This window comes from Pseudoalteromonas sp. KS88, assembly GCF_004766475.1.
In the GTDB taxonomy this organism is placed as follows: domain Bacteria; phylum Pseudomonadota; class Gammaproteobacteria; order Enterobacterales; family Alteromonadaceae; genus Pseudoalteromonas.
Genome location: NZ_PYHV01000007.1, coordinates 185,439 through 243,109, shown reverse-complemented (window position 1 = coordinate 243,109; position 57,671 = coordinate 185,439). Strand labels below are relative to the sequence as shown.

General features: G+C 38.4%; 41 protein-coding genes and 1 pseudogene (1 of these 42 only partly in view). 20 read left to right on the top strand and 22 right to left on the bottom strand.

What is annotated here, in order from left to right; genetic code table 11:
* The 5 genes from C7Y70_RS04565 to C7Y70_RS04545 all read left to right on the top strand — a co-directional run.
* On the top strand, nucleotides 1–835 hold the 3' portion of the coding sequence (locus C7Y70_RS04565; RefSeq protein WP_135473541.1) for an ornithine cyclodeaminase. It extends 257 nt beyond the left edge of the window; only the last 835 of its 1,092 coding nucleotides appear in the window; the start codon falls outside the window, past its left edge; its stop codon occupies nucleotides 833–835.
* Nucleotides 832–1,743, top strand: a complete 912-nt coding sequence (locus tag C7Y70_RS04560) for an arginine deiminase-related protein (protein WP_135473540.1) — start codon at nucleotides 832–834, stop codon at nucleotides 1,741–1,743. The genes C7Y70_RS04565 and C7Y70_RS04560 overlap by 4 nt, the downstream gene beginning before the upstream one ends.
* A gap of 124 nt (nucleotides 1,744–1,867) precedes the next feature.
* On the top strand, nucleotides 1,868–3,274 hold the full coding sequence (locus C7Y70_RS04555) for an alanine/glycine:cation symporter family protein (protein WP_135473539.1): 1,407 nt from the start codon (nucleotides 1,868–1,870) through the stop codon (nucleotides 3,272–3,274).
* Between the two features lie 95 nt (nucleotides 3,275–3,369).
* Entirely contained in the window at nucleotides 3,370–4,413 is a 1,044-nt protein-coding gene (locus tag C7Y70_RS04550; RefSeq protein WP_135473538.1) for a patatin-like phospholipase family protein, read from the top strand.
* Nucleotides 4,414–4,489: 76 nt separating this feature from the next.
* The gene (locus C7Y70_RS04545) at nucleotides 4,490–5,914 is read left to right on the top strand and encodes a GGDEF domain-containing protein (RefSeq protein ID WP_135473537.1); all 1,425 of its coding nucleotides are present in this window, start codon (nucleotides 4,490–4,492) and stop codon (nucleotides 5,912–5,914) included.
* A gap of 173 nt (nucleotides 5,915–6,087) precedes the next feature.
* On the opposite strand, the gene C7Y70_RS04540 is transcribed toward C7Y70_RS04545, so the two are convergent.
* Entirely contained in the window at nucleotides 6,088–6,651 is a 564-nt protein-coding gene (locus C7Y70_RS04540; RefSeq protein ID WP_135473536.1) for a YSC84-related protein, read from the bottom strand.
* A gap of 130 nt (nucleotides 6,652–6,781) precedes the next feature.
* On the opposite strand from C7Y70_RS04540, the gene C7Y70_RS04535 reads away from it, so the two are divergent.
* Together C7Y70_RS04535 and C7Y70_RS04530 are read left to right on the top strand one after the other, a co-directional pair.
* Nucleotides 6,782–7,993 carry a tyrosine-type recombinase/integrase gene (locus C7Y70_RS04535; protein ID WP_135473535.1) on the top strand — a complete coding sequence of 404 codons (1,212 nt, stop codon included), beginning with the start codon at nucleotides 6,782–6,784 and terminating at the stop codon, nucleotides 7,991–7,993.
* Nucleotides 7,993–9,192 (top strand): cation:proton antiporter, encoded by a 1,200-nt coding sequence (locus C7Y70_RS04530; protein WP_135473534.1) that lies wholly within the window; start codon nucleotides 7,993–7,995, stop codon nucleotides 9,190–9,192. The genes C7Y70_RS04535 and C7Y70_RS04530 overlap by 1 nt, the downstream gene beginning before the upstream one ends.
* Nucleotides 9,193–9,437: 245 nt before the next feature.
* Here the strand turns inward: C7Y70_RS04530 and C7Y70_RS04525 are convergent, their stop codons facing one another.
* Nucleotides 9,438–12,482, bottom strand: coding sequence for an FAD-binding and (Fe-S)-binding domain-containing protein (locus tag C7Y70_RS04525; protein ID WP_135473669.1), 3,045 nt, complete (start codon nucleotides 12,480–12,482; stop codon nucleotides 9,438–9,440).
* Nucleotides 12,483–12,626: 144 nt separating this feature from the next.
* Here C7Y70_RS04525 and C7Y70_RS04520 point away from each other — a divergent pair, with 144 nt between their 5' ends.
* Nucleotides 12,627–12,836, top strand: a complete 210-nt coding sequence (locus C7Y70_RS04520) for a PGPGW domain-containing protein (protein WP_099293256.1) — start codon at nucleotides 12,627–12,629, stop codon at nucleotides 12,834–12,836.
* A gap of 56 nt (nucleotides 12,837–12,892) precedes the next feature.
* Here C7Y70_RS04520 and ppsA read toward each other — a convergent pair whose 3' ends face one another.
* Entirely contained in the window at nucleotides 12,893–15,271 is a 2,379-nt protein-coding gene (gene ppsA, locus C7Y70_RS04515; RefSeq protein ID WP_135473533.1) for a phosphoenolpyruvate synthase, read from the bottom strand.
* Between the two features lie 154 nt (nucleotides 15,272–15,425).
* On the opposite strand from ppsA, the gene C7Y70_RS04510 reads away from it, so the two are divergent.
* Nucleotides 15,426–16,235: a pyruvate, water dikinase regulatory protein gene (locus tag C7Y70_RS04510; RefSeq protein ID WP_099293252.1), complete on the top strand. Its 810-nt coding sequence runs from the start codon at nucleotides 15,426–15,428 to the stop codon at nucleotides 16,233–16,235.
* Between the two features lie 64 nt (nucleotides 16,236–16,299).
* On the opposite strand, the gene C7Y70_RS04505 is transcribed toward C7Y70_RS04510, so the two are convergent.
* Complete coding sequence (locus C7Y70_RS04505; RefSeq protein WP_099293250.1) at nucleotides 16,300–17,649, bottom strand: 3-deoxy-7-phosphoheptulonate synthase class II; 1,350 nt, start codon at nucleotides 17,647–17,649, stop codon at nucleotides 16,300–16,302.
* 838 nt (nucleotides 17,650–18,487) lie between these two features.
* On the opposite strand from C7Y70_RS04505, the gene C7Y70_RS04500 reads away from it, so the two are divergent.
* Nucleotides 18,488–19,363 carry a DNA replication terminus site-binding protein gene (locus C7Y70_RS04500; RefSeq protein WP_135473532.1) on the top strand — a complete coding sequence of 292 codons (876 nt, stop codon included), beginning with the start codon at nucleotides 18,488–18,490 and terminating at the stop codon, nucleotides 19,361–19,363.
* A 136-nt stretch (nucleotides 19,364–19,499) separates the two neighbouring features.
* Here C7Y70_RS04500 and C7Y70_RS04495 read toward each other — a convergent pair whose 3' ends face one another.
* The gene (locus tag C7Y70_RS04495; RefSeq protein WP_135473531.1) at nucleotides 19,500–20,717 is read right to left on the bottom strand and encodes a replication protein A; all 1,218 of its coding nucleotides are present in this window, start codon (nucleotides 20,715–20,717) and stop codon (nucleotides 19,500–19,502) included.
* A 773-nt stretch (nucleotides 20,718–21,490) separates the two neighbouring features.
* Here C7Y70_RS04495 and C7Y70_RS04490 point away from each other — a divergent pair.
* The 6 genes from C7Y70_RS04490 to C7Y70_RS04465 all read left to right on the top strand — a co-directional run bounded on the left by C7Y70_RS04490 (nucleotide 21,491) and on the right by C7Y70_RS04465 (nucleotide 31,327).
* A complete protein-coding gene (locus C7Y70_RS04490; protein ID WP_099293244.1) occupies nucleotides 21,491–22,729 on the top strand; it encodes an AAA family ATPase in 1,239 nt (412 codons plus the stop codon).
* A gap of 14 nt (nucleotides 22,730–22,743) precedes the next feature.
* On the top strand, nucleotides 22,744–23,706 hold the full coding sequence (locus C7Y70_RS04485; protein ID WP_135473530.1) for a transcriptional regulator: 963 nt from the start codon (nucleotides 22,744–22,746) through the stop codon (nucleotides 23,704–23,706).
* A gap of 404 nt (nucleotides 23,707–24,110) precedes the next feature.
* Nucleotides 24,111–27,257 (top strand): DEAD/DEAH box helicase, encoded by a 3,147-nt coding sequence (locus C7Y70_RS04480; RefSeq protein ID WP_135473529.1) that lies wholly within the window; start codon nucleotides 24,111–24,113, stop codon nucleotides 27,255–27,257.
* A 1,090-nt stretch (nucleotides 27,258–28,347) separates the two neighbouring features.
* Entirely contained in the window at nucleotides 28,348–29,814 is a 1,467-nt protein-coding gene (gene rmuC / locus C7Y70_RS04475) for a DNA recombination protein RmuC (protein ID WP_135473528.1), read from the top strand.
* Nucleotides 29,815–29,821: 7 nt separating this feature from the next.
* Nucleotides 29,822–30,733 carry a hypothetical protein gene (locus C7Y70_RS20575; RefSeq protein WP_210114657.1) on the top strand — a complete coding sequence of 304 codons (912 nt, stop codon included), beginning with the start codon at nucleotides 29,822–29,824 and terminating at the stop codon, nucleotides 30,731–30,733.
* A 15-nt stretch (nucleotides 30,734–30,748) separates the two neighbouring features.
* Entirely contained in the window at nucleotides 30,749–31,327 is a 579-nt protein-coding gene (locus C7Y70_RS04465) for a DJ-1/PfpI family protein (protein ID WP_135473527.1), read from the top strand.
* Here the strand turns inward: C7Y70_RS04465 and C7Y70_RS20620 are convergent.
* Nucleotides 31,324–32,214 carry a LysR family transcriptional regulator gene (locus C7Y70_RS20620; RefSeq protein WP_245321359.1) on the bottom strand — a complete coding sequence of 297 codons (891 nt, stop codon included), beginning with the start codon at nucleotides 32,212–32,214 and terminating at the stop codon, nucleotides 31,324–31,326. The two genes, C7Y70_RS04465 and C7Y70_RS20620, sit on opposite strands and share 4 nt — an antisense overlap.
* A 101-nt stretch (nucleotides 32,215–32,315) precedes the next feature.
* Between C7Y70_RS20620 and C7Y70_RS04455 the strand changes: the two genes are divergently transcribed.
* The 3 genes from C7Y70_RS04455 (at nucleotide 32,316) to C7Y70_RS04445 (ending at nucleotide 35,952) form a co-directional block, all read left to right on the top strand.
* A complete protein-coding gene (locus tag C7Y70_RS04455) occupies nucleotides 32,316–32,807 on the top strand; it encodes a DUF2938 domain-containing protein (RefSeq protein WP_135473526.1) in 492 nt (163 codons plus the stop codon).
* Between the two features lie 9 nt (nucleotides 32,808–32,816).
* On the top strand, nucleotides 32,817–33,461 hold the full coding sequence (gene tmpT, locus C7Y70_RS04450; protein WP_099293230.1) for a thiopurine S-methyltransferase: 645 nt from the start codon (nucleotides 32,817–32,819) through the stop codon (nucleotides 33,459–33,461).
* A 148-nt stretch (nucleotides 33,462–33,609) separates the two neighbouring features.
* Nucleotides 33,610–35,952 carry a S9 family peptidase gene (locus C7Y70_RS04445; RefSeq protein WP_135473525.1) on the top strand — a complete coding sequence of 781 codons (2,343 nt, stop codon included), beginning with the start codon at nucleotides 33,610–33,612 and terminating at the stop codon, nucleotides 35,950–35,952.
* Nucleotides 35,953–36,100: 148 nt separating this feature from the next.
* On the opposite strand, the gene C7Y70_RS04440 is transcribed toward C7Y70_RS04445, so the two are convergent.
* The 10 genes and pseudogenes from C7Y70_RS04440 to C7Y70_RS04395 all read right to left on the bottom strand — a co-directional run bounded on the left by C7Y70_RS04440 (nucleotide 36,101) and on the right by C7Y70_RS04395 (nucleotide 49,097).
* Nucleotides 36,101–38,686 (bottom strand): SNF2-related protein, encoded by a 2,586-nt coding sequence (locus tag C7Y70_RS04440; protein WP_135473524.1) that lies wholly within the window; start codon nucleotides 38,684–38,686, stop codon nucleotides 36,101–36,103.
* Complete coding sequence (locus C7Y70_RS04435) at nucleotides 38,686–40,653, bottom strand: hypothetical protein (RefSeq protein ID WP_135473523.1); 1,968 nt, start codon at nucleotides 40,651–40,653, stop codon at nucleotides 38,686–38,688. Before C7Y70_RS04435 ends, C7Y70_RS04440 begins: the two co-directional genes overlap by 1 nt.
* The gene (locus C7Y70_RS04430) at nucleotides 40,646–41,911 is read right to left on the bottom strand and encodes a hypothetical protein (RefSeq protein ID WP_135473522.1); all 1,266 of its coding nucleotides are present in this window, start codon (nucleotides 41,909–41,911) and stop codon (nucleotides 40,646–40,648) included. The genes C7Y70_RS04435 and C7Y70_RS04430 overlap by 8 nt, the downstream gene beginning before the upstream one ends.
* A 529-nt stretch (nucleotides 41,912–42,440) precedes the next feature.
* Nucleotides 42,441–44,618 carry a catalase/peroxidase HPI gene (gene katG, locus C7Y70_RS04425; protein ID WP_135473521.1) on the bottom strand — a complete coding sequence of 726 codons (2,178 nt, stop codon included), beginning with the start codon at nucleotides 44,616–44,618 and terminating at the stop codon, nucleotides 42,441–42,443.
* A gap of 517 nt (nucleotides 44,619–45,135) precedes the next feature.
* Entirely contained in the window at nucleotides 45,136–45,831 is a 696-nt protein-coding gene (locus C7Y70_RS04420; protein ID WP_245321358.1) for a hypothetical protein, read from the bottom strand.
* A gap of 104 nt (nucleotides 45,832–45,935) precedes the next feature.
* A complete protein-coding gene (locus C7Y70_RS04415) occupies nucleotides 45,936–46,274 on the bottom strand; it encodes a hypothetical protein (protein WP_099293218.1) in 339 nt (112 codons plus the stop codon).
* Nucleotides 46,275–46,744: 470 nt separating this feature from the next.
* A pseudogene (locus C7Y70_RS04410) lies at nucleotides 46,745–47,404 on the bottom strand (beta-propeller fold lactonase family protein); the annotation flags it as partial.
* Between the two features lie 15 nt (nucleotides 47,405–47,419).
* On the bottom strand, nucleotides 47,420–47,602 hold the full coding sequence (locus C7Y70_RS04405; protein WP_135473519.1) for a hypothetical protein: 183 nt from the start codon (nucleotides 47,600–47,602) through the stop codon (nucleotides 47,420–47,422).
* A 200-nt stretch (nucleotides 47,603–47,802) separates the two neighbouring features.
* Nucleotides 47,803–48,207, bottom strand: coding sequence for a hypothetical protein (locus C7Y70_RS04400; protein WP_135473518.1), 405 nt, complete (start codon nucleotides 48,205–48,207; stop codon nucleotides 47,803–47,805).
* Between the two features lie 41 nt (nucleotides 48,208–48,248).
* Nucleotides 48,249–49,097: a LysR family transcriptional regulator gene (locus C7Y70_RS04395; protein ID WP_135473517.1), complete on the bottom strand. Its 849-nt coding sequence runs from the start codon at nucleotides 49,095–49,097 to the stop codon at nucleotides 48,249–48,251.
* A gap of 129 nt (nucleotides 49,098–49,226) precedes the next feature.
* On the opposite strand from C7Y70_RS04395, the gene C7Y70_RS04390 reads away from it, so the two are divergent.
* Nucleotides 49,227–49,910: an NAD(P)H-dependent oxidoreductase gene (locus C7Y70_RS04390; protein ID WP_135473516.1), complete on the top strand. Its 684-nt coding sequence runs from the start codon at nucleotides 49,227–49,229 to the stop codon at nucleotides 49,908–49,910.
* A 54-nt stretch (nucleotides 49,911–49,964) separates the two neighbouring features.
* Here the strand turns inward: C7Y70_RS04390 and C7Y70_RS04385 are convergent, their stop codons facing one another.
* The 6 genes from C7Y70_RS04385 to C7Y70_RS04360 all read right to left on the bottom strand — a co-directional run bounded on the left by C7Y70_RS04385 (nucleotide 49,965) and on the right by C7Y70_RS04360 (nucleotide 57,488).
* The gene (locus C7Y70_RS04385) at nucleotides 49,965–51,038 is read right to left on the bottom strand and encodes a sel1 repeat family protein (protein ID WP_135473515.1); all 1,074 of its coding nucleotides are present in this window, start codon (nucleotides 51,036–51,038) and stop codon (nucleotides 49,965–49,967) included.
* A 189-nt stretch (nucleotides 51,039–51,227) separates the two neighbouring features.
* Nucleotides 51,228–51,893 (bottom strand): class I SAM-dependent methyltransferase, encoded by a 666-nt coding sequence (locus tag C7Y70_RS04380; protein WP_135473514.1) that lies wholly within the window; start codon nucleotides 51,891–51,893, stop codon nucleotides 51,228–51,230.
* A gap of 12 nt (nucleotides 51,894–51,905) precedes the next feature.
* The gene (locus C7Y70_RS04375) at nucleotides 51,906–55,556 is read right to left on the bottom strand and encodes an AAA family ATPase (RefSeq protein ID WP_135473513.1); all 3,651 of its coding nucleotides are present in this window, start codon (nucleotides 55,554–55,556) and stop codon (nucleotides 51,906–51,908) included.
* On the bottom strand, nucleotides 55,553–56,800 hold the full coding sequence (locus tag C7Y70_RS04370) for an exonuclease SbcCD subunit D C-terminal domain-containing protein (protein WP_135473512.1): 1,248 nt from the start codon (nucleotides 56,798–56,800) through the stop codon (nucleotides 55,553–55,555). Before C7Y70_RS04370 ends, C7Y70_RS04375 begins: the two co-directional genes overlap by 4 nt.
* A gap of 76 nt (nucleotides 56,801–56,876) precedes the next feature.
* Nucleotides 56,877–57,116 carry a hypothetical protein gene (locus tag C7Y70_RS04365; protein WP_099293200.1) on the bottom strand — a complete coding sequence of 80 codons (240 nt, stop codon included), beginning with the start codon at nucleotides 57,114–57,116 and terminating at the stop codon, nucleotides 56,877–56,879.
* A gap of 129 nt (nucleotides 57,117–57,245) precedes the next feature.
* A complete protein-coding gene (locus C7Y70_RS04360; RefSeq protein WP_099293198.1) occupies nucleotides 57,246–57,488 on the bottom strand; it encodes a hypothetical protein in 243 nt (80 codons plus the stop codon).
* Between the last annotated feature and the right edge of the window lie 183 nt (nucleotides 57,489–57,671).

Here is a 57,671-nt window from a genome sequence, read left to right as displayed (position 1 = left end):
AAACACCTTTAAAGAACTTCAAACCGTGGCCGCGTTTGGTATTTTGTCGGATGTTGATAGCGGCTATCCGGTTATGATCAGCGAAATGTGCTTACTCACGGCCTTACGCACAGCGGCTACATCGGCGCTTGTGGCAAAGTATTTAGCACCCAAACATTCAACAACGCTTACATTAATTGGTAATGGTGCACAGTCTGAGTTTCAGGCATTGGCTTTTAAAGCTGTAATAGGCATTACCCACATTCGTTTATACGATATTGATAAAAACGCCTCTAAAAAAGCCTACAACAACTTAAGTGGCTATGGATTAAATGTAACTATATGCAATAGCGCAGAAGAAGCCGTGCAAGGTGCGCACATTATTACAACTTGCACAGCCGATAAAAAAAATGCCACTATTTTAACCAGCGATATGATCCCGCAAGGTGTTCATATTAATGCGATTGGTGGCGATTGCCCTGGTAAAACAGAGCTTGATTCGCAATTGTTAGCGCGCGCAAATGTGTTTGTAGAGTATGAGCCGCAAACCAGAGTAGAGGGCGAAATACAGCAAATGGACGAAACCTTTGCCGTGACTGAGTTTCATAAAGTAATTAATAAACAATCACCTGGGCGTACAAATAACAATGAGCTTACTATTTTTGATGGGGTAGGTTTTGCGAGCGAAGACTTTACCGCGCTGATTTATATTAAAGACGCGCTGGTGGTTGCGGGTGAGTTTTCATTACTTGATTTAATTACACAACAAGCCGATCCGCGTAATTTATTTTCGGTACTTAATAGTGTGCAAACATCAAAAACATCAAAAACAAATAAGCAAGAGCAAGTTGCATGAGCCACATAAAGCAAGCACCAACAGCGGTGGTTATGGTGCGCCCGCATCACTTTACATCTAACCCACAAACTATGTTAGACAACACGTTTCAAAGTACCTGCAACTCACAAAACCAGAGCCAGCTTGCCTTTGACGAAGTAACTAATGCGGTTAAATTATTACAAAACGAGGGCGTAACAGTTCATCTTTTTGAAGACGAACATACACACACGCCCGATTCTGTGTTTCCAAATAATTGGTTTTCTACTCATCAAAGTGGCGAGCTAGTTATATACCCAATGTACGCAGAAAACAGAAGGTTAGAATATCGAAAAGATATTATTGATTTTTTGACTAATCAATATAAAGTGTTATCTGTGACTGATTATTCATTTTTAGCGAAAGAAAATGCGTTTCTAGAAGGCACAGGATCGCTTGTTATTGACCACCCACATAAGCTTGCTTATGCAGTAGAATCGAAGCGCACTACTAAAGCTGTGATTAATACAGTATGCGAGCAATTAAAGCTAAAACCTGTTGTATTTAATGCCTACGATGAGCAAGGTACTGCGGTTTATCATACTAATGTACTGATGTGTGTAGCCACAGAGTTTGCCATGATCAGCTTAAATATGGTGCCAAATAGTCAACACAAACAATTAACTAGCTATTTTAAACAAAGCCATTTAGAAGTAATAAACTTAACTAATGAGCAAATAAATAGCTTTTGCGGCAATGCAATAGAGCTACAAGGTACAAATGGTCGTATTTTAGCCCTCTCACAAACGGCGTTTAATGCACTTACAACCGAGCAAAAAGCAGCAATACAAAAAACAGCTAAACTTGTTCCGTTACCTATACCAACCATAGAGTCGGCGGGAGGTTCGGTTAGATGCATGATTGCGGGTATACACCTGCAAAGTAAATAACCTACCACTAGGTCAACATTCTAAGGCAGCTTAGCTCCGCTAAGCTATGGCTAACATGCATTATTAAATGCAAATTACTCAACTACTCGCTGAGTAAAACATAATAAATACAAAGGATTAGCCCATGTTCGATACCGTAGTAAAAAGTGTGAATGACCTATTATGGGGCGAAGGCCAAATACTAATTTATATACTACTATTTGCAGGTATTTGGTTTTCAGTACGTTTAAAAGCAATTCAACTTGTTAAATTTAAGCACATGTTTAGCCTGTTAAAAGGCAGTAGTAAGTGTAATAAAAACGATATTTCATCATTTCAAGCGCTCTGTACTGGGCTGTGTGCCAGAGTAGGCACAGGTAATTTAGCCGGTGTGGCTGTGGCAATATCACTCGGTGGTAGCGGAGCCATATTTTGGATGTGGATGATTGCCATTTTAGGCATGGCCACAGGCTTTGCTGAAAGCGTACTGGGGCAAGTGTATAAAGTACGCGATAGTAACGGCGAATTTAGAGGCGGGCCTGCTTATTACATTCAACAAGGTATAGGCAGTCGTGCATTTGCTATTGTGTTTGCCGCCTGTTTGTTTTTAGGTTACGGCTTTACCTTCAGCGCAATGCAAACCAATACTATAACCGATGCACTTAATTACGCGTTTGAAATTCCAAACTTTTATTCTGGGATTGTTATTACTGTTCTTGCAGGGTCGATTATACTCGGTGGGTTTAAAGCAATCGCCCGATTTGCCGAGCGCGTTGTACCAATCATGGGCATTGTATTTGTATTAGCGGCGGTGATCATCACCCTTATCAACTTCACCCAAGTACCTGCCATGCTTAAAGATATATTTTTATCAGCGTTTGGCTTGCAAGAAGCTGGTGCAGGCGCCATGGGGGCAGCCATTAAAAATGGTATACAACGCGGCTTATATTCTAATGAGGCTGGCGCGGGAAGTGTGCCCCATGCATCGGCTAGTGCCAGTCCAATGCCAAACCACCCAGCGACGCAAGGCTACATACAAATGTTAGGGGTGTTTTTCGATACCATCGTATTGTGTAGTTGTACCGCCGTTATTATTTTATTGGCTGATGTAGATATAAGCGGTGAGATGGAAGGCATACGCTTAACGCAAAGCGCTATGACCTCACACTTAGCGCAAGGCGGCGTGTATTTTGTAGCCGCTGCCATTACTTTATTTGCTTTTACCTCGGTGGTTGCTAACTACGCCTACGCCGAAAGTAACCTCCACTTATTTAAGCTCGATAACAAAGTAGGGCGCAGTATTTATACTTTGCTTTATTTATCAATGATGTTGTGGGGCGCATCAGCCACCTTAAAACAAGTATGGGATTTAGCTGATATTGCGTTAGGGTTAATGACAGTAGTAAACGTTATCGCTATTATACTACTCACACCGACCATTTTGTCTGTTACTAACGACTACCACGCACAAAGAGACAAAGGCATAGAGCCTGAGTTTAAGGTAAAAAACGTAAAAGTGCAGGGCAAATGTGAAGACGGAATTTGGGATTAAGATTAAAGTTTAAGTGTGTTTTTATTGCATAAATATTCACTTTTAAGTTTAGCTTTAATAACATTAAACTGCGACTCTACAGGTAGTATTTTTAGATGATCGACATTTATGCAGGTAAAACTGCAGCAACAATAATAAACGAACAAGGTTTCAAGCCTGAACTTTTTACATCATTTTTAGGCGCAAGTGGCGGGCCGAAATGGTTTACCTTATTTGGTTTCGATAAATACCTTTTTGGCGAATTTTTTAAAGGTAGAACGCAGCAATTAAACTTAATTGGTTCATCTGCGGGGGCATTTCGTGCAGCGTGTTTTTCACAAAACGACCCAGTAGCGGCCATAACACGGTTAGCAAAATCCTACAGTGAAACTCGTTATGAAACCAATAAACCAACCCCTGAAGAAATAACAACCAAAGCGCGTGCCTTACTTGAAGAGGTTTTTGGTGATAACGGCGTTGCTGAAATAATAAATAACCCTGTGTTTAAATCTCATTTTATTGTAGCAAAATCAAATGGTTTGGTTGCAAGTGAGCGAAAAGCATTACAGTTATTAGGCTTAACCAAAAGCTATTTAAGTAATCGCGTACATCGCCGATTTTTAACTAAGCAATATGAGCGTTTTATTTATCAAGCTCCCAATAGCAATTTTGAAATTGAAGACAGTTATCAATTTAAAACCACACAATTGGATTTAACCACTGATAATTTAAAAGATGCATTACTCGCATCGGGCTCGATACCGTTGGTCATGCAAGGTATAAAAAATATTGCCGGTTCACCTCCTGGTATGTACCGCGATGGCGGCATTATTGATTACCACTTCGACTTAAAAATTAATAATCCGGGGCTAATTTTATACCCACATTTTAATAGTGATCCAAAAGCAGGGTGGTTTGATAAAAATTTAAAACGTACTGTCGCACCAGAAAACTACGACAACGTAGTCATGATTTCACCATCACAAGAATTTGTTATGGGCTTACCTTACGGAAAAATTCCAGACAGAAACGACTTTACAGATCTTGATGCCGACACCCGCATTAAATATTGGAATACCGTATTTAGTGAAACCGAAAAACTAGCAGATGCCTTAGATAAACAGTTAAACAATACGCTAAAACTCATCCCATATCCCTAGGTAATATCAATAAGGTAATTGTAATTGTAATTGCTTATTTTCATGATTCAACTATCATTGAACTAGTTGATTTTGAATGAAGAAAAACCATATTATGCCTTTTAGCAGCTTAGATTTACTTGAAAACGAAAAACAAAGTAAAGCTTATGAAAAACGTACTCGATATGTGGAAATCGTCGCAAAAGCATTAGCGCTTGGCTGTATTTTACTGTCTGTTTTATCAATTTCTGGTTACGTTTTTTCTGCACCTCAATTATACAGGCCGATTTCTGGGGGCTCAGCGACACACCCACTTACAGCTATTACAATTATACTGATCGGTTTAAGTGTTTTTTTAGAGCATAAAAAATACTTTACGATTTTGAACCCCTTGTTAGCAATAGCTGCCTTAATTACGTCACTGATGGTGACCGTTGATATTGCTACTAATACTACTTTTACTCGCCATATCACGCCTTTTTCACACACTATAAGTTCAGAAGTGAGCGCTGGCTTGTCTAATTCCATGGGCATAAATACAGCCATCATGATGATTTGTTTATCCTGTGCATTGTTGTTTGGTAGTTTGAATAAAATTATGATTGCGCAATTTACAGCCTTTATCGGTTTAGCTGTACCAATGCTGTCAATTATTGGATATGCCTATGGAATTAAAAGCTTCTTTGGAAATATGTCAATACTAACAACGACCTATGGAATATTTCTTGGCCTGAGTGTGTTGTTTATTCATGCAAAATATGGTGCTGTACATGCATTATTATCACCGCATATTGGTGGGCGAATTGCCCGATTTCAGGTACTAATAGGGTACTTTGTACCAATCACAATTGGCTATTTATTTATTCAGTCATTGGTTTCAGTAAAACTAGAAGATTTATTTGGTTTATACGTTGTTGTAATCTCATGGTTTATAATTATATTAATTATCACAAGTGCAATATTTCAAGAAAAAATTGATGAAAAAAGGCGTGCTGCAGAACTGGCATTACTACAAGCGGCAACACATGACAGTTTAACTGGCATAGCTAATAGGCGGCATTTTATGGAGTTAGCAAAAAGCGCACTTGAGAAAAGTACTTTTAACGCTGCTGAGACTTACATTTTGATGCTTGATGTTGACCACTTCAAATCCGTAAATGACAGAGCTGGTCATGCAATTGGCGATAAAGTACTAATTGCTATCGCATCAACATTAAATAATTGCGTACGGGAAACAGACTCAGTATGTAGATTAGGTGGTGAAGAGTTCGCAGTTATATTACCAAATATAGATAAAGATGGTGCAGAAGTAACTGCAGAAAAAATCAGAACGGCTATAGAAAGAACAGATATTCCTGAATACACTGATATTTATGGCCAAGTTACAACATCGATAGGTATTGCAAAAGCTGAAGAAAACGAGACTATTGATACTGTTTTAACAAATGCCGATAAAGCACTTTATTTAGCAAAAGAATCTGGGCGAAATAAGTCTGTACTTTATAAGCCACAAGAGACGTAATACTAAAACTGCACGACATAATAGTAGTCGTGCAGTTTATAAGTTCTAGTTAGTAAGGTGTAAGCTAAAATATTATAAACAACCCATAAATTACGTTATGTTAAATTACTTGGTATGAATTAAAGTGGGCGTAATTACACAAACTAGCCCACTTTTAGAAGGGTTTTTAAGGTTTAATTTAGCTCAGAATCTACCCAGAACTTAGTGCCTTTTAGTACAGCTTGTAATGCCAGGCCATTTTCGGTTAATGAATAAACAGTTACTTGATCTGCAATAGCTTCAGCAACTATAGCCCCTCCTTGATCTTGATATTTTGCGGCAGCATCGGCATTTCCACCAAAGGCCCAACCATGTTCAACAAAGCGGTTTAATGCAGCTTGATCATGAAAAACCATAACAACATTAAAGTCTTTAACGCCTAAACCAAGGCCTAAACCAGCTTCACCCATATTCATATAAGTTGATTTACCCGTTAGGTTATTTTTTACTACGCCATAGCCACCACCAAAACTTGCAAGCACTACATTTACATTGGCATTATCGAAAACAGCATAACCGGCAGAGCTGGCAATTTGTTGTTTAACATCAGGCTTTTCTGTATATAATTTGGCTAACGTATCTGCACGCATGTTTTGTACTAAATTACGCTTTTCATTTGGCGAGGCACTGCCAGTTGTCGCACACCCTGATAAGATTAAAGTTAGTGTTACTAAACTTAAAACAATTAATGTTTTCATATGCTTTCCTTAAACACCGACGGTAGCAAAAACTAACAACAGCTTTCACTTACTTAATGTCCAATACTAGACAGTATCGGACTTAAAGATTAAACTGTAACTAATTTATTTTAATAGAAATTAGCTCAATATGCTTGTTGCTTTGGTCGATACATTAAAACAATTACGATATCAAATTGCTCACCTCGATGATGATACGTTGCAATCAGAATACCCAGAACTTAATAACTTTATACAGCAAGTTGGCTTGACTGTGACTGAATCAAAAGAAGATCTGGTATTTTTATATCAATTTTTATATGTGTATGGGCGTAAATCTGAAGCGACCTATAATCGGTTTAGAAATGAACTCGAACGTTTTTATTTATGGTCTTGGTTAATTGCTGAGAAATCAGTTTTTGAATTAAAGCGTGAAGATATCGAAGGTTATGTGGATTTTATGGTTGAGCCAGATTCAGCTTGGTCAACTACTTCAGTGCAATGGCGTTATAAAGATGAGCAAGGAATACGACGGCTAAACAAGAATTGGCGCCCTTTTATGCGCAAGGAATCAATTGCTAGCCAACAAACTTTAGCTGCAATGTTTACTGCACTTAATGTATTTTATAAATTTGCTATTCTAGAAGAAAAAACATTTGCTAATTTTGTTCCGGTTGTTAAAAAGAACAGTCCGTATTTAGTTGTGCAATCTCAAATTAAAATACCTGATACATTGAGTGATATACAATGGGAATATGTGTTTGGTGTTACTCGAGATAAGTGTGTACAACAACCTGATTTTGAGAGAAACCTTTTTACTTTGGCCTGTTTAAAAGGCTTATATCTTCGTATTTCAGAATTATCAGAGCGCCCGCAGTGGTCACCTGTGATGTCTCACTTTTGGCAAGATAATGATGGTTTTTGGTTTTTACGAATAATGGGTAAAGGTAATAAATTAAGGGATGTTACGCTTAGTGAAGATTTTATAGAATACTTAAAACGATATAGGTTATACAGAGGGTTAACTGCCCTGCCTCGTGTTGATGAATCAGATCCACTTGTTCATAAAATCCGTGGTCAAGGTGGCATGACTGTTCGTCAAATACGTAGGTTAGTACAGCAAAGTTTCGATCTTGCAAAGCAATCATTATTAGATGATGGTTTTACAGATGATGCAGAGCAATTAGAATCGGCAACTGCACATTGGTTACGTCATACTGGTGCTACCCATGATGCACAAACCAGACCGTTAAAACATTTATCTGAAGATTTGGGTCATGCAAAAATAGCGACGACTGATCAAATTTATATTCAAACGAATATAAAAGAGCGCGCAAAATCTGGAATTAAAAGGAAAATTTGATGGAATACTTTGTATTAGCAACGGTTGGCTTAGCTTTTTTGGCCTATTCAATTTCTATTAGACAACTAGAGGTAGTTGAAGTAACAGGCCCGATGTTTTTTGTTTTAATAGGGATGCTGATTGCTTTTTTTATCCCCGATGTTTCTATCGAATCAAAATATTATAGTGCTGATCTGAGTAAGTTATTACCATTAATTGAATTAACCTTGAGTATATTCTTATTTACTGATGCAGCAAAAACTAAACTTTCAGTTTTAAAGCATAGCTTTCAATACCCTAGCCTATTATTATTTTTAGCCTTACCGCTCACTTTATTTTCAGGAATTGTGGTTGCGAGCTTAATGTTTACTGAGTTAACTTTGGTACAAGCATCGCTGGTTGCGATTATTTTAACACCAACAGATGCAGCACTAAGTAAAGGTATTCTAAATAGTAAACATGTGCCAGAAAATATACGTGAAGGGATAAACACTGAAAGTGGTTTAAATGATGGTTTATGTGTTCCTGTGTTTTTACTTTTAATGTTGTTGGCGCAAGAGCCAGCAACATCAATTTCTATTTCATCGGTTGCAGAGATTTTTACACGTGAACTTGGTTTAGCAATAATTATTGCCATAACGGCGATGAGCATTTTTATTCCTATAATAAAGTTTGCAATGCAGCGTCACTATTTTTCAAATAATACGAGTCCGTTTTTAGTTATAGGTATGGTTATAGCTATTTTTTCTATTGCGCAAAGTGTTCACAGTAGCGGGTTTATAGCGGTATTTGTAGCGGGCTTGATTTTTGATAGATTTACAGAGCAGGACTTAAGAGAAAAACTTGTTGAAGACAGCGAACATATTGCTGACTTTATCGGTTTACTTATTTGGTGCTTATTTGGTTTTGTGTGTAGCTACGTAGTTTTTCCAAATATAAATTGGCAAATCACCCTTTTTGCAATGATGAGTGTGACCATTTTACGAATTATACCGGTGATGTTAAGTCTGCAATTTACGAAGCTGAAAATAAAAGATCGGTTTACTTTTGCTTGGTTTGGTCCGCGAGGTTTAGCATCAATTGTTTTTACAATGATGGTGATTGATACAGAAATTGAAAATAAGTTTCAAGTTGCAGCCATTGCGATGACGACTATATTATTTAGTGTTTTTATCCATGGCATGAGTACTAAACCAATTGCTGACAGTTATTCTAACTAACCTGAACTCTGGATAATAAATCTATCTCCAGCGGCTACTTTCAACGCTCACTGTGTTGAATTTCCTTGCAATAGACCTGCTATTGACGCGTAAATTCGCCTTGTTATCGCTGAAATTTTCCGGCTGGAGACCAATAAATATATTTGAGATTTAAAATCAATACATTAGTATATCTCTTAACCAGAGTTCAGGTTAACTAAATTTAAAATTAAAAGCGATAAGAATAAACTTACCGCCTTTTAAATTTAAAGTATTTGAGCAAGTAACTCAATGGGGTGTTTGGGTTTGAATTTTTCGTAACGTTTTACCTGGCTACGGCAAGAAAAACCGGTTGCCAGTAATTGCTCCGGCTTATTTTTATTTACAACACCCTTCCAACTCATACTATAAAGAGCGCGTGAGTTTTCTTGATTTTGTATTTCATGGCCGTATGTGCCGGCCATGCCACAGCAACCAGTTGCTGTTGTGTTTAATTGCAAACCTAGATCAGAGAAAATGGTTTGCCATACATTGGCTGCACTTGGCATCGCCGTTGTTTCAGTACAATGGCTTAACAATGTAAAACGAGTTTCATTTTTTATTTTATTGGCTAATGGTTTGAATGACTCTTTAGCTAACCACTCATGAGCAAGTAGCACCTCAAAATCACCTCTATCATCACCCAAAATAGAGTTATATTCATCGCGATAACACATTACTAATGATGCATCTAACCCAACGAGGGGAGCATTTATTTCTGAAAGTGAATTTAAAAATTGTGCAGCGTTTTTTGCTGTTGCTTTAAACTCATTTAAAAAGCCTTTAACGTGTTGTGGTTTTCCATTCGGTTTAAACGGCAACAAAATAGGTTTTTTACCAAGCGCAGTAATCACTTTAATAAAGCTTTCGACTAACTCAGCCTCATAAAAACTAGTAAATGGGTCTTGTACAATTAATACATACTCACTTTGTTGTTGCGAACTGAGCGTTGATAGCTTTTCAAAATTAAACCGATGTTCTTTGCTAATACGTTTGTCTAAACGAGGCGAGCTTAAAGTAGGTGTATCAACGTAGCCTACTGTTTTTTCAATTAGCTTTGATACAATTTTAGTATTCACAATCGGATTAATTACACTTGAAAATTTAGCCATAACTGGCGCACTATTTTCTATATTTCCGACTAAATAATCTTTTAATGGACGAGCATAATAACTGTGGTAATAATTTAAAAATCGAGATCTAAAAGTAGGAACATCAACTTTTATTGGGCAAGCAGTTGTACATGCTTTACACGCAAGACATTCATCCATCGATTCTTTTACTTCATGAGAAAAATCATACACGCCTTTGCTTTTATCTCGGCTGTGTTGATAGCGCTCCCACCAAGTAATAACCTCCCCTTGGTTCAGCTGTTTTTCGACTTCAAGTAGATCAATATTTTTAGACTCCTGCAAACGTAACCATTCGCGCATTAGACCCGCACGGCCTTTTGGTGAGTAGCGGCGATCACCTGTTACTTTATATGAAGGACACATTGGTGAGTTTTGATCATAGTTAAAGCAAATACCGTTACCATTACAGGTCATTGCGTTATTAAAACTGGTTTTAACATCAATAGATATTTGTTTATCAAACCAAGATCGCTTTTGCCCATCAACACTTACAAGTGAGTCTTCACTTTCAATAGGAGTGCATATTTTACCGGGGTTTATTCGGTTTTGAGGATCAAATGCAGATTTTATAATACGCAATTGCTTAAATAAGTGCTCACCAAAAAACTCAGGGCCATATTCACTTCTATAGCCTTTACCATGCTCTCCCCACATTAGACCACCGTAATTCGCTGTAAGTTTTACAACCTCATCGGAAATCAAACGTAATAGTTTTTCTTGATCTGGGTCGCACATATCTAGTGCAGGTCTGACGTGCAAAACTCCAGCATCAACATGACCAAACATACCGTATTGTAATTTATGGCTATCAAGCAAAGCTCTAAACTCAACTATAAAATCAGCCAAGTTCTCAGGTGGAACAGCTGTATCTTCAGCAAATGCTAAGGGCTTTTGCGAACCTTTAACATTGCCTAGTAAACCAACTGATTTTTTACGCATGCCGTAAATTTTTAAAATGTCAGATTTATCACTGGTTAATTGATATCCAATAACACCATTTTTTTGATGTTGAACACATTCATCCAGTAAACGGCATAAGGTGTCTACTTTATCTTTAATATCTTCAGGAGAGACTGCATTAAACTCAACCATATTGAGCCCTTGCATATCTTTATTTTCAACATCAGTTATTAAGTCCGATACTGAGTGCCATACAATATCTTGACGGGCTAAGTTAAGTACTTTGCTGTCGACAGTTTCAACTGATGTAGCGCGCGCATCAACTAAAAAAGGAGAATGGCGAAGTGCAGAATCAAAACTATCATATTTTATATTGATTAGCGTTTTAAACTCAGCAATAGGTGTAATGTTCAATTTAGCTTCAGTTACAATGCCAAGAGAACCTTCTGAACCTGTTATTATACGGCTCATATCAAATGTAAGTAAGTCATCACTAAGCACATGCTCTAAGTCATAGCCAGTTAAGAACCGATTTAAGCGAGGGAACTTATCTAATATTGCATCACGATTATTTAGAGCTACATCGAGAACTGTTGAGTATAAGTTACCTATTACAGTGTCTTGATCAGCAATCAGTTGAGCTTTATCAACATCAATTGGCGTGGTTGACATTTTAGTACCATCAACTAAATATGTTGTTAAGCCTAAAACATGATCGCTAGTTTTACCGTAAACAAGTGAGCCTTGGCCTGAGGCATCTGTATTAACCATGCCGCCAATAGTTGCCCGATTACTTGTTGATAAATCTGGTGCAAAAAAGAACCCATAAGGTCGCAAAAAGTCATTTAACTGATCTTTTATAACGCCTGTTTGTACACGTACCCAGCCTTCTTCAACATTTATTTCTAGTATTTCACGCATGTAACGTGATAAATCGACAACAATACCAGGCGTTAATGATTGACCGTTTGTACCTGTGCCACCACCGCGAGGACCAAAAGTTAACGATAAATAGGGATCATGTGATGCTGCTTGAAGCGCAATTTGAATATCTTTTTCGGTTTTAGGAAATAGAATACCTTGCGGTATTTGTTGATAGATACTGTTATCAGTTGCAGCAGTTAGACGTGAAGCATAACTGGCATCAGTATCACCAGTGAAACCTTGTTTAGTTATTGTTTTTAGGTAACTTGCGACTAAATCAGTCGCGGCATCTTGTTGACTTATAGTTGCTATCATGACGGTGATAAATTGAGGCATTTGTTTAATTATACCATGCTAATCTTCAAAATAAGTTGAAGATTTTACAGTTTGTAACACTCTTTTTATCGTATTTGAACGGCGATTTATTATACTGACTATTATGCTAATTTGGAGTTTACGATGAAAAAGTGTTTATTAATAATTGTTGGTAGTCTCTTTATGGTTTTGGGACTAATTTTTGCGGTTGTACCGGGTCCATCGTTGATCTTTTTTATTGCGGGATTATTTTGCTTTTCGTTTTATTACCCTAAAGCACGTCACTATTTGAGCTTATGCCAAAAAGCGTTGTCTAAGTCTTGTGCTTTTTTAGACAAAAAATTTGCTCGATAATGTTGCTTCAAACAAAAAATGCCAGCGAAGACGCTGGCATTTTTAATAGTCAGTAATTATTTACTTTCTAATTTTTTAGCAAGGTATAACCAAGTTTCAAGTACCGTATCAGGGTTTAGTGAAACAGAGTCTATGCCCTGCTCTACTAACCAAGCTGCAAAGTCTTCATGATCTGAAGGACCCTGGCCACAAATACCAACATACTTACCTTTCGCTTTTGCTGTTTGAATAGCCATTGATAATAGCTTTTTGATAGCTGGGTTGCGTTCATCAAATAAATGAGCAATTAATCCAGAATCACGGTCAAGACCTAATGTTAATTGAGTTAAGTCATTCGAACCGATTGAAAAGCCATCAAAGTATTCTAAAAACTCTTCAGCTAATAATGCATTTGAAGGAAGCTCACACATCATGATTACTTTTAAGCCATTTTCGCCACGTTTAAGGCCATGCTCTTCAAGTAGTTCAATTACACGTTTACCTTCTTCAAGTGTACGTACGAATGGGATCATGATCTCAATGTTGGTCATATCCATTTGATTACGAACACGTTTTATTGCTTCACATTCTAGTGCGAAACAGTCACGGAAATCCTCAGAGATATAGCGTGCAGCTCCACGGAAACCAATCATTGGGTTTTCTTCTTCTGGTTCGTATTGCTGACCGCCCACTAAGTTTGCATATTCGTTTGATTTAAAATCAGACATACGAACAATTACACGCTCTGGCGCAAATGCACAACCTAGTGTTGAAATACCTTCAACTAACTTCGAAATATAAAATTCTACTGGCGAATCATAGCCGGCAATCATACCAGTGATTTCGTCTTTTAATGCATCGGTTTGTGCATCAAAGTTTAATAGCGCCTTTGGATGAACGCCAATCATACGGTTAATGATAAACTCAACACGTGCTAAGCCAACACCTGCATGAGGTAGACGAGCAAAGTCAAATGCACGATCTGGATTACCCACATTCATCATTACTTTCATTGGTAATTCAGGCATTTTATCAACACGTGAAGTGAGAATTTCAAAATCTAAAATGCCTTCATAAATGAAGCCTGTGTCGCCTTCAGCACAAGAAACTGTAACTTCTTGACCTGCTGTAATTAGGTCGGTTGCATTGCCACAACCAACAACTGCTGGAATACCTAGTTCGCGTGCAATAATTGCAGCATGACATGTACGACCACCGCGGTTAGTAACAATTGCTGCAGCACGTTTCATGATTGGTTCCCAATCTGGGTCAGTCATGTCAGTTACTAATATGTCGCCAACTTGTACTTGGTCCATCTCAGCAATTGAATTGAGAACACGAACAGTGCCTGAACCAATCTTATGGCCAATTGCACGACCTTCAACAACAACGTTACTTGTGCCGTTTAACTGAAAGCGTTCCATCACATTTGTATCTTCGTTAGAACGAACAGTTTCAGGACGAGCTTGAACAATATAAAGTTTGCCGTCATTACCATCTTTGGCCCACTCGATATCCATCGCACGGCCATAATGTTTTTCAATGATCACAGCTTGCTTAGCAAGTTCTTCTACTTCAGCGTCTGTTATTGAGAATTTGTTAGAAAGAGTATTTTCAACATCTACAATTTCAACTTGCTTGCCATGGGCTTCGTCAGCTGAATAAATCATTTGAATTGCTTTAGAGCCAATATTACGACGAACAACTGAAGGTTTACCTTTGGCAAGCGTTGGTTTGTGTACATAAAATTCGTCTGGGTTAACTGCACCCTGTACAACCATTTCACCTAAGCCGTAGCTTGATGTTACAAATACTACATCTTCAAAACCAGATTCAGTATCTATACTGAACATAACGCCAGATGATGATTTATCAGAACGCACCATGCGTTGAATACCAGCAGATAACGCAACACCTCGGTGATCATAACCTTGGTGTACACGGTAAGAGATTGCGCGGTCATTAAATAATGAAGCAAACACATGTTTAATGGCGACCATTACTGAGTCAATACCACGAACATTTAGGAAAGTTTCTTGCTGGCCTGCAAAAGAGGCATCTGGCATATCTTCAGCAGTTGCAGATGAACGAACTGCAAATGACACATCGGCTGCTGCATCACCATGTAATTGGCTGTATGCATCGCGTATTGCTTGATCTAAATTAGGCTGGAATGGTGTGTCGATTATCCATTGACGGATATCAGCACCAACTTTGGCGAGTGTATTTACATCATCTACATCGAGTGTGTCTAGGATGTCATGAATTTTTGCATTGAGTCCTGATTGCTCTAAAAACTCATTAAATGCATCAGCAGTTGTTGCGAAGCCACCAGGGACTTGAACACCAGCGTTTGCTAGGTTTGAAATCATTTCACCGAGTGAGGCATTTTTACCACCAACACGAGGAACATCTTGCATACCAAGCTCTTGATACCAGAGAACGTATTCTTGCACGGGATCTTTCTCCAAAAAACAAATTGTAGTATTAACTGTGAGAGTTAAGAAAGAAAACCTTCTAAAAAGGTCACCTTCATTCTACACTGGCAACAGTCCATACGTAAACCGTATGGAGCCCCAATTTAAGTGAATAGGTAATAAAAAGGTTAATATGAGAACTGCATTTTATATTTCTGATGGTACAGCCATTACTTCTGAAGTGTTTGGCCATGCGACTTTGTCGCTTTTTCCGGTTGAATTTAATCATAAAACAATCCCATTCGTTGAAACTGAAACAAAAGCGCAAGAAATAAAGGAGTTGATTAATAGGACAGCCCAGCGAGATGGTGAACAGCCCTTTGTATTTTATACATTCGTTAATCATGAGCTAAGTGAAATTATTAACTCATCTTGTGCTGTCTGCTACGATTTTTTATCAACCTACAGTGACAAAATAGAAAAAGAGCTTGCTGTGGCGCCAGTACCTAAAGTACATCGTACTCATTCTATGCATGAAAAAAACTATGACTTTAGAATTGATGCTGTTAATTACTCTTTAACTAATGATGATGGCGCGAATATAAAAAACTATGCAGAGGCAGACATCATTTTAGTAGGCGTTAGCCGAAGTGGTAAAACCCCAACGAGTCTTTATCTTGCACTGCAGTATGGGATAAAAGCAGCCAACTACCCATTAACTGAAGATGATTTAGAAACGGGTAAACTGCCAGAGTGTTTAATGCCATATAAACATAAACTTTTTGGCTTAACGATTGACCCTGTCAGGCTTGCTGATATCAGGCAACGAAGAATGGCAAACTCAAAATACGCTTCACTTAAACAGTGTCGTATTGAGGTTCGTGAAGTTGAGATGCTCTATAAAAAATACAAGTTATCATACTTAAACTCAACAAATCACTCAGTGGAAGAAATATCGGCCAAAATCATATCTGATACCAACCTTGAGCGACGTAAGTACTAACTTAATTAACTTTAAATATAAAAAAAGCCACTAGATAGTGGCTTTATACTTAAAACTAAATTTTTTATTTGCGTGCATCTTTTAGTAAGTCAGCAACTAAGAAGCCGAGCTCTAATACTTGGTCAGCGTTTAAACGAGGGTCACATTGTGTGCGGTAACGTTGTGCTAAATCGTCATCTGATAAACCATAAGCACCACCAGTACACTCAGTGACGTGTTGGCCTGTCATTTCAAGATGTACACCGCCAGCATAAGAACCTTCTGATTTATGAACAGCAAAAAACTGGCTGATTTCACGTAAGATATTATCAAAGCTTCTAGTTTTATACCCTGAGGTTGCCTTTTCAGTATTACCGTGCATTGGGTCTGAGCTCCATATTACCTTACGGCCCTCTTGTTGTACTCGACGAACAAGTGCAGGCAGTTTTTCTGGTAATACATCAGCTCCCATACGCGTAATTAATGTTAGGCGACCTGGTATGTTATCTGGGTTAACGGCATCAATTAAACGAATAAGTTCATCTGGCTCCATACCAGGGCCAACTTTGACCCCTATCGGGTTTTTGATGCCTTTAAAGAATTCTATATGAGCGTGATCCAACTGGCGAGTGCGCTCACCGATCCATACAAAGTGAGCAGAACAGTCATACCAGTCACCTGATAAATGGTCTCGACGAGTTAATGCTTCTTCATATCCAAGAAGTAATGCTTCATGTGATGTATATAAAGAAGTTTCTTTTAAGCTTGGTGCTATTGAAGAATTAATTCCACACACTTCCATAAATTCAAGAGCATCTTGAATACGATCTGCTAATTGTTGGTATTTTTCTCTTAGCGGATTCGCCGCAACAAAGCCCATGTTCCAGCGATTGACCTGATGTAAATCTGCTAAACCACCTTGTGCGAATGCTCTTAATAAATTTAATGTTGCGGCACTATGGTGATACGCTGTCATCAAACGTTGCGGATCGGGGATGCGTGCTTCTTCGGTAAACTCGAAGTTATTAATAATATCACCACGGTACGAAGGAAGTGATACGCCGTCAATTGTTTCTAAATCTGCAGAACGTGGTTTTGCGTATTGACCAGCCATTCTAGCGATTTTAACAACAGGGCATTTTCCGCCATAAGTAAGTACAACGGCCATTTGAAGAAGTGTTTTAAATGTATCGCGAATATTTGCAGCATTAAAATCACTAAACGACTCTGCACAATCTCCGCCTTGGAGTAAAAACGCCTTTCCTTCGCACACATCTTCAAGTTGTTTAAATAGACTACGTGTTTCTTCAGCAAATACCAGTGGGGGTGCACTGTTTAACTGACTCTCTACGGTTTTAAGCGCATCTTGATCTGGGTACTGTGGTTGCTGGACTATTGGGTGTTCCCTCCAGCTATTTGGATTCCACGACTGCATAATATTTCCTCATTCCTACTATTACCTGATACTAAGAAATTAACGTATGCAGCCCCCCTGTTCAAGGACTATATTCGCGTATTATCAATTATTTAGTTATGACATAAATTAAAAGGTTTTTTTTAATAGTATTTTAAATGTTAGTTGTAGCTTAAAAGTGAACTAAGCCCAATTAAACCATTGATGTTAAATGGTTTAATTAAATATAGTAACTTGCTATTACTATCGAATATTGAAAAATGCAACTAGCGCCCTTAAAGAACACATCATACTTAAAGCGCTAGCAGGTGTACTCTAAGCTTTACGCTAAAAAATTACATAATTATGCGTAACATGGAAAAAGGTTGATTGTTGTGCTAGTAGGCCTTGAGAGCTAGGCTTAAGCGTTGATAAAGGATGTTAAGTATTAAAACTGGCTATCAGTTTATAGTGAAGTCTACGCTCGACTTTAATTACCAAAACAACTACATATTGATTTTTTTAGCAGTGCCATGCTTTTAGCAACTGAGCAATTTATTGCAGTGGGTAAGCCTTTTATAGAGCTAAAACTTTATTTCATTTAACAGCATTGAAACGACTGAACACAATAGACAGTTTATTATTATTACCAAAGGAACAATCCTAAACGCATTAACTCGTTTACTTATTAAAACTAGACTCCTTAAAATTGAACACGTATTAAAAATAGTTGTTTTAATTAAGCAAAAAACACATCATACTTTATGATATACAGTAGTAAACTTAGCATTGAAGTTAAATCGTAAATTAATAATCAAGGAATAGACAACTTGTTGGAAAATGATAAACTGTCAAAAACAATTCAGTATGATGTGTTCTTATGGTTTCTAAAGTGCAAATTCGTAGTCAGTTTGATTTGCTAAATGATCTAACAAATTTATTTATTGATGATTTAAAACAATGTGATTATTCCAAGGCTGAATTTTACCAGCTGCCCGAAATTGACATTAATGACGAAAAGATAGTCCCACATACTATCGAAGTAACCAAACAATCCGGTGAAATTGCGCATAGGTCGATTATAAATTCTTTTACAGATATATATAAAAAATCAGGACTTAGCTCACGCGTACTTAAGCGTCATCCAGGACTGTTAGTATTAAAGAATGCGAATAAAGAAAACCTTGTTGCACGCATACAACAACTAAATAAAGCCAAAGCAGCTTTTAAAGAGTGTATTTTATCGATTGATAATAATGATGCTCGATTTGAGGCTGTTCATAATGCAGTACCAAACTTAATTACACTTGCCGCTTACAGAAAGGTTCATTTTGAACATGAGTCCCCTTTTTCAGTTCGTTTTACTTGGATGCATAAGCATGCAACTAAAACATTAACAAAAAAAATGGCTTTAGCAATGCTCGAAAAATCTGCCGGCTATTCTAACCCTCGAATGATAGATCAACATTCTTGGCAAGCCCTTGTTGCCCAAGAACAAGTGCGCGTAGCCAGCTTAGGTGATAAAGAAAAACTTAGAATTCGTAGGCCAACTAGAGTTAGCCCGCAGGTAAATGTAAGATACACCGCAAAAAATAGATACCATGTCAGTGCAGCTTTACCCTTTATTTTAATAAACCCAGAGCCAGATGTTAAACTCGGCACTTTGCCAAATTATATTAAACCCGAAAGTCATCCAAGAAAGAAAGAGTATGATTTTTTAGTTGATAGACTGTACCTTGAGCAAGTATCTGATTGATAAAATACTATTTAATACTAATCTTATTATGTTAAATAGCCTAATTTTTTAATCTAATACAGCTATACTTCAAGCAACAAAACTATTTAGCTTTTAATACAAAAAAGCCTTTAGTAAAAACTAAAGGCTTTAATCATTAATTATCTTCGACTATTTCTTCTATTTTATCTTCATCTATCAAAACTGCATTTTCAACAATGCGTTTACCGCCTTGTATCTCAATACGTTTGTTATGTTTATTAAGCGTAAGTATCTCATCGCAGAATTGATCAGAAGGATGCATCTCATACGTATAATCAATAATGTTACCGGTTTTATCATCCTTAACATTGGTAATACTGTATTCTGAAATCGCACCCTTTTCGATTAAATCTTTCATGGTGGTCGTCATATCTCGACGTAAAGCTTTGAGTTTATTTTCAGTGATATCATCTGTTGAATAAATCGAGCCATACTTTTCCATAATTGATAATAATCTAAAATGGTATGTTTTTCCTGGAGCTGCATATCGCCAAAGGTGATATAAACGCAACATCATCCACCGCGACAATCCACGTTTTAATTCTTGAGCACTATTAAAGTAATATCCTTTGTACTCTAAATTATCAATCATGTTATGAACAAATGCGTTAAGACAAGCTACACACTTTACATTGCCGCCCTGCCCTTTTTTACCACTGAAATGTAACGAAGACAAAAAATTCATATTAGACTCGTAAAATGAATCATCTATATCTGTATTTTTTGTATCAGTTGCAGAATATTTAAAAGATAGCTTGGATCCTTGTAGAGCCTCCAATGCTTCTTTGATTTGTGGGTATGGCATTGATTGACCAACAGCTTTAAGTTCTTGAGCCAATTCATTCATTGAAAAAACAACGGCGTATTGAATACCGGACTTAAAATTAATTTTTACAATCTTACCTTTAGAAGCTAATCGAATAAGTGCGCGTTCAACTTTTTCTTCACGATCAGATGGCCAAACTAAATACTCAACATCTTCACCATCTTTTCGAGAACTAACTACTGCCGGTGTTATTTTAATCTCACCGTCGTACAAAATACCATCTACTTTTTCAGATATCTTACGGGTAATAATGGTTTTCTTAGGTGCTTCTTCTAATGGCAATTTTTTATGACCAGAACGAACAAATCGTCCCCATAAATCATAATGATTAAATGTATTAGAATAAGCACGTAATCCGTGGGCCGCATTTTCAATTGAAATACGAACATCTTTATTATCAGTAAATAAAGCTAAACTTTCATTATCGATTGCACTTTCCACCCCGTGGATTTGTCCCCGTAATGTATCGGGTAAGTTATCTACCGAGATGTTGACCTTTCGGCTCATTGTTCTTATTTCCAAATTTTATTGCGACAGCTAATAACAACACATATAGAGCTAAAAGTTAAATGTTTAAGTTAGTATAAACTTGATCTAAGTTTAAAATAAATTTTTAGATCACTATTTTACTAAGCTTGTTTAATTTTACTGGTTTGAGATCATGATTTTACTAAGGTAGCACCTATAAACCGAATTTTTACTAACTCAAGGTGTTTTGATGTCACTTAAAACCTTTATTTCAGCTAAAATTACACGACAAAATAGAGATATTTTAAATAACCCTGTGTATAAACGTGTTTTGAGTTAGCATAGATCTGATCTGTACTTACTACAGATCAGATCTATACTAATTAACTGACCACATTTGTATAAATGAAAGTGTATAACTTTTTATTTTACTTAGTAAAAATCGGATCTCAGACATACAAAATGTGCATAATATTGTGCTTAATATGTGCATAACTCCAAAGCGAAAAACTAGCTTAGTATTATCGTGATCTACCAGTTATTAAAGATCTGATCTTAACGTAGTATAAAGGTGATCCACTTTTTTGTGCTTTATTTATATAAATCATATATTTACGTTACCTTTTTCAAGCCTTAACCTTTATTACCTTATACTTTAACCATACTTAAACTTCTTTATTTATACTAAGCAATTTTAAAACTATTAATAAAATTTTTTATGTCTACTAATTAAAACCAATGTCGTCTTAAATAGTTGTTTACAGTTAATTGAATGGACATTATACTTAAAGCCTAACTTTGAGGAATAAAGCATGTCAATTCATAATAATGCATTAGCCACATATCGGCTTTTAAAAGCAACCGCAGAAGTTGCTGAAAAATCTTTAGAAGGACGTATCCAGCATTATCGTGCCCACCTAAAATCTGAAGAGAAAGAGTTAAGAACTTATACTCAAAAGGCAGCCGCTGACCTTCTAGGTTGTAATAATCGCACTTTAAAGCGTCGTCATGATAACGGTGATTTTGATGATCTTAATATAAAACGAGGGGCAAATGGTCATTATGCTTATACGTTAGTTAATATTTTTGCGATGGCTGATATCATGGATATCAAGCCTGATCACCGCTCTGAGTCAGATAAACTACAAGTTATCGTCATAAACTCTTTAAAAGGTGGCTGTGGTAAAACCACAAGCATGGTTAATATTGCTGCTGCTCTAGCAACAACAAATATTAAACGCTATAGAATTGGTATAATCGATCTAGATCCTCAAGGTTCTTCTTCAAGTTTTTTCCCACCAAGTGAGCCTGACCCCATCACTGTTGGTGATTTAATGCGTGATTGCATTGAGCTTGAGCAAGGCGAAACTTGGGAAGAGCTAGTATCTAACTCTTTTCTGCCGACTCATATTCCTAATATTAGAATGTTGCCATCAGGCATGGATGATTTTTACTTTGAGCATGAAACTGCCACTCTGCTTAAAGATAGTTCGAGTTATGATAAAACCCGCCATTATCATAAGCTGTTAGAAAAGGTGATTAACCCAGTTGAAGATCAGTTTGATATTATTTTAATAGACACTGCTCCATCACTTAACTTCATGTTTTATAATGCATTAATGTCATCAACAGCCATGTTAATTCCGGTTCACCCTGAGGCCGTTGATTTTGATGCAAATAATAAATACCTCAAACGCCTAGGAGAGATCTATCATACGGTTGCATCTTTAGGCCATGAAGGTTGGGACTTTATGCAATTCTTAGTGACCAATTATGTAAAAGGAAACCATTCCCAGCGTGATATTGTAAAAGATGTTCGTAGTGCCTTTGGTCGACAAGTTATGAGCTACCCTATTAATCACAGTTCAGCTATAACGGCGAGTTCATCCTCATTTAATACTATTTTTGATCAAAAAACTTCCGACAGTTTAGCAAGCAGAGAATCATTGATTCGCGCTCAAGAAAACATAAAAGATGTCGTTGATGAACTTGAGATGTTAATACGCTCGAACTGGCAGTCCACTCAATCTCAACTAAAAAATCCTAAGTAAGGTAGTTAACAAAAATGGCAAAGAAACGCAAAAACGACACCCGCTTAGATCCATTTGCAACAACAATTGGTAATAGTAATTTGGATGAGTTGTTAGAACAAGCTTCTGCTGGCGATGTAATAAAAATGCCTGCGCCAAGTGATCCTTCTCGCTCAATTACATTAACTTGTAAAGTAATTCCTCACGCTCAAATTAAACCAAATACAAAAGTGTATGGAAAAAATCGTCGAGTACAGGCGCTACTTAATGAAAAGTCAGTCGCTGATATTCTACCTGCAATTGCACATGACGGTCGCAATCAGCACCCAGCATTGTGTTGGGATAAAGGCGATGAAATGCTTGTACTGGCTGGTTCACGACGTCGAATGGCATGTATTTTAAGTAACGCAGATTATCTGGTGCTTAGTTCAGCTGATTTTACTGATTCAGATGCAAAAATATTGGCTGTTTCTTCCGACCAGTATATTGCTCCTAGTCTATGGGAATTAGGTCAAGCCTATCAACAAACCAGGGACGAGTTGATCAGCCAAGGTAAAAAGGGCTCATTTAGAGAAGTATCTGCAATAGAAGGGGTTTCACATACTGCAATAGCAGATGCAATTAAAGCCTATGAGAAGCTACCAGAGGCGGTGTTAGCACTTTACCCTACAGCAAATCATGTTGGTCGCGAAGTCGCTAAAAAGCTCATTGCAGCCAAAGAACGAGACGCTGAAACGTTTAATGCTCTTGTTCAAGAAGTCGCTAACGACCCTCAAATACTTCAAATTGAAGGCGATGATAAACGTGCAATGGCCGTTACTAAGTTATTAACCGCGCAAGAACAAACGGTTGGTCGCAAAGAAGCTGTTTTAGAAAATGACTTTGTAAGTGTTCAACGTAATTTAAAAAGTGGCGATTTATCTATAAAAATTGATAATAAAGTCATGACTGACAAACGGTTAGAACAACTCACAAAATTACTAAAAGCGTTCAATTAGTTAGTATAATAACGATCTGAGATCGTACTTTACTTAGTAAAATCATGATCTCAGAACTTTTTATGTTAGTAAAAAAATGATCTAAAAAGCCATCTTTTCTTCAATTTACCTTAATTGGATCAGATTTTTACCCACACATTCGTGTTTAAACCTGATTTGATCTTAAAACGCTATCTCCTTAGTAAAAATCTGATCTGTAAGTCCCCCTTTTGTTATTAAGATGTATATATCTTGTGGCTTAACTGTGTGTTTTTTACTTTGAACGCCTATTTTTTGTGGATAAACCGATTTTTTACCAAGTGAGCTACTCCAACCAGTGCGTTTTGTTATATTAAACCTTTAGCTAGCAGACGATAAATCATATACTGGTAAAATTAATTTTTATTCATACTGCTTTGGGCGTTATGTCTGCTAACTTATCAAAGTCTGATCTTCTAGCAATTTTTGAAGAAATAAAACAAGAACAAGAAACCTTATTTCCACTTTCTGAAAGGTTTATTAAACAGCTCTTCAAACCACATGTTCTTAATCAAGCTAAGGAGTACTTAGCCAACGGACAGATCAATTTTTTAGAACATAATAAAGACTTTTCAATCATTGATGCGTCTATGTTTGGTAATGAAGGTACTACTTTCACCCAGCATATTGAGATAAAAAAATTAGGTGATGGTTTTTCTGTTCAAAGGCATTGCTCATGTAATGCCAAAACCAGTTGTCGTCATTTAGCTGCCGTATTACTAAAGCTAAAAATTGACCATTCTGGTGAGTACGGACAAGACTATATTATTAATGATTGGTTTGACGAACTTAGAACTCTTAAGCAATCGCATGACCACAGTGCCAAAAATGTTTTATTGTTTGTGCTTGAGCTTGAAGCGAATAAATTAATATTAACACCAAAAATAGCGTCTTATTCTAATAATGAGCAGTACACCTTGGGAAGAAGTCTTACGGATCAACAATTAAACAGTTTTGTTACTCCCGTGGATCTGCTTGAAACTGATTTTAGGCTGTTCAGTTGGATTCGCTCACAAAATGCATTGGGGAATCTTGAGTTAAAAGGTCAATGGGGCTTTGCCGTATTACAACAATTAATTGCTACCGGACGTTTGTTTTATGGCCGTTCTCGAAAAGCGATTAGCCCTGATAGTGCTGTTGATCTTAATTTTAGTTGGAACCGATCAAATGATTTAATTCAGCTTGATACCACTATTAATGATAAGCCTTCCTGGTTATTAATAAAAACAACACCGCCAACTTATTTAGACACCGATATGCTTAAGGTTGGTCGTATTCGCACACCTTTAAGTGGTGAAGAAGTTGCCCATATTAAGGCGATGCCTGCTGTTCATACTGCAAACTTTGAACGCGTCTTTAAACAAATTAGTGCAAACTTTGGCGATGGGGTTATTCCTCATTACCAACACAAAGAAGGAAAAAAGGTTAAGCGTCACGCCGATACCTTTGCTGAAATAGAAGTTAAAAATAATAATAAGCAACTCACTTTAACGCTTGGTTTCAATTATCAAGGCGCCACTTTTTCACCTAATAGCGCCCCAAAAGAGTTACTCAACTTAGCCCTTGAAAATACTGTAATTACTGAGTTAACCAATCTTGGTTTTAGCCTATGTAAAGGGGCTTTACAGAATGAATATATCCATAACAATCAATTAGATGTATTTCAACATTGGTTTAAATATGAAGTGCTACCTAATTTACGCAAACGTGGATGGCAGGTTTGTGACAAACACTTGCGAATAAAAAAATCAATTGTCCCCGTGAACCTAGAGATAACACGAGGCAAAGGGCATCAAGTTGTTAGTAAAATAATGATCTCAAAATACAAAGCTGCTAACTTAGTATTGAATGATAATCCTGATTACCAATCATTAAACCGCCAAAGTGACTTATTTTATTATTTTAAACAAGGCAAGGTTTTTGCTGTAATGGAGAAGCAGGTTTTCAAACTGCTTTGTGAGTTTATCCAGCGCTTTGAGTTTATAAAAACGCGTGATGAACTACTTATTCCTCTTTCTTATTTGCCTGAACTCGTCGCACTCAATTGTATCAATGTAACTATTAATGATAGTAATTTAGACAACTATCTTAATGAGTTAAAATCAGAAACCCCTCCCCTTATGGTTGTACAGCCAAACTTAAATGAGGGAGTGAAACTGCGTGATTATCAGCAACAAGGTGTTGACTGGCTACACTTTTTAAAACGTCATCAACTGGGCGGAATATTAGCGGATGACATGGGGTTGGGTAAAACTCTTCAAGTCATTGCATTTTTAGCCAGTAGTAAACAAACACTTCAGTCAGGCCCTACTTTAATTGTATGTCCTACTAGCCTTGTTAGTAATTGGCAAAATGAAATGACTAAATTTGCTAGCAATATAAAAGTCACCACTATCTTTGGTTCAGCGCGTGTTGAACAATTGCAACATTTGGGGCAAGCTGATTGTATCCTTACAACCTATCCTTTATTGAAAAGGGATATAGCCTATTACACACCTCTTCACTTTGAAAATATTGTTCTTGATGAAGCCCAATACATTAAAAATGACAGCGCTCAGGTTTCGCGATTAGTAAAGCGTTTAAACGCCTCATTTAAATTGTGCTTAAGTGGTACACCGATTGAAAATAACTTGTTTGAACTTAAATCATTACTTGATTTTGCAATGAGCTCACTGCTTGGTTCACAATCACACTTTAAGAGTCATTTTCAACTACCTATAGAACGTGATTCAGATGTGCAAAGAGCAAATGAATTAAAAGCATTGATAATGCCATTTATTCTTCGTCGGACTAAAGCTGAGGTTGCGCAAGAGTTGCCGCCGAAAACTGAACTTGTTAAAGAGTTTGAGTTTGAAGAACAGCAAAAAGCATTGTACCAATCAATTACAGATGTGCTTGAAGAGAAAATGGTAAACCTTTTTGCTGCTCAAGGTGTACAAAAGAGCAAACTCGCGTTTTTAGACGCATTATTAAAATTGCGACAAATATGCTGCCACCCTAAGTTAATTGATGCTCAAACTGAAGCTAAAAGTGCCAAGCTAAATTGGTTAAGCCAGCATATCCCCACGATGCTAGCACAAGGTAGAAAAATCATTATATTTAGCCAGTTTACCTCAGTGCTCGATATTATTGCAGAGCAACTGCATAGCCAAGCAATTTCATTTAGCTTGTTAACTGGGCAAACCCGCCATCGTGATAAAGTCATTGATCAGTTTACTGAAGGTACAACATCGGTTTTTTTAATTAGTTTAAAAGCTGGCGGTACCGGCCTAAACTTAACGCAAGCAGATACCGTAATTCATTTTGATCCATGGTGGAATCCTGCAGTTGAAAAACAAGCTACAGATCGTGCTTACCGAATTGGCCAGACTAGCCCTGTATTCGTTTACAAACTTATTATGGCTAATTCGATAGAACAAAAAGTTTATAAGATGCAACAAGAAAAACAAGCATTGGTTGATGCCCTTTTTACTGATAAATCAATGAGTTTTACTCGATTCGATGAGCAACAAATGTTGAGTTTAATTAAATAATGAAATTTTATTGAACTGATCAAAATAACCGTGGTCTATTACTATGTATGTAGTTAATTGCAGTTATACATACATCATGTTGATTTCCCATATTTGTTACTTATTGATAGTAATTTTGACCAGCTCACATTGAGCTGGTTTTTTTATGCCTAAAAAGATCACATTTAATTGAACTAACTTTTAGCGTTGATGTCTATTATTGTGCGTGTAGTTAAATTGCAGTTTGCACATGCATCATGTTGATTTCCCTATTTAGTTACTTATTGATAGTAATTTTGACCAGCTCACATTGAGCTGGTTTTTTTATGCCTAAAAAGATCACATTTAATTGAACTAACTTTTAGCGTTGATGTCTATTATTGTGCGTGTAGTTAAATTGCAGTTTGCACATGCATCATGTTGATTTCCCTATTTAGTTACTTATTAATAGTAATTTTGACCAGCTCACATTGAGCTGGTTTTTTTATGCCTAAAAAGATCACATTTTTTTGAACTAACTTTCAGCGTTAATGTCTATTATTGTGCGTGTAGTTAAATTGCAGTTTGCACATGCATCATGTTGATTTCCCTATTTAGTTACTTATTAATTGTAATTTTGACCAGCTCATATTGAGCTGGTTTTTTTATGCCTAAAAAGATCACATTTTTTTGAACTAACTTTCAGCGTTAATGTCTATCATTGTGCGTGTAGTTAAATTGCAGTTTGCACATGCATCATGTTGATTTCCCTATTTAGTTACTTATTGATAGTAATTTTGACCAGCTCACATTGAGCTGGTTTTTTTATGCCTAAAAAGATCAGATTTATTTGAACTAACTTTCAGCGTTAATGTCTATTATTGTGCGTGTAGTTAAATTGCAGTTTGCACATGCATCATGTTGATTTCCCAAATTTGTTACTAATTTTAGTAATAATCAGCCAGCCCATTAACTAGGTTGGCTTTTTTTATGCCTTAAAAAATAATTAAATAACCTCTACACAGTTAAACACTGTTTTATTGGACATTTCTTTGACTAAGCTGTTTAACAACTATCTTGCTCGCGTGTAATTCGCTATGATTAATTGTCTTTTGATTAATTAAGTTTATTTATGTATATACAGTTACTTACAGATATTGATTGGGTGAGTGTTGGGGTTGGCTTTGCTACAGGTGCCGTTATTTTTGGTGCTATAAGCGCTGTGCGTCGTAAGGCTTACCTAAAACAACTAGGCACACAACAGCAAGAACTGGCGTTATTGCAAACGCAGCTTAATGACAAGCAATCCCACTATACCACTTTACTCGACCAGCATGCGTCGCTAGAGCAAGACTATCTAGCGCAGCGTGATGAAGCTCAATACTTTAAAACTCGCCTTACTGAGCAAGAAAAACAGAGTCAACAATATAATCATTATTGGCAAAAAGCGGAGGCTGATTTAACGTCCTTGCGCTTTGAGTATAATACTCGTGATGTTGAGTTAAACTCGCTGCGTACTGAGCTTGAGCAAAAGCAAATGCATTTTGAGCAGCAACTACAATACATTAACGACAGTAAAGAGCAGCTTAAAAAAGAATTTGAAAACTTAGCAAATCAAATTTTAGAAAATAAATCAAAACAGTTTAAAACCCTTAATCAAGAAAGCATTGAGCAGTTGCTTAAACCTGTACAAGGTGAGTTAAAAGGGTTTAGAGATAAACTAGAATCTATCCACGTCGAAGATTCAAAACAGCGTGAAGCACTTAAGATTGAGCTACTACATCTACAAGCTAAAAGCCAAGCAGTTACCGAGCAAGCTGACAAGCTTAGTAATGCGTTGCAAGGGCAAAAGAAAACCCAAGGTAATTGGGGTGAACTCATGCTTGAAAACGTGTTAGACAGCGCAGGACTGCGTGCTGGCACTGACTATGAGCGTGAAGTGTCGTTTAATACTGAAGATGGTCGCCTGCGCCCAGATGTAGTCGTGTATTTACCCCAAGGACGCCACCTAATTATTGATGCAAAAACATCGTTAAATGCCTACACTCGCTTTGTAAATGCAGATGACGAACTGCAAGCACAACACGCAATAAAAGAACACGTGGAAGCTGTAAAAGCGCGTATTAACGAGCTAGCTAGTAAGTCATACGATCGCCTTCCAGGGCTTAACTCACCTGAAGTGGTGATCATGTTTGTGCCGATAGAGTCTGCGTTTGTTGAAGCACTTAAGTATCAAAGTGATATTTACCAACAAGCGATAGAGCAAAATATATTGGTTGCCACCCCCACTACCCTGTTAACTAGCTTAAATATTGTTAAGCAGTTATGGCGTTTTGAAGAGCAAACTAAATACTCAAAAGAGCTAGCAAGCCGAGCTGAGCGTTTTTACAACAAGCTCAATGGGTTTTTATCAAGTATGGAAGGTGTTGGTAAGCAGCTAGATAAAGCCAAAGAAAGCTACGATAAAGCGTTTTCTCAGTTATACCGTGGTAAAGGCAACTTAATTAAACAAGCCTCTGAATTTAAAGAGCTTGGTGTATCAGTTCAAAAAGAACTACCTAAAGAAAGCGTCGAGCGGGCGCAATTAGAGCTGGATTAACATCCGCATGAAGAACCTGCTAAACAAAGGAATAGCTGCAATAAAGTCGACGTCGGAGCAACTAATAGGTGAGCTTAACAAAGGAGTGGTTTTAGCCACAGAAAAGCTCAACGGACTGCCTATTTTTATGTCTTTGGAGCGTTTAGGTAATAAAACCCCCACTTCATTTGATGAGAAACATTACTTTGTCATTCCTTTTGAGTTATCAGAATATAAATTTGCACTGCATACCATGCGATGCTTACCTAAAGGCGTGCCTGAAGTAAATAATCTACCAAAGCGCCGTGTTTTTCACTTTGCTCATGAACATGCAGAAGCGGGTCTTCGCCAATATATGTTACACAGCACCGATGAAATAATGCGTGAACAAGCAAAGGAAAAAACCAATACTTTGCAGGAGTTGGCAAATAATATTGATGAATTAGACCGAAAGCTCACTTATGGTATGTTGTTGGTGGGTGGCCTAGCTGCTATTGTAAATCCTATCGTAGGTGCTGGTATCGCAGCTAAAGCAGTGTTACCTAGCATAACAGGCTTACTCAATAAGTATGGATTGCGTGCTTCTGCAGATAAGCTGTCTCGTTATCAGCTTAAAAAAGAAATAAATGCAGCGCAAAACACAATTATTGATGAATTTGAAGCAGCAAACACGGTGCAGGTCATCAACCCTATTCTACAAGAGCTCGACCTTACTCTCAGAACAACAGAGGCTGAACACGATCCGCTTTCCAGCTTTAATTTAGCGGATGGGCACTTACCCGAGTTTAAAGATGATAAGTGGCGTGAGCTAACGGAAGTAGCTATTTGCCACGTTTATAAAGAGGTTTACGATGATCCCTCACTCCATAGGCAAGCAAATTTAGAAGCAAAAGATTTGAGATGGCTGAAACTAATGTTTGCTGCAAATAAAGTGAGTTAACAACGGAAGCACGTAATGAACATTGGTATATATATTTACGATGATGCAGAAGTACTTGATTTTTCTGGCCCATTTGAAGTGTTTAGTGCTGCTAAACGTTTGTCAAATAATAACTGGCAGGTATTTTTGGTGGCAGAGCATGCCGCGCCAGTAATTGCCCGTGCAGGCTTTACTGTAAACCCCCATTACAGTTTTGCTGATCACCCTGCTATTGATTTACTCATTGTGGTCGGTGGCGTTCATACTGCTGAGTTAACTAAACCGCAAGTAATTAGTTGGATAAAACAAACAGCTGATTCAGCAAAGCACGTTGCATCAGTGTGCACCGGAGCATTCTTACTAGCAAAAGCAGGTTTATTAGACGGTTTAACGGTTACCACACATTGGGAAGATCAAGCCGATCTAGCCAATATGTTTCCAACCCTAAATGTGATCGCAAATAAGCGTTGGCTGTCAAAAGGTAAATTTACCACCTCTGGCGGTATTTCTGCGGGAATTGATATGAGCCTGGCGCTAGTTGAGCAGTTAATAAGCCCAGAACATGCAGAGCATACAGCAAAGCAAATGGACTATCAGTGGCATAAAAATACTTAGCCCTCTAGTAGCTGCTGTTGCATAAATTCATGTATGTAATCACGTAAACAAACCGCTTTTTTACTAAGTAAACGACCGCTTGGCCAAATAGCAAAAATCTCCCTTGGCAGGCTTTGCCAAGCAGGTAAAACCCTGACTAACTCCCCAGTTTTAAGCTCGTTTATAATTTCAAAGCGCGGCAGTAAGCCAACTCCTTGATGATCGCATATTTGATATTTCACAAAGCCGGTATCGTTATAAATACTACTAAAACGGCACATGTGTGTGTAACTGGTGCGAGTTTGGTTATTAGTAAGTGGCCATTTATTTCTCAGGTTAGTGCCAATTAAACGGTGTTGTTTAAGGTCACTTGGCTCCTCTAATTTAGGGCTATTAGCTAAATAGCTTGGAGTGGTCACTAAAATAGAATCAGCTTGTCCGACCTTTTTTTGTTGTAATAACGAGTCAACTTGGGGGCCTATACGTAGTGCTAAATCGGCTTGGCTTTTTATTATATCTTCTAACTGATTACTCAAAATTAGCTCTAATTGAATATCAGGGTACGCTTTAGTATATGCCAACCACATTGGCCTTAAAAAACCATGACAAATATTAAGTGGTGCAAGTACTTTAAGTTTACCACTTAGTTGCTCTTTTTGCTGATTGAGTTGATGGCTGGTTTGTTCAAATTGCTCAACTAAACTTACATAGCTTTGGTAATACACTTCTCCTTGTTGAGTCAGTGTGCATTGACGTGCAGAGCGATGCAGCAGCTTTTGTCCTAGTCGGGATTCAAGACGTTGTAAGCGCCTTGTAACGGTTGCCGCAGGTAGCGATAAATACTCCCCAGCTTGAGATAAGCCACCTTGTTGCACTATGTGCACAAATAACACTATATCGTCTAACATAATTCCACTTTTGCAATTTAAGCTTGATCAAAGCTTTATATTTTACTTTTTTGTAAGTCTATATCATTGGTGCTCGGTTTTCTTGCGACAAGGTTATTTTAATGTTTGAAAGTATTGATTGGACTACAGCGATTGTTATTGGGGTGGGAGCAACTGTATTGCTCGATGTGTGGAGTTTAATACTCGCAAAAGTGTTTGCAGTATCGTCGCTAAACTTTTGCTTAGTGGGTCGGTGGGTGAGTTTAATGCGTTATGGCCTGTTTAAGCATGCGTCAATTAGCCAAGCTCAAGCACAAAACAAAGAGTGCTCAATAGGTTGGTGTGTACATTATTTTATTGGAGTTATTTTTGCCTTGGTTTTCTTACTTTTAGTACCCAGCGATTGGCTCTCCTCACCAAAGCTTTTCCATGCTTTATTTTTTGGCCTTCTGACTGTTTGTTTTCCTTTTTTTATAATGCAACCAGCCTTGGGTTTAGGTATTGCTGCAAGTAACGCTAAAAGGCCTTTTTTAGCGAGGGTTAAAAGCTGTTTATCACATTGTGTTTTTGGTGTTGGCCTTTATGTTAGCGCGCTTTTATTAACTTTGATGTGAGGTATTACTATGTCGATTAACTACTGGCTAAAACGATGGCAGGATAATGATATTGGTTTTCATGAGCAAAAAGTAAATCCTTTTTTAAACCGTTATTTTACTAACTTAAACATAAAGCAAAATGGGCGAGTGTTTGTGCCTTTATGTGGTAAAACAAACGATATAGCATGGCTACTAAAGAACAAGTTTAATGTTGTGGGAGTGGAATTAAGCGAAAGTGCAATCATACAACTGTTTGATTCATTGTGTTTAACAGCAACAGTCACTCACCATGGTGAGCTAAAACTATATAAGGCAGGTACTTTGGCCATTTGGGTAGGGGATATTTTCGCTTTAACGGCTCAGTTAATTGGAGAGATTAATGCAATATACGACCGCGGAGCTTTAGTTGCGCTACCTTTCGAGTTACGAAAGAGATATACAGCTCATTTAATAAGTATCACCAATAATGCACCACAACTGCTAATTTGCTGTATCTATGACCAATCTAAACGAGATGGCACGCCTTACAGCGTGAGTGCTCAAGAAGTGTTTGATCATTATCACTGTAGTTATACTCTTCAGTTACTAAAGTGCCAACGTATTGAAAATGGTATTAAAGGCGTTGAACCTGCTAATGCGCTCGTGTGGTTGTTAAGTAAAAAGAATTGCTAGCTTTGTATATTGCATGCAATACTTGAGGCAGATGGATAGATCTTTGCGATAAGCTATAAACTATTAAGTGGGAAAGTTTGCTAAAGTAAGCTTATTGCAAGACATCTTTAACAATAACAAAAGCATTACCTTACTTTAGGATCTCCACATGAAACTACTTAAATCCTCGGCTTTAGTACTGTCGGTACTCGCCGGGCTTTCGTTATCAGGTTGCACGGTAACGCAAAATACCACTGGGAATACAGCTATGAGCCAAGTAAGTAACCCACTTACCCTTGAGCAAATCTATAAAGACAAATACTTTAAAGCACAACGTAGCACTTACTTTAAATGGCTTGATGATGGCACTGGCTACACCGTGCTTGAAGAACGTGAAAGCGAAAAAGATAAAAAAGACGACGCTGATAATGCCAAAGCCGATGATGAAAAAGAGCACGGCGTAAAAGGTAACGACATTGTATTTTATAACGCCGATGGCACGGGTCGCAAAGTTCTGGTTGAGTTTGAAAAGCTACACCCAGAAGGCGCTGAAGAGCCGCTAGCAATCGAAAGCTACCAATGGTCAAAAGACGGTAAATGGCTCATGGTATTTACCAACAGCGAGCAAGTTTGGCGCTCACGCAGCCGCGGAGACTTTTGGTTACTCAATCTTGAGACCAATCAATTACAGCAATTAGGTGGCTTGGATGTTGAGCCAACTAAGCTCATGTTTGCTAAGTTCTCGCCAGATAGCTCAAAAGTGGCTTACGTGCGCGATAACAATATTTATATGCAAGCGGTTGGTAGTCACGATGTAACAGCGCTTACCACCGATGGCAGCGCCACCATTGTTAACGGCAACTTTGATTGGGTTTACGAAGAAGAATTCACTATTGCTGATGGCTTTCGTTGGAGTCCAGATAACAAATCAATCGCTTATTGGCAGCTTGATACCAGTGACGTTAAATTTTTCACTATGATCAACAACACTGATGAGCTCTACCCTACCCTCAAAACATTTCCGTATCCTAAAGCCGGTGAAACCAACTCAGCAGTACGTGTTGGTGTGGTAAGCCTTAGCGACAAACAAACCCGTTGGGCTGAGCTTGAAGGCGACAATCGCGATCGCTACATTCCGCGTATTAGCTGGGCAGGCACTGGGAATGAGTTAATGATCCAAGATTTAAACCGCCCACAAAGTCACAACAAGGTGTGGTTATTTGATTGGCAAAAGCAGCAACTGACTAAAATTTTAGAAGACAAAGATGATGCCTTTATTGAATGGTTTTATAAAGCCAATTGGTCAAAAGACGGCAAATTCTTTATTTGGCACAGCGAACGTGACGGCTGGCGTCATCTTTACCGTGTATCGCGCGATGGCAAAAGCATTATTGACCTAACGCCTGGCGATTACGATATTGTTGATATGCTCACTATCAATGAAGATAAAAACGTGATGTATTTTATTGCTTCACCAAACGATCCAGGTCAGCGCTATTTATATCGCACGCCACTTGATGGCAGTAGCAAACCTGTGCGTGTAACCCCTGCTGAGTTTGAAGGCTCTAACAGCTATTACATGTCTAAAGATGCCTCATGGGCAATGCACAGCTATTCTAAATTTGGCACACCGCCCACAAAGCAAATCATTAACGTGAACGATCACAGTAATGTAAAAACCTTAGTTGAAAATAACGAGCTAAAAGAAAAGTTAGCTGAGCAAAGCTTACCAAACCACGAATTTTTTAAAGTGAATGCGCAAGACGGCACTGAGCTTGACGGCTACATTATGTTCCCAAAGAATATGGATAAAAGTAAAAAATACCCGATTGTTTTTTACGTATACGGTGAACCGTGGGGCTCTACGGTACAAGACCGCTATGAAGGCAATAGCTACTTGTATAAATCATTATTAACGCAAAAAGGGTTTATTGTGGCATCGGTTGATAACCGTGGTACACGCGCACCCAAAGGCCGAGATTGGCGCAAATCGATTTATAAAAAAATCGGCTCAATCACCGTGCAAGATCAAGTTGATGCGCTCGATGCGATGGCCAAACGTTGGGATGTAATAGATACCGACCGCGTTGGCGTGTGGGGACATTCAGGTGGCGGTAGTTCAACGCTTAACTTATTGTTCCGCCATGGTGATAAATTTAAAGTGGGTATTGCCTCAGCGCCCGTGCCAGATATTCGTTTATACGACACTATTTACCAAGAGCGTTATGCGGGTAATCCAAATACCGATCCTGAAAGTTACGATAACACCTCGCCTATCACCTTTGCTAAAAACCTAACGGGTAAGCTATTGCTTATTCACGGCACGGGTGATGACAACGTACATTACCAAGGCTCAGAGCGTTTAATTGACGAGCTCGTTAAGCACAACAAACAGTTTGAGTTTTTCTCATACCCTAACCGCTCACACAGCCTACGTGAAGGCAAAGGCACCGCCCTGCACTATCACACCATGATGGCCGAGTTTTTTGAAAAGAACTTACTAACTAAGTAATCGATTTAAAATAGTAAAATACTGAAGCCGCATACTAATTATTAGTATGCGGCTTTTTTGATCAAAGTGTAACGGGGGTTTACAAAGCGTAGGTTGGGTAGAGAGCAAAGAAACCAACGAAAAAATGTATTTCTTCAACCCAAATCTGTTACTTAACATCAAGCGGCGTAAAGTTTGGCGCCGCTTTACAAAGCTCGTCATATAACATTTCGTCACCATTACTTCTTTCTGATTCAGGTAAAATCACGCCATGTAACTGCGAACGAAGCTCGTCCCACCTTGCGTCCAGTACTTGCCAATTATATTCGTCATAAGTCCCTTTGAAAATGACAGGTTTAATTTCGATAAATGGCAGCTCTTTCTTTTCATACTGGCTAGCTTCGAATTCTCTTTGCCACCTTGAGCCAAGACGATCTACACGACCTATTTGCTGTTCTACAACACCTGGATTCCATTCAGGATGAAGTAGGTAGACAACTCTACATGCCTGATGTAAGTTTAAGCCTTCGCGGCCTACTACTGATTGAGCTACAACAACTTTAGGGAAGCTATTCTGGCGATTAAAGCCTAGTTGCATAACCCTTCGACTATGTGCTTCGGTACCACCGTACATTAGGCGTGCCATACCACCGCGCACATGAGTAAACTCATTAGCAACACGTTGAGTGATGACTTTCCATAAGTTATTTGCTTCCCCAGGGTCTAATTCTCCATCTCCATTCTCATCACCTTCATTTTTAGCTGTTACTACATTCATTAAGTCTTTAAAGCCTTGAGCAAGCTCAAGTGCAGATAAATCAAAGCCCTCTTTATCTATTAACTCAAAAATCGCATTCGCAAAGCTCATAAGGTTTGCTTTTTGATCAGACTCTTTTGAATCGACAGTTACTTTAAAAGCATCAAATAAAGCTGAAGTTCTTGCATCAAAAACGTTAGCCTTAGCTTCTTCAATACGTTCAACTAGAGTATTTTTTGCTTTATCAATTCTATAAGTATGTTGGTTGTATTGCTTTGCAAGTTTCTGATTAACTTCTTCAATACTCCAAGAAAGTTTAAGCTGCTTAAGTGCAGCCAGAACGGCTAACTCTTCCGATTCAGCGCTATTTTCCGCTGAGGTATGAATTTTACTTTGGGGCCAATATTTTTCTTGCTGAAGTGATCTTAGCATTTCTCGGGCATTTAGTAGGTTTACTAACGCGCGCATTGGTTTAGTCATCTTACCAAAAACGAGGGCTTTTTGATTCTTACTTAAGTCTTTTTCAATCTCTTCAATGACTTTAATAATTGCAGGGTGGCTATAAAGTGATTCTTCACCAGACTGATATGAATTAGCAATAATTGATTGCCACCATTGAGCTCTTTGTTCTTTTTTGCTTGGTAAAGTAACGTTTTCAATTTCTAACACATCATCATCTATTGATGAGTTAATTGATTTGTCGATTATGCCTGCGATGCCATGACCATTTGCTAGTGTTAGTCTGGCTCTTTTAGATGTTGAGTCTGTTTGCATAATAGATGATGCAGAAAGCCCTTCAACTGCACAGACTATCTTTTTCCATTCAGTTGAAAGACCTGATATTTCTACATTTACGGGCAGTTGTTTACGGTAAGCATTTATAGGTAAACCCGACACCTTATTAAAGGCCTTTATGGTGTCATCTTGACGCTTATCTCTTCGAAACAAGTAAGGTGATAAAACCTGCTGGAATTTAGTTGATGTTTCTTTAAATTGCTGGCGAATAACAGGATCTGCGCGCCAAGTTTGCTTTAGTTTAGAAACTATTTGCGCATATTCTTTAACGATCTCTAGGATTTTATCTCGATTTTCTTTTGGCAGATCTATTCTGCTGAGCATATCTTCCCACTGTCCAACACCTAGCTCAACAGGTGTTGCTGTCATAGCAAGGTTACGGGTTGATTCAGTTTTTAATACGATATTATTTAAAATGGTACTTAAGCTACTCGTTTCGCCTCTACTCTTGTGAGCTTCGTCTATCACCACTAAATCAAATGCTCCTAATCCAAGGCCTACTGCTTTTTCTAGTAGTGTTCGATACTCACTGCCAGCTGAAAAAACATTCCCATCAAAACCACTCATACCCCAATTGAAATTATTAATCACATAATTTAGGGTTTTGTTGATTACATGTTTTTTAGGTAGTTTATCGGCATGGTTAACTATGTTTCTCGCACATACTTCAGCTTCCCAAGATACTAAATCTGAACGCTGATGATAACCTCTAGGAACACTGCCATTATGAGCTTTATGGTATTGACCGTAAATTTCAGGTAATAAGGCCCAGCGATCAGCTTTAGAACTTACACCTAATCGCCAATTAGCAAAATTTTGCGAAAGTAATACAACACTCTCATTTGCCCATGGTTCTGCGGTTTCTTCCTCTTTATATGCGTCAAGAAATCCCCATAAACTTCGTATAATAGGTTTTGGTTTTAAGTGCTTGTCTCTGTCTTCAAGCTCATTTTGCCATTGAAACCCGAGTGTTGTAGGCAATACAACTAATACTCGGCCACCGGCTTTTTTAACAGCATTAATAAGCTCAACAGAAATTCGCGTTTTACCCATACCTACTTCATCAGCAATGATTGCGCCAGACTTGGGCAATGTTTTAATCAAATTGTGGACACTAAGTTTTTGGCCCTCATTTAACATTTCATTGCTCTCTAAGGAATCTGTAATGATATTAGAAACTTGCTCCCAACCTTTAAAGTTCATTACTGTTCTCCTAATCTTGCTAATGTCACTAACCCTACTTTTTGCTCTATTCGTTTTAGCACTTTTTCATATTGAGCCCCTGATTCAGTGGCGGCTGATTCTGCATAACTAGGTCTAAATGGCGGCTGCCATAACGCTGAGAGGGGGTTGATAGCTATCTCTTTGAAGAATAAAAAAGCTGAGTTATTTTTTAGTTGAGAAAATGTTTGCTCTAAGCGAATACACCATTGCAACCAGTCTTTTTCTAGTACTTGTGTTTGCTTTTCAGCAATAAGCTCTATCAATGTCATCATTGAGTTGATTGAATAGCTTTTATCTATTCTAACATCGAGTTCAGCGCCTGTTGATATGCTTTCTTCGGTAATATCTTCACCATTGGAATCTTCAGCATCTGAGCTTGGCAGTAGTGGAAAAGAGCTAAATATATACCAGGCATCATCCAATGCGAGCTCAGGTAGCTCTGTTGCTGCTACTCGGCCATACTCATCAATAACGGGAATATCTGCTGTGTGTGTGGTGCCATTATCTAGCCAGGAAACGGTAAGCTGCCTTGGTGCTTTCCCGGACCAAAGTAGCCTTTCTTCAGATTCTAATGTGAACTTGTCAGCTCCTGCGCATACAATACTAAATGCTTCTTTAAATGGCGTGCTTGGTATTAAAGCGTATGTATCATTTTCAAGTTCTTCAAGTATAAAGTATGTAATTGGTAGAGATATATGTTCAGCTTCATGCTCAGACATGTCGCAGCCTGCATTTAATTGAGCTGTTTCAGGAATTAAATATTCGCTATCAAAGCAAACTGGTAACTTTAAGCTCAAAGCGGTTTCGTGGTTTTCCTCCCCATGCCAAGTAGTCCCTTTTGCATTGAACACGACTCCTGCCTCTAAGTTACCTCCAAATTTGGACGCTTTTTGAGTAAAGCCTGGAGCTGTTAAATTACCTGAACCTAAGTACACCCATGCTCTTTTACACGCATTTTCGTTTTCTGATTTTTTTGCACAGAAAATAAACTTTGCGTGCAAGTTGCGCTGCATTTGACCATCTTGATATAGAGGATCATATGCCTTTAAGACTTGCCAATTATCTCTTTGCAAACTATGTAAGCTACTTGCTACTGATTGACAAGCGTGCTGACTAATTACAATGCTTTTTTCTACATTTTTTGTTAGCAGGCTTTCATCACTTAAGCGCTGGTTGATAAGAGCAATAACACTCGGAACTTCAGAGCTTGAGCCACCTTCATAGAAGCCTGAGCCTAAAGTTAAATAATTACGTTTTTTATCATTGCAATGGTGCTTTACTAAAGTGGGGAGTTGATCAAGTAATGATGTTGAGCGGTTATCAAAAAATCGAGGTTTTATGTATTTTTCAATTTTAATGTCATCAAGCAGCTTGTGGAATTTCTCATATTTCTTGTGGGTGTTAGATAGTCGTTTCTTAGTGTCATTATTTCTCAAAATAGCGATATCGAAATGGCTAATAACATCACTTAAAAATTGATAAGCACTAGCAATGTCTGCATTACCTTGCGCATCTTGCTTATCAAGTTGAACATCAATAGACCATACAAGATCTAAACTGTCTTCAAGTGTTTGCCTAGTCCAATTACCTGTTGAAACAATTAACCTAATAAGGTGCTCATCAGTATCGATTGCCTTAAATATTAATAGCGCAACTTTACTGTGCAATAAGTTAAAAGGTTTATTAGCATCATGTTTGAAGGGTAAATGCAGTAAGCCAGGGCATGTAATTGGTGAAATTTGTGCGTGATTTGGGTCGAGCATTAATGCAAGGCTAATATCACCTTGATAAGCCCGTTGCCCTTTCATATTTAGGGTGAACTTCTCTAACGCATCATTAAAGAATTCAGCGTCAGCGGAGTAGCCTGTTATAAGTCCAAACTCACCTTTGTAGTTTCTTGGGGCGGTAAAATAACTCGCTAGTGATGGCGCTAGTTTCTTACACATCATTATCACCTTTTGGCTCTAACCATTGATCCAGTTTATTTTCAAAGTCTTGATTAAGCGCGTACATATTCCAAACTCGAAACGAAATATCGTGTGGAAATAGTGAAGAGTCTTCAACTTTTTCATTGTTCACAGTTTCAGGCTTACCAAATGCAGCAGCGGGAAGGACATGAGTGCCTCTGCAGCGAAGTACAACTTCATCCCTTTCTAACAGTGACTTGAGAATACTAACATCATCACTTTGCATACATTGTTTTGCGAAATGGTTGGCTTCTTTTCCTATGCTTGGGTCATGTTCAAGACTTAGAAAATCATTGGCAGCCACTTTTAATTTATTTACAGCTTTACAAATACTTTCTGAAAGAGGTGTTGTAAGGTCAAGTTTTGGTGGGTTCAAAGGCGCAATTTCGGCTTCAATCATATTAAGTAAATCTAATGATTTATTTCTTAGAGAAAAGAACAAAGCACCACTTTTTAAGTCATCAAAATGAGTTTCTTCTATGAAAGGTGGCCTTGTCCAATCAACATAGTTGTGAAGGTCATTTGACTTTGCCCACTCAAGTATACTTTTTCTTCTACTGACATTTTGAGGCTCACCTGACAATAAAGCTTGAGTGAATACATTTAAGGCATGTTGCTCTAAACGCACTATCGGAGAAAGTACATAAAGTAAATTATTATGGCTTGATGTTTCAGAGGAAGGCAGCTGCTTTTCGTTTTTGACCCACCTTGCTAAAAACGCTGTAATATTTAATTTATGGCATTTATAACCCATAGAAGCAGCATCTATAAAGTCTCTACCTTGCTGGCTTAAGCTAAAGCTATTGAATCGATCACCTTTAGATTCAACGAACCCTAAACCTGGTAATGCTTGTACTGTGCTCATGCGCATTGGCTGAGTCACATAGAAGTTATTGCTGCTGAAAGTTTTATAGGTTAAATCTACAGGGCTATTTAATTTAGTTCTGCCTCTTAGGCGATTATCCGCACGCCAGTCATTCGTATAGTATGCTAAATGGCAAGCAAGTGCTTCGATAGCGTTAGTGACTTGAATATTTGTAACTTGCTTACCTGTTTGCCTTACTGTTTCAGCAACATCAATACCTAAACAAGCTAGAAAGACAGTTTTGGCATATTTTACCCCACCTAACCCAGGTACTGCTAAATCGTTAAATTTACGTACTATAGAGCTTAAACCTAACGTTCGTGTTCGTCTTTGAGAAATGACCTTTTCTGGCCCCATTAACCCCCAATCCATATGTGTTCCCTTTATATATTTTTAGTGCTAATTAAGCTTTCAACTTTTAATATAGTTATCCAAAATGATACAACACTGTTGCGACAAAAACTTGTCGCGGCTTTGCTACTTATTTAAAACAGGTTAAATTAATTAAGCTATATTTTGGTTTTTATGATTCTTTAACAAAAGTTCCATTTACACTTCTGGCAACTACGATGTAAGCAAATAGCAATGTAGTCTATTCAAATGATTTATTCTATGTTTTTATAAGGTTAATGAATATATCAAGTGGCCAATTTGAAGTTAGTATTGGACACTCCTATAAACAACGGCTGTAGTTATTGCCATCAGGAGTTACTGGCAAACACTCACAAACAAGCTATGGAGCTAGCAATACGAATCAGCATTTAAAAGTTTATGGTTTTTTAGCCAAAAATAAGGTGGAGATTTACGGTGTGTAGCTAGCGAGGAATAAAAAGCGCGAGAATGTTAACTCTCGCGCTGTTCTTCAAATGAGCTCAGTGCTTTAATGAAAAGCTTTTAAGGCTTAAATATCGAAGCGGTCGGCGTTCATTACTTTAACCCACGCTTTTACAAAGTCTTGCACAAAACGCTGTTTGTTATCGTCTTGCGCGTAAAACTCGGCTAGGGCTCTTAAAATAGAGTTTGAACCAAACACTAAATCAACACGGGTTGCCGTCCATTTAGTATTACCAGTGCTGCGATCAACGATATTAAAGGTACTTTTGCTGGCAGGCTCCCAGCGGTTGTTCATATCAGTTAAATTAACAAAGAAATCATTTGTTAAAGTCCCTACATTATTTGTAAATACACCGTGCTGAGTGCCACCGTGGTTAGTGCCAAGCATGCGCATGCCACCCATTAATACAGTCACTTCTGGTGCGGTTAAGCCCATTAGTTGGCTGCGCTCTAACAGTAGTTCCTCAGCTGATACAGAGTAGTCTTGTTTTAACCAGTTTCTAAAGCCATCATGAGTTGGCTCTAATACATCGAACGATTCTGTATCAGTCATTTTGTCAGTGGCATCACCTCGCCCTGGTGCAAACGGTACTGTTATATCAACCCCAGCTGCTTTTGCTGCTTGTTCTACGGCGGCTGTACCACCAAGAACAATTAGGTCGGCTAAGCTAACTGGTTTGCTTAAACCTGCTTGTACTTGCTCAAGTGCAGCTAATACCTTTGCCAAGCGCTCTGGTTCATTACCTTGCCAATCTTTTTGAGGGGCTAGACGAATACGTGCACCATTAGCGCCACCACGGTGATCTGAACCGCGGTAAGTGCGGGCACTATCCCATGCAGTGCTGATCAGGTCATTCGCTTTAATGCCGCAATTTAGTAATTTAGCTTTTAGCTCTGCAATCTCAGAATCTGATAAGGTGTAATCGACACTTGGGATTGGGTCTTGCCAGATTAAATCTTCACTTGGTACATCAGCACCTAAGTAACGGGCTTTAGGTCCTAGGTCACGGTGAGTGAGTTTAAACCAAGCGCGAGCGAATACGTCGCTAAAGTATTCGAAATCATTATAAAAACGTTCAATGATCTTACGATATTCAGGGTCCATTTTCATTGCCATATCGGCATCGGTCATTATCGGATTTAAACGAATTGACGGGTCTTCAACATCAACGGGTTTATCCTCTGCTTTAATGTTTACAGGCTCCCACTGGTGCGCACCTGCTGGGCTTTTAGTCAGCTCCCACTCGTAGTTTAAAAGTAAGTAACAGTAGCCATTATCCCACTTAGTTGGGTGTGTGGTCCACGCGCCTTCGATGCCTGATGTCATAGTGTCACGCCCGATACCGCGTGTTTTATGGTTATTCCAACCAAGACCTTGCTCAAATACATCGGCGGCTTCAGGCTCTGGGCCCAAATTGTCTTCACTGCCATTGCCGTGAGTTTTACCTACAGTATGACCACCTACAGTAAGTGCTGCGGTTTCTTCATCATTCATTGCCATACGGGCAAAGGTTTCACGCACTTGCTCAGCAGTTTTAAGTGGATTAGGCTCTCCATTGACCCCTTCCGGGTTAACGTAAATTAAGCCCATCTGGACAGCCGCTAATGGATTATCCATGGTGCTAGGTTTTTCGACATTGTCGTAACGTTCATCACTTGGTGCAAGCCACTCTTTTTCAGCGCCCCAATAAACATCTTTTTCTGGATGCCAAATATCCTCGCGGCCACCGGCAAATCCAAAGGTTTTTAAACCCATTGATTCGTAGGCCATGTTACCGGCCAAAATAATTAAATCAGCCCAGGATAATTTATTGCCATATTTTTTCTTGATAGGCCAAAGTAAACGCCTTGCTTTATCTAGGTTGGCGTTATCGGGCCATGAGTTTAACGGTGCAAAGCGTTGATTCGCGGTGCCACCGCCGCCACGTCCATCTGCTAAACGGTAAGACCCTGCTGAGTGCCAAGCCATGCGGATCATCAAGCCACCATAATGACCCCAGTCAGCTGGCCACCAATCTTGACTCGACGTCATAAGGTTTTTTAAATCGGTTTTAACCGCTTCAAGGTCTAGTTTTTTAAACTCTTCAGCGTAATTAAAATCATCGCCGTATGGATTCGTTTTTGTGTCGTGTTGGTGAAGAATGTCGAAGTTTAATGCGTTTGGCCACCAATCAGTATTAGATTTAGAAGATTGTGTGTTGCTGCCATGCATTATTGGGCATTTACCTGCACTAGAATTACTCATGTTTGTCCCTGTCTAAGAAAATAAAATTTAATCGGAAACTGTAACTGACGGTTATTTAATAGATTCAATATAGCTGATTTATGTTGGAAAACTAGGTGTAAGCAATGCTTTAAAGCGATTGCAGTCATCTATTAATTAGATGCAGAGGCTTACAAAATATCCTTATAAAATGAGACTATAACCAATAAGCACTTAATACATTATAATTACTGACTGTTAACTCTTAAATGCTGAGCTTCTTAAAAGAGTCACGTAAAAACTGCCTCCAAGTGTGGTTTTTTAAGCAAGTTATAATAGGGGCTACAAAAAGTAGGCCGGGTACAGTGAAACTAATTTAGACAACAAATAATTAGGCTAATTTGGCGGTTTAACAGTGTCTATAGGTTAAAATATACCATGTATAGCCATTCAAAAAGAAAGCGGTAAAGACAGGTCGCGGCCCACTTTCACTCATTTCAATAGAAAAACGCAAAAAACATGATGTTATCTACGTTTCTTCTGCTTAGCTTTAAATGCCTTATAGCTTTAAGCTTGTATCAAGCTTGATTATCTCACCGGATAAGACATCAAAAGTATAATAAAGCGTCTCACTTTTCGTATTGGTATAAATCAAAAGCATTTCATTCTTGATTACTTGATAGCCTTCAATATTATTCATAACAGACTTTAAGTTTGAGCCATCATATTCAGAAACCAACAACTCTTTCATATCATTTTGGTTTAAAAAACCATCTTTGTTCGTATCTTTTCGTGCAACAGAATAAATATTTTTACTTAAAATATGACGATAGTCTGTTTCTTTTGATTGAGTTGGTGAAAAGTCTACAATTAGCGCATTATTTTCAAATAATAAGAGATTCTTTTCACCAGGTTTAGTAAACATCAAATTGACTGCATTACTACTTAAATTCAGTGAGGATGAAACAACCATCATTTCTGCATTTGAATTATAAGATTGCTCTTCTATTATTTTATCCGAGGTTACCTCTAAGATATGCACATCTTTAATTTGACCAACGTATTTTTTTTCTAGCTTAGGTTTTTCCTTGTGGGCATTCCTATGATCAATGACTTGAACCTTTGGTTCAGAGTAATCTTTTTTAAAAAAGCCACTGAATACATCTTTACCAATAGCAAAAATTACAATTATTGCTGCGATAAAGAGCAATATCTTATTAGATTTTTCAATAAAACCCATGATGTGAGTACTCAACTATAACTCCTTGTAGCGCTCGTTTAATCGGCGCTAAATAGCAGGTTAAAATTAGTAACTAGGAGCGCAAGCCAGCAGTATTGGCTCCTTTGGTTATGCTGTTGTTATTTAGTTACACACAACACCTTACCAAAAACACTTGCTTTGGTAAGTTCACATTGTTGAGTGCCATTTTTAATTTTTATTGCATCACCACAACTTGTATCGCGAACAATAGGTTGACCATTATTTGGCTCAATGGTTACCTTTCTAGCACCACATAGCTCGTAAGCTTTTTTTAACCAACTACCAAGTAACTCATTGCCTATATCGGTCTGACCTTTTGCTGAGACAATAAATGAATTAGCACTATCATTCGCATATATTGTGAATTTAACGTCTTCTTTTGAAAGGCTATCCAAACTAAATAAACACAAGACTAAAGGCATAAAGTTTGATTTCATATTGCTACATACGAGCTTGCAGATTAACTCGCTTTAAATTTATTTACTGATAGGAACAACCTTATCTGAGTTCCTAATTTGGTTCAATTGCTTACTTTAAGCTCTCATAAAAGAAAATTTGCTATTTGAATGATTTTTTAGGAGGGCTAGCGGGTATTTGAGTGATTTATTTTGAGGATATTGACGATCTCTTCTTAATATAGCCTGTTTGCAGTTTTTCACTTTAAGGAATGTAAGCCCTATAAACTAAGCTGTTTGAAACTGTTTAATAAAAAGCTGTCGTCGACCTATTATGCTCTCTATTTTTATTCTTGTGATACAAATGACTCTTTTCGCAATTCATTATCTTTAGACTAAATGTGTCGCACAGTTTAAATTCGTAGGTTTATCGTTTTCCTTTGCTCATAGAACACCTATCTTTTAAGCTAAAATGTAACTTACTTGGTATCTAGTAATCTATGACTGGTTCACTATTGTCGATTAAAAATTATAAGCGAGTTGCCCTTCCCTGTTGCAACCAATAAATGTCGGTTATCAGGTGTGAGAGTCAGTGATGAGACTCCCTTTAATTTTTGCTCACCAACATTATAAAAAGACGCTTTCAAAGCGAGCTTTCCATCTTTTTGTACGTTAAACACATGCAAACCAATTCCTAACTCACCTGCGGCGTAAAGCGTGTCACCCTTGTTTGATATGGCTAAACTGCTGGCCCCTTTTAAGCCATCATTTCCAATATCAGCGTTAGTGATAGCATCTATAAAACGATATTTTCCATTTGGTGCTTTTTGTAATACGACAATTGAATGGCTTCCAGAGCATGCTATATATAAAAACTGCCCATTTGACGAAGTCACAATTTTTTGCGGATTGAGACACTGAATTACACCATTTTCACTGTGTTCAATGACTTGCTTAACAGATAAGGCTCCATCAGTTTGCCTATCAAAAATAGTTAATTGGTTTTCATAACCAAGTACGAACAACGCATTATTTGATGGTGATAACGCAAGGCTTACAGGTTTACCCAAACTATCGGTATAGGGTTTTGCGTGTGTTATTTTTTGTTTAAATGCGACTGTATGATCTGCTTTTACATCAAAAATTGAGATGGCATTGCTCATATAGCTTGCTACTAAAAGCTGCTTTTAGTTTGCTGGGTGAATGACTTCCCACGCGCCAAGTAAGCCAAGTGTGTCTGGTGATTTTAAAATAGTGTTATCTGTAAATACGTTTTTATAACTTAGGCCATCACTTAGCGTCTGGCTATAGGTAATGGTTTTATCTGTTTCATTAAATAGCGTTAATGCGCCATCATATACCCAAACCACCTCAAGGTGCTAGTTTCAGTTGGAATTAAAAACGATTTAGGCAAGGCATTGATTGCAAGTAATAGTGGTTCTATTGTTAAAATCAAAAACGCAGTATAAATCGTTTTTAAACCAACCCTTTGGGCGTTTCACAGGCACTTACTCTCATCGTTGTTCCTTCTTAAAAGGGACTGCCATTGTTGCAAAGCAACGCCTTGATATTAAGCACCTGTGAAACGCTGAATTCTGCACCTTGAGGTGGCTTGGGTATAAAACCCTGTTACAGCGACTAGACGATATTTTGGCAAGTAAGTTAAACCCGATGCGCCTTCTAAGCCTTTAAAAGTAGGTGGCGTGTTTTTAAATAGACGATTAAAAGTAAGGTTAAAATGCTTGTCAGCGTTGAAAACAGCCACTGCATTATCGTCACCGCTGGAAATAAAGACCTTGGTGTTATCGGCCTTGGTTTTGATGCTTCTGGGGTTAGCTAGTCCATCAACCCCGTTTGTATTGTCGCTCAGTACTTGGATAAGGGTGAGGCTTTGCGCTGCCTTTACTGTTGAGCCATAAAACAAGCTGGTGAAGACCAACAGAGAAAATAAAACTGCGCTTTGAGTTTGAAACATGGCTTTGGATACCTCAAAAAATACGTTGTTATATACAATCGCTACCTTAGCAACCCTTCTACCCATTCTAACACTAAGCGGGTATCGCGCGTTTGAAATCGTTGCTTTTTAGGTACGTAGTAACAAAATTCGGATGTCACTGGCTGTGTACCAAAGTGTTTAAGTAGCTCAGTGTTTAATAGCTTTTTTACTAGTGTAGTTGAACAAAATACCAGTCCTGAGCCGGCCATGGCTTCTTGAATGCCAAATAGCTCTTGATCAAAGGTTTTGATAATAAATAATGCAGGGTCTAAGTTGTTTTGAGTAAGCCATTGTTTAAGTGGTGGCTCACTCAAGGCGTTGTTTTTCCATTTGGTGGTATACAGCGTAACTGGGTTATTTTGCCATGGGATATCTGCCGCTTTGTGCGAGCCAAATAGATTAAATTGTTCGGTTTTAATAATGTCATCTGCGTTTATATTGTGCTGCTGACCAAAGCGGATCGGTAAGGTGTGTAATTGTTTATCAACGGCTTCACTGGTTGATATATCTACCTCAAGATTAGGCTGGTTTATAGATAATTCCTGCAATGCGGGTATTAAGCGCAAGGCGGCCAGTGACGAGGTGGTGCTTATTTTGACTGTCGCCCCTGTGGCTTGCACTGTTGTCAGTGCTTGGTCGATGCGGTTAAAACCGTCACTTGTGGCCGCACTTAAGTATTCACCAGTGGGAGTGAGAGTGATCTTTCTTACTTGGCGGTAAAATAAATCTACATTTAATCGGCTTTCAAGATTATTTATATGGTGTGAAATTGCAGTTGGCGTGATTGATAGTTCATCAGCTGCGGCTTTAAAGCTACCTAAACGCGCCGCAGATTCAAAGGCTTTAAGCGCTTGTAATGAGACTTGCATGTGGAATATTGGCAAATGATAAAATAAATTATAGATGAGTATAACTTATTTATAGCTGAAGTTAACTCATTTGTGAATTGCTGCTGTTAGTTAGATGATTGCATCATATTCACTACGAGGATAAACAGTATGACTACCCTACTACATATAGATGCAAGCGTAAGAGCGGCTAAAAACGACAACCCAAGCCATGATTCAATCTCTAAAAATATAGCTAAGTGTTTTACCGATAGCTTTTCAAAGCATCAAGCTATAGATGAGTATATTTATCGTGATGTGGGTGTAAATCCACCCCCTTTTATCAGCCAAGATTGGATAGGTGCTGTGTTTACGCCCAACGATAAAAAGTCTGACGAACAGAAGCAGTTATTGGCTCTATCCGATCAGTTAATTGCAGAAATAACGGCTGCTGAGATTATTGTTATCTCGTCACCTATGTATAACTACGGTATGCCCGCGCAGTTAAAGGCATGGTTTGATCATGTTATCCGTATTAACAAAACCTTTGATTTTGACCTATCGCGCGGAGACTTTCCATTGCAACCTTTGCTTGAGGGGAAAACACTCGTTATCGTGACTTCTACGGGAGAGTTTGGGTTTGAGGTTGGGGGTATTCGCGAGAATATGAGTCATCTAGTGCCGCATTTACGTACGCTAAGTAAATATTTAGGTGCCAATACGATTTTCGAAATCACTTCTCAGTATCAGGAGTTTAATGACGAACGTCATGAGCAATCTTTAAAAAATGCCTACAATAAAGCAGCTGAGCTTGGGTTGAAGCTCAGCGCAGAGAGTTTTAAGACAGGCCACTAAAAAACTGTAATGGGGGTTTACAGTGCGCTAAACCTCCTGAATTTAAATAAGTGGTTATTGTGCAGCTAAATTAAGTAAACGGATGACCGTTGCTTGGTTCGGGGCACAGTGCTCTGGATCAAGGTTTGAGATATAGCTGTGAATCAAATCAAGCTCTACCTTGTTGCCCTTGTTTTTAAGGGCAAACTCTTCAATTGCTGAGCAGCGGCGGGCATCGTCGTACATTAGATCTAAGGTTGGTATGAGTACGTTTAGGCTTTGTGCTTTGTCAAAATCAGCTATCCAGCTTGCCCTGCCACTTCGCGTTATATTGTCTTCATTCATATTTATTGATGCTAGCTTGTCGAGCCATTTCTGCCCAAAACCATTCATTGTGTAGTGTGCAATGTACTCCATATCAGGGCTACATACATCGGGCTCACCTTTTTCCTCTATTCGCTGCTCACGGAGCAAAGTAACCTGCTCTAACCAGTGCTCGGTTGGCTTGTGAGTTTCTACGCCACTACTGCTTAAAATAGCCAGCCGTAACGATGAGTAAACTCCTGCACAATTCCAACGAGTACCTGTGGCCACTACGCGTTTATGCCAAGTTACTGCTTTGTGAAAATCTTTTTCTACGACAAATTCACCTGATTCATAGCTAGTTGCCAGTATGTTCATGCATCCTGCATGGCCGTTTATTCCACACTCAGACCAGTAGCGGTAGGCTAATCCTTTGTTTTGCAGTTGGTGGGCAGCGATATGTCCGGCGTTATATTGGAGGTTGTTTAATTTGATGTCTGTTACTTCACTTAGGGTGTCTAAATCATCTAAGAAGTCTTGTACTTGCGATACATCAATAGATTCGCCATTAAAATGATACTTTTTATTAATGAGTTCAGCTGCACTCAATTGGGCATTTAAAATAATCGCGAAATTAGCTGCGTCGAACTCTATTTCACGTGTGGCGGTCTCTAATGTGTCTATGTGTTTTTGTAATTCATTTATGTCTAATGTGTTGAGAGGATCTGCACTGTAAAGTTGCGATTGAATAGCTTTGTGAGCGTGATTTACATCTTCAAGTGTTATTGCAAAGCTAGGTAAGCTAAATGCTAATAAGCTTAAAGCAAAACGTTTGAGCTTTCTCATCGTCGATCCCTCTTGTTATAATTTTTATGTCTTCAATAAGCGTTGTTTACAATACATTAAAGTGGCGCTATTTACACCTGATATAGGTAACGTAAAACACATGGCAGAGTTAAAGTAGTAATTGGGGGGGGAGAGAGTAAAAAGCATTTACTTAGGCTCAGCAAATGCTTAGGTATGAATGCTAATTAGTTAGCGTTTTTGCGTAACGTAACCGCTAAAGCCTAGGGCTTTAAAATACAGTTTACTTATATTGAAGCGAGTTTCGTCGAGTAGGTCGGCTAAGCGAATGCGATCTAGCGGGTAAAACTCATGCTCAAAATTATGTTTCATGCGCTCTATTCCAACCTCGGTTAAACCTAGCTGTTGGCACAGCGTAAATTGAGCATCGCGCTCAAATGTGGTTTCAGGGCGCATTAAGTCAGCTATGTATAAATTAGCGTGTGGTTTTAGCCGTTGAGCGATGGCCTTAAACATGTCCTTTTTGTCGCCGTTATCAGCTAAGAAATGCATAACGAGTAGGCAAACGGCGGCATCAGCGGGATCGTTTAATTCATCTATACTGCCTACATGTACTTTGACTCGCTCGCTGATCCCTAAATCAGAGAAGCGCTGTTGTCCTATGTTTAACATATCTATAGATACATCTTGTGCTGTAAAACGCCATGTTGGGTTTATAGCAGCCAGTTGAGCAATGTCTTTACCAGTACCTGAGCCAACAACCAAAATATGTGCATTATCGTCAAGTGTGGCGCTCAATTGTGCTGCAGTGCAGCTATGGAGCAGGTCGTAACCTGGTACTAGGCGAGTGATTCGTGAATCATACTCAGTGGCTTCGTCTTGTGTAAATGATGGCACAGTTTCAATCCTTTAAATGATAGAGATGGTAGAAAAACCACCTGGTTTCTTCGCTACGTGAACCACAGTGGAAACGCGTTCGGTTAGCTGTGATACATGAGATATCACCCCTACTTTTCGCCCTTGCGCTTGCAATGAGTCAAGTGCATCCATTGCAATACTGAGGGTTTCACTGTCTAACGTACCAAATCCTTCGTCAATAAACAAAGAGTTAATACTTACTTTGTTTGATGAAAGTGAGGCAAGCCCTAATGCAAGTGCCAGTGATACTAAAAATGACTCTCCCCCAGAGAGGGTATTTACAGAGCGTTGTTCGTCGGCCATGTCACGGTCGATGATAGCAATATCGAGTGTTTGCTCGATAGCACTGAGCTCATAACGTTTATTAAGCGTGTGCAAATGCGTATTAGCATAGTGCAGTAATATTTTCAGCGTTTGTGTTTGTGCTAAATTACGCATGGTTTTACCTGTAGCATCGCCAAGGACTTTATTTAACAAATGCCACTGTTCAACTTGTTGTTGTAATACACTTAACTCGCTTTGTTTGGTGTGCAGTGCTTTAGCGTTTTGATGGTGTTGCTCAAGTATGGTATTGGTCTCAAGCTGCGTTTTATGTAATGTTGTTTGCGCTTGAGTGAGATCCGTTAATTGGGTTAATAGCACTTGCTCTGTTTGTGCCGGCTTATTACTGTTTTGATGTTGCTTGTCGGCATTTTGTTGTTGTTTTAGTAAAGCATTTGCATCAACTAACGCTTGGGTTAATTGCTCATGTTGTTTTAACTGGTCTTTGATTTCATCATTACTTATAGTTAGTAAAAATTTGATCTGTTCTTCAGTTGCCTCATTATATTGGCGTTTAAAATCAGCAAACCACAGGGTATACCGTTCATCTAGCTTCGCGTGCTCTTGGTTGTTCTCATGTAGTCGCTGCTCGTAATTTTTAACTGTTATTGCTTGTTCATCACGCTGCTTAACTGCGTTATCGTAAGCTTGCTGACTTTGGGTTAGTTGTGCTTGGCATTGCTCTAATTGCGTACTCAGGTTTGCTTGGTATTGATCTGCGCTTATCTGTTGATTATTAAATAGCGCAAGTCGCTCTGATTGTACGCTATTGTGTTGTTGTTCAACCTTATTTAATTCATCATTTAAGGCTGTTAACGTACTCTGGGAATGACTAATAAGCGGCGTAAGGTGTTGTATTTTTTGTTCCGCGTTCTCAAGGTGTTTCTGATTTTGCTCAAGCTGCTGCTGGGTTTGCTGGTAATGCTCAACTTGCTGATTTAAATCAGCGAGATCAAGAGATTGGTTTTGCAGTTGCTGCCAAAACTCAGCGTTAGCAAATTGCGTGTTTAAGCTTGCTGTCAGCTCGTTTAATTGCGCACTTAGCTCACTGTGTTTGTGCTCAAGCTGGCCATGTTGATATGTTAAATCAGCATGTTTGCTGCGTATCTGCTGTTCTGTTTGTTGCTCTGTTTGGAGCGTATTTTGCAACTGCTTTAGCTTTTCTTGCACATTACGCTGTTGTTTTTGCAGCTCAAAACTTTGGGCTTTTTGCTCAATCAATTGCTGGTAACGCGCGTCTAATTGCTCACTCGTTAAGTCATTGAGCTCAGTGCGCGTGCCTTGCATAGTGTTTTTTATTTCTTGCTGTTTATGTTTGGCATCGTTTATAACTTGCACAAGCTGAGCGTGCTCTGAGATTAAAACGGCATGCTGGGTTTGCTGTTCATGAAGTTGTGATTGTACTAATTCATAGCGCTGTTTTGCGTTTGTATAATCGCTTTCAAAGTCGGCTATTAGATTATTAAGCTGAGGGTTTTGAGCTGCAACAAAAGGGTGCTCGGTGGCGCCACAAACAAGGCAAGGCTCGTTGGGAGCTAGTTGACTACGTAAATGCTCTACACTCTCACTTGCGCGCAGCCGCGCTTTATTAAGGGCATCTTCAGAATGTTTTAATGTTTGCTGCGAAGTGAGTAGTTGTTGCTTTAAAGCCACTTCGCTCTGTTCGCTTTCTTTGAGCTTTATAGCGGTATTACTTTGCTGCTGAGCACTGCGTTTGATTTCAATATTAAATTGTTTGTAATGCTCACGCTGTTCTTTTAAATAATCAATATCTTTAATTTTTGCGTCACAGTGTGCTACATCAAATTGGTCTTGCTGCGTATTGAGTTGAGTTAATTTAGAATGCTCATTTTGCAATAGCTGCTGGCTATCTGCTACCTTAGCCCCATGTACTGCGAGTTGCTCAGTACAATTTGCCAGTTCTGCAGCTATTTTTTTCTGTTGTACTGTGCCAGTGTTTATTTGCTGGGTAATACTTATAAACTGTTTAAAATTGTGTTGGTAATATGTCCAGTCACCGGCTAATGGTTTTAGCTGGTGATGCTGAGTTAACCAGCTCTGCAGTTCTTTTTTAAGTTTTTCAGCGTTATCATAACTCGTTTGCCTTTGCTTTAGCTGCTGCTGTGTATCAGTTAATTGGCTATGCTCTTTGGCTATTTGTTGGCTAATACTTGTTTTACTTTGACTAAACATGGCTAATTGGTTATCGAGCTCACGGGCTTTAGCAATAACTGGCTCAGCTGTTTGCTTGTTTTGCTTAGCGCTGTGCAAAGCGTCACTGTGTTTTTGTAGCGTCTGGTTTAGGTTGTTTAGAATGGCTGTGTGATCTGTATTGTTTAAGTCACGGATTTTATTTGCCAAGTCATGATTTTGGCTGGTTATATTAGCAACTCGGTTGCGGTTATCTTTGATCTCTAATGCGCTTTGCGCTTTTTTAGCTTGTGCGCTTTTCTGTGCAATGGCGCTAACAGCGTCACTGGCCTGTTGTTGCTGTTGCACTGCTTGCTGTACGTTTTGCGCTAAGGTGTTCGCCTGTTTAAACCAGTTAACGCCTTGCTCTGCCAGAGTAAGGTCTTTTTTGTTTTGCTCTATTTGCTGATGTAACTCTGCTAGTTGCGTGGTTTTTTCCGCCAGCTCTTCGTCACTGAGCAATGTATAACTGGCAAGACTGGCTTTTAATAATTCTAGTTTATCTTTTTGCTCTTTATGGCGTTCAAAAATACGTTTACCAATGACGCTAAATTTATCAGTCCCTGTTAAGCACTCTAACAGCTGGGCTCGCTCATCGCCGGTGGCTTTTAAAAAGGCGGCAAATTCATGTTGTGCTAGGAGCACTGCGCGAGAGAACTGCTCAAAGCTTAGCCCTATTTTGTGTTCTATTTCTTTTATGGTTGTGCTTTTGTCTGCGATGAGCGTTTCGTCAGGTAAGGTGTACAAGGTATGTTCTGCTGTTTTTAGTTTACCTGTTACTTTTTTGTGGGTTCTCTGAACTGAATAACGTGCGCGGTAAAGCTGTTTATCTTGGCCAACAAACTCAACCTCAGCATAGCCTTCCCATTTACCTTTTCGTAATAAATTCCGAGGATCGTTGAGCTTTATACTGTCACCATTAAAATCGATAAGGTTGCCTTTGTCTCCTCTTAAACGCGCCGTTTTAGTATAAAGCGCTAAACAAATTGCATCTAAAAATGTGCTCTTTCCAGCGCCGGTATCGCCTGTTATAGCAAACAAGCCCGCTTCTTTTAGTGGTGTCTTGGTGAAGTCAATTTCGGCGTCAACAATCGACGCTAAGTTATGGATCCGTACAGCGGTTATTTTCATAATTGTTCTTGCTCCGCCAGTTCACTTATTACGGCATTTAATAACGTTTTTATTTCCTCTGGCACATCTTGCCCTGCCATGTCTTTATCGTTGGCAAAGGCTTGTTCAAGTAAATTAATGGGATTAAGCATTTCAACTTGGTTCAAGTCTTCAAATACGGTGTTATCTGATTGTGTCTGATTGGTTTCTCGAACTCGTTCGATACCGCAAAAACGAATGTTTTTACCATCTAACGCTTGCTCAATTTGCTCTCTGAACGTTGTATCTGTATCACTGGATTTTAATTTTACTCTTAAATAAGGTGCGACGGCACTTTTATCTATATCCACAGCATTAATTTGCTCGCATAATGCGGCTAACGGAACACACTCGCCTTCGGGTAATATTAATACATCAGCAGAACGCGGAATGTAAAGGGGGTTTACAGTGGTTATAATTTGTTGTTTGTCGTCGGTATTAAATTCTACAAGGTTCACTTGATGGGTATAGTTTCGTTCTGAAAATGACATCGGCATAGGGGTGCCGCAATAACGAATGGTGCTTGATTTAGCAACCTTTTGTGCTTTGTGCAAATGACCAAGTGCCACGTAATCAGCCTGCTCGCTAAATACCTTTGCTGTTATGGTTTCTTCACCACCTATCACTAAGTTGCGTTCAGAGTCACTCGAAATATCGCCGCCTTTGGCATGTAAATGCCCCATTACAATCAGAGGCGTGGTTTCTGGTTTATCTATTAAAGCAAGCTCAGTGCTAAGCTTATAAGCCTGTGCAACACCTTGAACGTAACTATTACCATCATTTGTGCCACTTAGCGTGCTAACATCACTAGCGCGCAAAAAGGGCATTGCTACAATATGTGCAGCTATAGTGGGTGTGTTAATTTTAATTACAACATCAGCTGGGTTTTGTATATCAAACCGCCCTACTACGTGTGTATCAAATTGGGCGAGCAACGGCTGTGCTGCTAATATGCGATTTGCAGAATCATGATTTCCTGCGATTACAACAATGTGTAATGCTGGGCATCGTTGCTTGGCATCTTTTACAAATTGATAAAGCTGATTTTCAGCACTCGCAGCAGGGGTTGCAGTGTGGTAAATGTCACCTGCTACAAGAAGTAAATCAATGTGTTCACTGGCGAGCGTGTCAATTAGCCATGTAAAAAACTGCTGATGTTCATTAAATCTAGAGTATTCATAGAATTGTTGGCCAAGGTGCCAATCAGAGGTATGTAAGACTTTCATGTCACGCTCTTAATAGTAAGTTAAGAGCGCCAATATACCCAAGCTAAATGAAGATGCAAGAGGCGTGTTTAATTATTTAAGCGCTTAAACTGTACCATGCAAAGATAATCATAGGCAGTGCTAATAAAGCCATCGCAAGAGGAATTTTAATCGCTTTAGTTTGCTTAGCTTGAAGTGCCTTTATGGCATTTGTTTCATTACAAGCAGCTACTTTATCAATATAAAAATAACCAGAATCAAGGTATTGCTTACAACTTTGTTCGTCTGCTGGGATTGCAATAAGTTCTTGTTGTTTTTTTAGGATATAAAAATCCATACGGCCACCGTGTTTGCTGCTTTGTTTCTGAATGCATTTGAGTAAATTAAAGTGTTATATAATTTACTCAAATCAAAAAAGTGGGCGATTTTAAATACAAAAGAGGGTAAAGATCAACTAAAAAATTAACTATTCACCGATAAAAGTGTAAATACTTAAAATTATCATAAAAAGCAGTGAAACTGTGCATAAAGCACGCCACTTTTTATGGTTTATAGTACTTTTTGGATGGCGATTTAATGCATCATTTTCATCCCTAGCAGCTATGATTTCTACAAATTTAAAGCCTTTTTTTTGGTACTCATTCAATATAGATTCCTGGGCTGGAATGGCAGCAACACATTGATCTTTTTTAATGATATAAAATTTCATGCTTTACTCCTACCTCATTCACTTAGTTATAGCTTAGAGTAATCGTCTGAATTAAAGCTGAACTATCAACAAAATAATGTCAGTGGTCGCGTGCGTACTTAAATGTAAACCCCCTTTACATTTTATTTTTAACCTGAACTCTGGTTAAGAGGCGTACTAATTTATTGATATTAAATCACAAAT

Excerpts from the sequence above, each read along its gene's own strand:
- C7Y70_RS04530 (WP_135473534.1), top strand. The coding sequence starts at position 7,993 with ATGGAATACTTTGTATTAGCAACGGTTGGCTTAGCTTTTTTGGCCTAT.
- C7Y70_RS04465 (WP_135473527.1), top strand. The coding sequence starts at position 30,749 with ATGAACATTGGTATATATATTTACGATGATGCAGAAGTACTTGATTTT.
- C7Y70_RS04540 (WP_135473536.1), bottom strand. The coding sequence starts at position 6,651 with ATGAAAACATTAATTGTTTTAAGTTTAGTAACACTAACTTTAATCTTA.
- C7Y70_RS04500 (WP_135473532.1), top strand. The coding sequence starts at position 18,488 with ATGGTTTCTAAAGTGCAAATTCGTAGTCAGTTTGATTTGCTAAATGAT.
- C7Y70_RS20620 (WP_245321359.1), bottom strand. The coding sequence starts at position 32,214 with ATGTTAGACGATATAGTGTTATTTGTGCACATAGTGCAACAAGGTGGC.
- C7Y70_RS04385 (WP_135473515.1), bottom strand. The coding sequence starts at position 51,038 with ATGAGAAAGCTCAAACGTTTTGCTTTAAGCTTATTAGCATTTAGCTTA.
- C7Y70_RS04555 (WP_135473539.1), top strand. The coding sequence starts at position 1,868 with ATGTTCGATACCGTAGTAAAAAGTGTGAATGACCTATTATGGGGCGAA.
- C7Y70_RS04535 (WP_135473535.1), top strand. The coding sequence starts at position 6,782 with ATGCTTGTTGCTTTGGTCGATACATTAAAACAATTACGATATCAAATT.
- C7Y70_RS04455 (WP_135473526.1), top strand. The coding sequence starts at position 32,316 with ATGTTTGAAAGTATTGATTGGACTACAGCGATTGTTATTGGGGTGGGA.
- C7Y70_RS04545 (WP_135473537.1), top strand. The coding sequence starts at position 4,490 with ATGAAGAAAAACCATATTATGCCTTTTAGCAGCTTAGATTTACTTGAA.
- C7Y70_RS04505 (WP_099293250.1), bottom strand. The coding sequence starts at position 17,649 with ATGCAGTCGTGGAATCCAAATAGCTGGAGGGAACACCCAATAGTCCAG.
- C7Y70_RS04445 (WP_135473525.1), top strand. The coding sequence starts at position 33,610 with ATGAAACTACTTAAATCCTCGGCTTTAGTACTGTCGGTACTCGCCGGG.
- C7Y70_RS04415 (WP_099293218.1), bottom strand. The coding sequence starts at position 46,274 with ATGAAATCAAACTTTATGCCTTTAGTCTTGTGTTTATTTAGTTTGGAT.
- C7Y70_RS20575 (WP_210114657.1), top strand. The coding sequence starts at position 29,822 with ATGAAGAACCTGCTAAACAAAGGAATAGCTGCAATAAAGTCGACGTCG.
- C7Y70_RS04525 (WP_135473669.1), bottom strand. The coding sequence starts at position 12,482 with ATGATAGCAACTATAAGTCAACAAGATGCCGCGACTGATTTAGTCGCA.
- C7Y70_RS04365 (WP_099293200.1), bottom strand. The coding sequence starts at position 57,116 with ATGGATTTTTATATCCTAAAAAAACAACAAGAACTTATTGCAATCCCA.
- C7Y70_RS04520 (WP_099293256.1), top strand. The coding sequence starts at position 12,627 with ATGAAAAAGTGTTTATTAATAATTGTTGGTAGTCTCTTTATGGTTTTG.
- C7Y70_RS04375 (WP_135473513.1), bottom strand. The coding sequence starts at position 55,556 with ATGAAAATAACCGCTGTACGGATCCATAACTTAGCGTCGATTGTTGAC.
- C7Y70_RS04490 (WP_099293244.1), top strand. The coding sequence starts at position 21,491 with ATGTCAATTCATAATAATGCATTAGCCACATATCGGCTTTTAAAAGCA.
- C7Y70_RS04485 (WP_135473530.1), top strand. The coding sequence starts at position 22,744 with ATGGCAAAGAAACGCAAAAACGACACCCGCTTAGATCCATTTGCAACA.
- katG (WP_135473521.1), bottom strand. The coding sequence starts at position 44,618 with ATGAGTAATTCTAGTGCAGGTAAATGCCCAATAATGCATGGCAGCAAC.
- C7Y70_RS04550 (WP_135473538.1), top strand. The coding sequence starts at position 3,370 with ATGATCGACATTTATGCAGGTAAAACTGCAGCAACAATAATAAACGAA.
- C7Y70_RS04495 (WP_135473531.1), bottom strand. The coding sequence starts at position 20,717 with ATGAGCCGAAAGGTCAACATCTCGGTAGATAACTTACCCGATACATTA.
- tmpT (WP_099293230.1), top strand. The coding sequence starts at position 32,817 with ATGTCGATTAACTACTGGCTAAAACGATGGCAGGATAATGATATTGGT.
- C7Y70_RS04400 (WP_135473518.1), bottom strand. The coding sequence starts at position 48,207 with ATGTTTCAAACTCAAAGCGCAGTTTTATTTTCTCTGTTGGTCTTCACC.
- C7Y70_RS04480 (WP_135473529.1), top strand. The coding sequence starts at position 24,111 with ATGTCTGCTAACTTATCAAAGTCTGATCTTCTAGCAATTTTTGAAGAA.
- C7Y70_RS04435 (WP_135473523.1), bottom strand. The coding sequence starts at position 40,653 with ATGTGTAAGAAACTAGCGCCATCACTAGCGAGTTATTTTACCGCCCCA.
- C7Y70_RS04510 (WP_099293252.1), top strand. The coding sequence starts at position 15,426 with ATGAGAACTGCATTTTATATTTCTGATGGTACAGCCATTACTTCTGAA.
- C7Y70_RS04440 (WP_135473524.1), bottom strand. The coding sequence starts at position 38,686 with ATGAACTTTAAAGGTTGGGAGCAAGTTTCTAATATCATTACAGATTCC.
- C7Y70_RS04430 (WP_135473522.1), bottom strand. The coding sequence starts at position 41,911 with ATGGATTGGGGGTTAATGGGGCCAGAAAAGGTCATTTCTCAAAGACGA.
- C7Y70_RS04395 (WP_135473517.1), bottom strand. The coding sequence starts at position 49,097 with ATGCAAGTCTCATTACAAGCGCTTAAAGCCTTTGAATCTGCGGCGCGT.
- C7Y70_RS04370 (WP_135473512.1), bottom strand. The coding sequence starts at position 56,800 with ATGAAAGTCTTACATACCTCTGATTGGCACCTTGGCCAACAATTCTAT.
- C7Y70_RS04360 (WP_099293198.1), bottom strand. The coding sequence starts at position 57,488 with ATGAAATTTTATATCATTAAAAAAGATCAATGTGTTGCTGCCATTCCA.
- rmuC (WP_135473528.1), top strand. The coding sequence starts at position 28,348 with ATGTATATACAGTTACTTACAGATATTGATTGGGTGAGTGTTGGGGTT.
- C7Y70_RS04560 (WP_135473540.1), top strand. The coding sequence starts at position 832 with ATGAGCCACATAAAGCAAGCACCAACAGCGGTGGTTATGGTGCGCCCG.
- C7Y70_RS04390 (WP_135473516.1), top strand. The coding sequence starts at position 49,227 with ATGACTACCCTACTACATATAGATGCAAGCGTAAGAGCGGCTAAAAAC.